This is a genomic window from Cupriavidus sp. MPR-AND1C (assembly GCF_058809705.1).
The window spans coordinates 1-55340 of record NZ_JBXASU010000040.1; the positions used below are offsets into that span (position 1 = coordinate 1).

Sequence of the window (55340 nt, forward strand, 5' to 3'; positions counted from 1 at the left end):
CGCCTGTGGCGCGACGCCAAGCTCTACGAGATCGGCGCCGGCACCTCGGAAATCCGCCGCATGCTGATCGGGCGCGAACTCTACGCCGAAACGGCCTGAGTATCCAGCCGACGCCCCCGCGCCCACAGCACAAGCCACAAGAACAAAGACCCGAGATCCGACACCTTATGCCCACGCTCGAAACCAAACTCAATGCGCGCTCGGAATCCTTCCGCGCCAATGCCGACGCCATGCAGGCGCTGGTCGTCGACCTCAAGGCAAAGATCGCCAGGCTGGCGCAAGGCGGCGGCGACGAAGCCCGCGCCAAGCACCTTGGGCGCGGCAAGCTGCTGCCGCGCGAGCGTGTGCAACAACTGCTGGATCCGGGCACACCGTTCCTGGAACTGTCGCAGCTCGCCGCCTACGACATGTACGACAATGCCGCGCCCGGCGCAGGCATCATCACCGGCATCGGCAGCGTGGCCGGGCAGGAATGCGTGATCGTCTGCAACGACGCGACCGTCAAGGGCGGCACCTACTACCCGCTCACTGTGCGCAAGCACCTGCGCGCGCAAGAGATCGCCGAGCAGAACAACCTCCCCTGCATCTACCTGGTGGACTCGGGCGGCGCCAACCTGCCTAACCAGGATGACGTGTTCCCGGACCGCGACCACTTTGGCCGGATCTTCTACAACCAGGCCAACCTGTCCAAGCAAGGCATTCCGCAGATCGCGGTGGTGATGGGTTCGTGCACGGCCGGCGGCGCCTATGTGCCGGCCATGAGCGATGAGTCGATCATCGTCAAGAACCAGGGCACCATCTTCCTGGGCGGCCCGCCGCTGGTGAAGGCCGCCACTGGCGAGGAAGTCACCGCCGAAGACCTGGGCGGCGCCGATGTGCACACGCGCCTGTCGGGCGTGGCCGATTACTTTGCGCAGAACGACGCGCACGCGCTGTCGCTGGCGCGCAATATCGTGCAGCACCTGAACCGCCGCAAGCCGGACCAGATCCGCCTGCACGAGCCGCTGCCCCCGCGCTATCCGGTGGAGGAGCTGTACGGCGTGATCCCTACCGACACGCGCAAGCCCTATGACGTGCGCGAGGTCATTGCGCGCATCGTGGACGACTCGGACTTCGACGAGTTCAAGGCGCGCTACGGCACCACGCTGGTGTGCGGCTTTGCGCGGATCTGGGGCTATCCTGTGGGCATCATCGCCAACAACGGCATCCTGTTCTCGGAGTCGGCGCTCAAGGGCGCGCACTTTATCGAACTGTGCTGCCAGCGCAAGATCCCGCTGGTGTTCCTGCAGAACATCACCGGCTTCATGGTGGGGCGCAAGTACGAGAACGAAGGCATTGCCCGCAACGGCGCCAAGATGGTGACGGCGGTGGCGACCGCGCAGGTACCCAAGTTCACGGTGATCATCGGCGGCTCGTTTGGCGCGGGCAACTACGGCATGTGCGGGCGCGCTTACTCGCCGCGCTTCCTGTGGATGTGGCCGAACGCACGGATCTCGGTGATGGGCGGCGAGCAGGCGGCCAGCGTGCTGGCCACCGTGCGCCGCGACGGCATCGAGGCCAAGGGCGGCAGCTGGAGCGCAGAGGACGAGGACAAGTTCAAGCAACCGATCCGCGACCAGTACGAGCACCAGGGCCACCCCTACTACGCCAGCGCGCGGCTGTGGGACGACGGCGTGATCGATCCCGCGCAAACCCGCACGGTGCTGGGCCTGGGCCTGTCGGCGAGCCTCAACGCGCCCATCGGCGAGATGAAGTTCGGCGTGTTCCGCATGTGATGGCAAGCGCCCCGGATAACAGATCGCACCGCACCGTACAGGACACCAACATGGAATTCACCACGCTTACCGTCACGACCGCGCAGCACGTGGCCACCGTCACGCTGAACCGGCCGGACGTGCGCAACGCCTTCAACGAAACCGTGATCGCTGAGCTCACCGGTGCGTTCCGCGCACTCGGCAGCGAACCCACGGTGCGCGCCATCGTGCTGGCGGGCAATGGCCCGGCCTTCTGCGCCGGCGCCGACCTGAACTGGATGAAGAAGATGGCCGGCTACTCGCATGACGAGAACCGGTCCGACGCGCTCACGCTGGCGCAGATGCTGCACACCATCTGGGCCTGCCCCAAGCCGGTGATCGCGCGCATCCACGGCGACACCTATGCGGGCGGCGTGGGCCTGGTTGCCGCCTGCGACATCGCCGTGGCCGCGCAGACGGTGAATTTCTGCCTCTCGGAGGCACGCCTGGGCTTGCTGCCCGCCACCATCAGCCCCTATGTGATCCGCGCCATGGGCGAGCAGGCGGCGCGGCGCTACTTCATCACGGCCGAGCGCTTCGGTGCGGCCGAAGCGCTGCGGCTGGGCTTTGTGCATGAGATGGTGCCGGGCGACATGCTGGATGCCAAGGTGAGCGAGATCGCCGCCGCGCTGGTGGCCAACAGCCCCAATGCCGTGCGCGAGAGCAAGCGGCTGGTGCAGGAAGTGTCCGGCCGCGCCATCGACGATGCGCTGCTGGCCGACACCGCAGAGCGCATTGCCGCGATCCGCGCGTCGGACGAAGGCCGCGAAGGGGTGCGCTCCTTCCTGGAGAAGCGCTCGCCGTCCTGGCGTCCTGCCTGAGCCAGGGTACCCAGCCAATCATGCGCATCCGCCGCGCGGCCACCGCAGCCGCGCCGCCAGAACCAGAAAACGAGGAACAGTCATGTTCAACAAGATCCTGATCGCCAATCGCGGCGAAATCGCCTGCCGCGTGGCAGCCACCTGCCGCCGCCTCGGCATCCGCACGGTAGCCGTCTACTCCGACGCCGACGCCGACGCGCGCCACGTGGCGCTATGCGACGAGGCCGTGCATATCGGCGGCGCGCCGGCGCGCGACAGCTACCTGCGCGGCGACCACATCATCGAGTTGGCCAAGGCCACCGGCGCGCAGGCCATCCATCCCGGCTACGGCTTCCTCTCCGAGAACGACGGCTTTGCCGAGGCTTGCGCCGAAGCCGGCCTCGTCTTCATCGGCCCGCCGGCATCCAGCATCCGCGCCATGGGCAGCAAGAGCGCGGCCAAGCGCCTGATGGAGGCGGCCGCGGTGCCGCTGGTGCCCGGCTACCACGGCGAGGATCAGGAGCCGGCCCTGCTGCGCCGCGAAGCCGACCGCATCGGCTACCCCGTACTGCTCAAGGCCAGCGCCGGCGGCGGCGGCAAGGGCATGCGCGTGGTGGAAGCCAGCGAAGGCTTCGAAGCCGCGCTGGCGTCCGTGCAACGCGAGGCCAGTGCCAGCTTCGGCGACGACCGCGTGCTGGTCGAGAAATACCTGACCCGCCCCCGCCACATCGAGATCCAGGTCTTTGCCGATACGCACGGCAACTGCGTCTACCTGTTCGAGCGCGACTGCTCCGTGCAGCGCCGCCACCAGAAGGTGCTGGAAGAAGCGCCGGCCCCCGGCATGAGCGAGGAACGCCGGCGCGCGATGGGCGAAGCCGCCGTGGCCGCCGCGCAGGCGGTGGGCTACGTGGGCGCGGGTACGGTGGAATTCATCGCCAACCAGGACGGCTCGTTCTACTTCATGGAGATGAACACCCGCCTGCAGGTGGAGCACCCGGTGACCGAGATGATCACCGGGCAGGACCTGGTGGAGTGGCAGCTGCGCGTGGCTGCGGGCGAGCCGCTGCCGCTCAGGCAAGATCAGCTTCAAATCCACGGCCACGCACTGGAAGCCCGCGTCTACGCCGAAAACCCCGACAAGGGCTTCCTGCCCTCCACCGGCACGCTGCGTTACCTGCGCACACCGGCAGCTGTCACGTTCGCGCTGGGCCAGGACGGCAACGGCCCGGCCGGCGTGCGCATCGACTCCGGCGTGCGCGAGGGCGACACCATCAGCCCGTACTACGACCCCATGATCGCCAAGCTGATCGTGTGGGGCCGCGACCGCGAGGAGGCATTGGCGCGCATGGCGCAGGCGCTGGCCGAGTATCACGTGGTGGGCCTGTCGACCAATATCGCCTTCCTGCAGCGGCTGGTGACCTCGCAGGCGTTCCGCACGGCGGATCTCGACACCGGCCTGATCGAGCGCAACCAGGCGGCACTATTCCCCCCGCCCGCAATGGTGGGCACCGAAATCATCGCGCTGGCGGTAGCGGCGCTGGTGGATGCGGATACCCGCGCGCGCCGCGTGGACCCGGCCGACGCGCATTCGCCCTGGCAGAACGCCGGCGCATGGCGCCTGAACGCAGACGCCACCAGCCAGTTCCGCCTGCGCACCGGCGAAGGCGAAACGCTGGCCAGCCTGCGCAGCGATGGCGGCAAGCAATGGCTGACGGTAGGCGAGCAAACCCTGCCCTTGCGCGCCACCAGCCTGGCCGGCAGCCATGCGCTGGACCTGGGCGAGCGCACCGTCAAGGGCAGCACCTATATCGAAGGCGACGCGCTCTACGTGTTCAGCGGCAAGCAGCAAACCCGGCTGGAAGTCATCGACCCGCTGGCCCATGCGGGCAGCGCCGATGCCGAGGGCGGCAAGCTGGTGGCACCGATGCCGGGCCGCATCATCGCGGTGATGGTCAAGGCCGGCACGGTCATTGGCAAGGGCGATCCGCTGATCGTGATGGAAGCCATGAAAATGGAGCACACCCTGACCGCGCCGGCCGACGGCGTGGTGCAGGAGGTGCTTTACGGTATCGGCGACCAGGTGCAGGATGGGGCGCAGCTGGTCACGCTGGAAGATGTGGCGGCGTGATTTTTTGGAGGGCTGCTTGTTGCCCCGCGTCAGCGGGACAACAAGCAGAAAGATCGTACCCAGACCTATCTCCCTGACCACGCGGATCGCCGGCCGCTCCGGCTCCGCCCTATCCCCGCCGCAAACCCTCGACAGGATCCGACTCAAAGGCCGCCCATAGCGCATCGCGCCGTTGCAGCGCCTTGATGACGGCTGGCTGGCGCAATTGCGCGACCGCCGAGACCAGCGCATTGCACAGGAAGAAGGCCGCCGTATAAGAGTCGAAAGGCGACGCATTGGCCGTGCGCACCAACAGATGGTGATCCGACAGCGGCACCAGTGGCGCGGCCGGACTGTCGCAGATCGCGACCACGCGCGCACCGCGTTCGCGGAAGGCGCGCGCGATGCTCACCGGTGCGCTGGAATACCGCCGGATACTGAAAGTCAGCAGCACATCCTCCGGCTCCACCCACAGCATGGCATCCGTGGCCGTCACCGCGCCCGCGCCCAGTTCCTGGACCTGTGGCCGGCACATATTCAGATGCAGCGCCAGCCATGCGCCCACGGGCGCACTGTTTTTCTGCGCCAGCACGAACAGCCGCCCGCGCGGCTCTGCCAGCAGGCGCGCGATCGCCTCGAAGGCGGCCATGTCCAGCCCTTCGTGGGTGGCCGCCAGGTTGTGCTGGTCGTGCAGCAGCGCGTCGTCCACGCAGGCGCGCAGGGTGCGCTTGCCACCGATCGTGGCCGGCGCGCGCTGGCCGGCAGTGGGCAGGAGCGCCGTCACGCTGGCCCGTGCCTCGCGCTGGGCATCGCCATAGCTGGCATAGCCCAGCTTGGCGAACAGCCGCACCACCGTGGAAGCGCTCGTGCCGTGCTGGGCAGCCAGCGCGGTGGCCGATTCCAGCAGCGCATGCGGATAGTCGCGGCCCAGCGCATCGGCCAAGGTGCGCTCGCGGGCGGTCAGCGTGGCCGCCTCGCGCGCCAGGCGCTCGAGCAAGGTAGCGTCACGCGAGGGAGTCTCCTGAGCCTGTTTCATGGTGTTGACACGTTGCAATGCGTATTGCATGATCATATCACTTTTGCAATACACGATTCACTCCCACACGAAGCAAGGAGCAAGCGGTATATGGCGGACCACGCAGCTATGGCGGACCACGCAGCGGAAAGCGACATGCATGCCCAGGCGGCAAGCGGGGTGATCGATTGGCTGGGCGGCCAGCAGGCTGAAATGCAGGCGCTCCTGCAGCGCATCGTCGACATCGACAGCGGCAGCCGGCAGGAAGCCGGCGTGACGGCCGTGGCGCAGGTCCTGCGCGCGCACCTGGAGGCCGCCGGCATTGCGGTCACGCTGCATGCCGTGCCCGGCTTTGGCGTGTGCCTGGATGCGCTGGTGCCCGGTGCCGGCGATGGCGATGGCGCGCCAGTCCTGCTGATGGGCCATATGGACACCGTGTTCCCCGCCGGCACGGCCGCACGCCGCCCCTTCCGCGTGGAGGATGGGCTTGCCTACGGGCCCGGCGTGGCCGACATGAAATCCGGCCTGGTCATGAATGTGTTCGTGGCCGAGGCCCTGGCGCGCTGCGGCGGCAACGCCTTGCCGGTGCGCCTGTTCTTTTCCTGTGACGAGGAGATCGGCTCCGGCGCCACCCGCGAACGGATCATGGACGTGGCGCGCGGCGCGCGCGCCGTGTTCAACGCCGAGCCCGGCCGCGTCAGCGGCAACCTGGTCACAGGGCGCAAGGGGTCGATGGTGGTGGAGTTCGAGGTGGAGGGCGTGGCCGCGCACGCCGGGGTCAACCATGCCCAGGGCGCCAGCGCCATCGATGCGCTTGCACGCAAGATCCTGGCGCTGCATGCGCTGACCGACGCCGAGCAGGGCATCACCACCAATGTGGGCTGTGTGAAGGGCGGCATCGTGCCCAATATGGTGGCGCCACTGGCGCAGGCCGAGCTCGACGTGCGCTTTACCGCCGACACGGACATCGAAGCGCTGGTCGAGCAGGTGCGCGCGATCATCGAGGCCGAATCGCTGCCGCGCACCAAGGGCCGGATCACCGAGATGCGCCGCACCCGGCCGATGACCCAGACGCCCGCGGACCTGCTGGCGCTGTACCAGCGCGGCGCGCTGCACCTGGGCTTCTCGGTAGACGGCGAATTCACCGGCGGTGCAGCCGATAGCGGGCTCACGTCCTCGGTGGGCACGCCCACGCTGTGCGGCACCGGCCCGGTGGGCGGCCATGCGCACACCGTGCGCGAGTACTCCGAGCTTGCCACGTTCGTGCCGCGCGCGCAGGCGGTGGCGCTGGCCATCCTCGCACTGCGCTGAGCCAGGGCACTGCCCCCGCACCCGATTTTTAACGACTGTCACCACACTGCCATGCCGAACGTGCCATTCTCCCGCCGCCATTTCCTCCGCACCGGCCTCAGCGTAGCCGCGCTAGCGTGTGCCGCGCCGCTGGCCGCGCAAGCGCAAGCACAGGGCGCCTATCCCTCGCGCCCCATCACGCTGGTGGTGCCCTTCCCGCCCGGTGGTTCGGTGGACATCATGGCCCGCCAGTACTCGGAGCCGCTGTCGCGCATCCTCGGCGTGCCGGTGGTCGTCGACAACCGCCCGGGCGCGGGCGGCTCGGTCGCCACGCAATCGGTGGCGCGCAGCAAGCCCGATGGCTATACGCTGGTGGTGTCCTCCCAGAGCAGCCACCTGGCCAACCCGCTGACCCAGCCAAAGCTGGGCTATGACCCGATCAAGGATTTCGAGAACATCGCCATCCTGGGCCGCCAGCCCAACGCCCTGGTGGTGCATTCAAGCCTGCCGGTGCGCACGTTCGCGGAGTTCCTCGCTTACGCGAAGAAGAACCCGGGCAAGCTCGACTACGGCAGCGGCGGCGTTGGCAGCATGGGCCAGCTGAATGTGGAAATGCTAAAGGCCAGCACCGGCATCTACGCCACGCACATCCCCTATCGTGGCGGCACGCACCTGATCACGGCCGTGCTGAGCAATGAGGTCCAGTTCATCCTCGACAACCTGGTCATCATGCTGCCCTACATCAAGGAAGGAAAGGTGCGTGCGCTGGCGGTGGCATCCGAGCAGCGCCTGCCGCAGTTGCCCGACGTGCCGACCATGGCCGAGCTGGGCTATCCGCAGCTCAACCTGAGTTCCTGGACGGGCATTGCCGCGCCTGCCGGCACGCCCGAGCCGGTGGTGCAGAAGCTCTACCAGGCAGTGCGCCAGGCCGCCAGCGACCCCGCCATGCAGACGGCGCTGCGCGCGCGCGGCGTGTTCCCGCCCGAGGAGATGGCACCGGCCGCCTTCGAACGCATGATGGCCGACCGGATGGTGCGTTACGGCGAAGTGGTCCGCAAGGCCAAGATTTCCGCGGATTGAGGGCGCGGGATTGAGCGCGCGGCACTAGAGCAGGGCTAAGGCTTGGCAGTGGCCGCCCCGCCCTTGCCTTCCATGCCGCCCGTTGCAGCCGCTCCGCCCGCGCGCAGCATGTCGATGACGAGCTGCATGGCGGGCGTGGGCGGGCGGCTCTTGCGCAGCACCAGCCCGTAAGGCGCAAGCCGGCCATGCAAGGCTACCGGCAGCGTGGCGATCATGTTCAGGTCCTCGTAGTAGCGGGCCACCGAGGTGGGCAGCACGGCGAGCATGTCGGACTCGCGCAGCACGGACAGCGTGGTGAGGATCGACGAGGTCTCCACCGTGCTCACCGGCGGCGGCACGCGATTCTCGCGAAAGGTCTGGTCGATGATCTGGCGCATCGGGCTGGGGTGCGGCTGGATGATCCACGCGTACTCCGTCAGCGCGGCCAGCTTCAGCTTGCCGCGCTCCGCCGCCGGATGCCCCACGCGGGTGACGATCGACAGCGCCTCCTCCCCCAGCGTCTCGAACGACAACTCCTCCGATGGCCAGCCATCGGGGATGCGGCCCAGCACGATATCGATCTGGTCCTGCTGCAGCGCGTGCACCAGCACGTCGCTGGTATCGATCTGCACGATGATGTGCAAGCGCGGATGCGCCTGCTTGAGCTTGACGATCACGTGGGTGAGCAGGTCCGGCGCCGGCGCCATCACCGCGCCCACGCGCACCTTGCCCACATCGCCGGCCTGGATGGCGACAAGCTCCTCGCGCAGTTCATCCATGTCGGCAAAGACCACCCGCGCGTAACGCATCACCGCCTTGCCCGATACCGTCGGGTCCAGCCCGCGCGCGTGGCGTGTAAAGAGCGATACGCCGAGCACGTCTTCCAGTTCCTGCAGGGACTTGGTAGCGGCAGGCTGGGTCAGGGCCAGCCCTTCAGCCGCCTGGCGCAGCGAGGGCGACTCCGAGAGCGCCAGCATCAGTTGCAGGTGCCGCATGCGAAGGCGCTTGCGGATGGATGCGCTGGATGGGATCGATGGGACCGATGGAATGCTCACCGCGATAATCTCCGAGAATAGGCGGGTCGTGATTTCCGCTATCTTGCTTATCGCGAATTCTCGCACAGCACGGGTGGCAACAAGCATGAGGCCGCGTCAGGCGGTTGCCGCACTTCCTGCCCGCGGCGGCACCTGCCCAAGCCCCTATTCCTGGCGATTTCGCCTCATTTCGACGCATTTAGCCCCACATTCCAGGCTTGCGAAGGGGTTTTCGGGCATACTGGCCGATTCCCTCCTATTGCGAAGCCGGCGTTCTGGCTTCCCCCCTCGATGCCCGGCTACCAAACCAAGCAAGAGAGCATCGCCGTGACCGGCGCCGCCGACCTGGTCATTCGCTCCTTGCTGGACAAGCAGCAGTACTCCGACCCCCTCGGCGAAGCCGAACGCATGGGCATTTCTTCCGCCATGTGGCCGCTGTTCGGGCTGCTGTGGCCATCCGGTGCGCACCTGGCCGCGCGCATGGCGCTGCGGCCGGTGGACCCCACCGAGCGGGTGCTGGAAATCGGCTGCGGGCTGGGGCTGGCCAGCCTGGTGGGGCACCGCAGGGGTGCCGACGTGACCGCCAGCGACTGCCATCCGATGGCCGCCGCCTTCCTCGCGGAGAACGTACGCCTGAATGGCCTCGCGCCAATGAAGTACCGGCACGGGCACTGGAGCGCCGCGGAGCACGAGCAGGATGCCCCTGCTGGCGCCGGCTCCTTCCCCGCCGCCGATGTCCGCGGCCATTTCGACCTGATCATCGGCAGCGACCTGCTCTACGAGCGCGATGCCAATGCCAACCTCGCCCACTTTATCGGGCGCCATGCCAGCCCCACGGTCGAGATCTGGATCATTGATCCCGACCGCGGCAACCGGCCCGCCTTCAACCGGCAGATGGCCGAGCAGGGTTTCGCGATGCGCGAGGAAAAGCTCGACCGCGTGGCCACGGCCGGCATCGATGCCTACAAGGGCCGCCTGCTGGTCTACCGCTGGGCAGCGCCGATGCCGCCCGCGCCGCTGCTGGAAGCAGCACACGTCGCAACCGTCGCCCTACACTAGCTTCAACGCCTCGGCGGGCACGTCGCACACCAGCATGTGCCCCGGCGCATGGGTGATGCACAGCGGCGGACGCGCCATCATGGCCGCCGCCTGCGGCGTGACTCCGCACCCCCAGAACACCGGAATCTCCCCGGCCAGGATCGCGGTCGGCTCGCCTTCGTCCGGGCGGCCGATGTCCGCGATGCCGATCGCCGCGGGGTCGCCCATATGAACCGGCGCTCCGTGCGCCCCCGGCAACCGGGCGCACACGGCCGAGGCGATGGCCGCCTCGGCCGGCGTGTAAGGCCGCATCGACACCACCATCGGCCCATGGAAGGCGCCGACGCGCGTGGTCTGGATGCTGGTGCGGTACATCGGCACGATCTTGCCTTCGTCCACGTGCCGCACGCGCAAGCCGGCGCGCTCCAGCGCGTCCTCGAACGACAGCGAGCAGCCCAGCACGAAGCCCACGAAATCGTCCTGCCAGAGCGCGCCGATATCGTCGCGCTCCTCCACCAGTTCGCCATGGCGCCACACGCGGTAGCGCGGCACGTCGGTGCGCAGGTCAATATCGCCGCCGAGCATCGGCACCGCCGGGCTGCCTGCTTCGGTCATGCCGATCAGCGGGCATGGCACCGGGTTGGCCCGGCAGTACCCGAGGAAATCCCCGGCCCAGGCCTTGGGCAGGATCATCAGGTTGCCCTGCCCATGGCCGGGCGCCATGCCGCTGGTATTGCCGTTGTACCGGCCACTGCGGATGCCGGCGCGGGCGCCGGCCGGCGTGGCAGCCCAGCCAGGCGCAAGCCCGGCCGCGGCGTGGATAGCTGCTTCCATCTCCATGCTCCGGTTGCGTGCCGTCATCAGTCGAGGGCCTGGCGGGCGGTTTCCTTCACGCCCAGCAGCGCCAGCAGGCTGACTGCCGCGCCACCCATGAGCAGGTAGGCCGGGCTGAGCAGGTTGCCGGTGCTGCCGATCAGCGCGGTGGCCACATATGGCGTAAGCCCGCCGCCGAGGATGGCGCCGATGTTGAAGCTGAACGCCATGCCGGTGTAGCGCACGCGGGTCGGGAACTGCTCGGCATAGGTCGGGTAGCCGACGGACTGCACGATGGGCATGGGCAGCGCCACCACCATCATGGCGAGCAAGGCCAGACCGATGCTGTGGTTGTCCATCAGCATCATCATCGGCAATACCAGCACCATGTAGGCGCAAAAGCCGATGGCAAGCACCTTGCGCCGGCCGAGCCGGTCGGACAGCCCGCCCCACAGCGGCATCAGCATGGCCATGGTCAGGCTGACGAACGCCATGATCCAGTACACCGTTGCCTTGTCGTACTTGAGATAGGTGGTCATGTAGATGTTCATGAACACCAGCCCCACCCAGTAGCCCACGTTCTGGCCAAAGGACAGCAGCACCACTTTGACCACGGCGGGCATGTGCGCGGTGAAGACCTCCCTGAGCGGCGCCTTGGGCGGCTCGCTGTGTTCCTGGAACTGCTTGAAGGCCACGGACTCTTCCACGCGCTTGCGCACCATCGACGAGATCACCACCATCGGGATCGCCATCAGGAACGGAATGCGCCAGCCCCACGCCTGCATCTGCGCCGGTTCCAGCAAGCCGGTGGTGATGCCGCACACGGTCGCGGCCAGCGCGCCGCCCACGGCCACGCCCACCGGCGTGAAGGCGCCGTAGAAGCCGCGCTTGCCCTTGGGCGCCGATTCGGCGACATAGGCGGCCGCGCCGGTGACTTCGCCGCCGGCGAAGAAGCCCTGCGCAAGGCGGATGGCCAACAGCAGCAGCGGCGCGACGATGCCCGCGCTGGCCGCCACCGGCAGCAGGCCGATGATGCCGGTGGCAATGCCCATGCCAATCACGGTGACCAGCAGCACGGCACGGCGGCCAACGCGGTCGCCCAGGCGACCAAGCACGATGCCGCCGATCGGGCGCATCAGGAAGGCGCTGCCGAACACGGCCAGGATGGCCAGCAGCGAAGCCGTGGCGCTGTCGCTAGGGAAGAACAGCGGGCCAATGGTAGAGGCCATATAGCCGTACACGCCGAACTCGTAATACTCGATGGCGGTACCGGCTGCGGCGGCCATGGCGGCTTTGCGGGCAACGGCATTGCCGGTTGCCGGCACCGTGGCAGGGGTGGACGCCGGCGCCGTGTCGGGCATCGGCAGGGATGAGGTGGGGGCGTTGGACATATTGTCAGTTTCCAGGATGCTACGGGGTAGAAAATCCAGTCCAGGCGTGGTGAAACCCCTGGATGAACCAGCGCTGAAGCACGAATACGTGCCGCGATGGCCGTCCTGTGCCTGGAACTTACTGGCGCACAGGGCGGGCTCGCGTCTTGTTTTTATTTCCGGAGAGCTAACCACCTGCCGGGAATCGCGGGCCTTTAAAAGCCGCCGGGATTCATGCCTCATCGATTACACCGGATACTTTGCAACAAGCATGCCAGCGGCTATTTCGTTAAAAACACGGAATTCCGGGCGTTACGATTCCTGACTAAAAAAAGCCATCTGACTCGGGGATTCAGTGCGCCCCGCCGCACCACAGCAATGAACCTTTCGTCCCGCCTGGGGCATGGAACGCACCGAAACCGGTATCGTTCACAGCCAGCTGGTGATTAACCTCCCAGCCCACGGGATCGTTGAGAAAAAGCCAGGCCGTGCGGCCCGGCCGACGCCACAAGATCAATGTCAGCGGCGAATTTACAGCTTTATCAATAGCGCGATTTCAAGCGACAGGAATAAAAATTCCCAATACCTGCCCTTCTTCCACCACTTCACCTTCTGCCACGCAATACGATTCGATATAACCAGCCGATCCGGCCTCAAGCGGTATTTCCATTTTCATGGATTCGATAATCAGCAGCGTGGCATCCTTTACCTGCATTTCGCCGGGCTGCGCCACGAGCTTCCAGAGGGTGCCGGCGGTGTCCGCCACGATGGATATGGGGGATTTTGTCTGGGGCATATTCTGTTTGTCCGTTGCTATCGTGATTGCGGTGCACGCACCGTGATACCTTCCGCCTCCAGCGCGGCGCGGATGCGGCGCGCAAACCCAGCCGCGCCCGGCTGGTCGCCATGGATGCAGAGCGTGTCCGCCCGGACCGGCACGTCCACACCGCCGAGCGAGCGCACCACACCGTCGCGCACCATGCGCAATACCTGCGCGATGGAAACCTCCACGTCGGTGATCATGGCGGCGGGATGGCTGCGCGGGGTCAGCGAGCCATCGTCCTGATACGTGCGGTCGGCAAAGACTTCCTGCGCCACCGCGAGCCCGGCCTCGCGCGCGGCCGTGACCAGCGCGGAGCCGGCTAGGCCGTAGAACACCAGCGACGGATCCACATCGCGCACCGCATCGCACAGCGCGCGCGCCACGGCGCCATCGCGCGCGGCCTGGTTGTACAGCGCGCCGTGCGGCTTCACATGCGCGAGCCGGCTGCCGGCCGCGGCGGCAAACGCCCGCAGTGCGCCAACTTGGCAGACCGTGATGTTGTAGATCTCCTCGCGGCCGAGCTGCATGGCGCGCCGTCCAAAGCCCTGCAAATCCGGAAAGCCCGGATGCGCGCCGAGCGAGACGCCGAGCGCACTGGCGGCGCGCACGGTGGCTGCCATGGTCTGCGCATCGCCCGCGTGAAAACCGCAGGCGATGTTGGCGGAGGTGACATGCGGCAGCACGGCCGCATCGTCGCCAAGGCGGTAGATGCCAAAGCTCTCGCCCATATCGCTGTTGAAATCGATCTCAGCCATGCGCGTGCTCCCCTGCCGTTGCCGTATCCATGGCGTCGAATACCGCGTCCTGCAGCATGGCAAGGCGTTGGGCTTCGCGCAGATCGATCAAGGCAAAGCGCACCGTCTCGCCCGGCATCTTTTGCGCCAGGCGCGGCAGGTCCACCGCGCACACATGGGCAATCTTGGGATATCCACCGGTGGTCTGGCGGTCCGCCATGAGCACAATGGGCTGGCCGTCGGGCGGCACCTGGATCGTGCCGAAGGCCACGGCCTCGGACAGCATCTCGGCAGGCGCAGCCAGCGCGAGCGGCGAGCCTTCCAGGCGATAACCCATGCGGTCCGATTGCGCGCCGATGCGAAACGGCTCGCTGACAAGCGCATGCCTGGCGGCGTCGGAGAAGCACGCCCATTCGCGCCCGGCGACGATGCGCACAGGCTGATCGGGCGCGGTGAGGACATCGGCTGGAAACGCTGGAAACGCCGGAGAACCGGCATCGCCAACCGGTGCGGCTACGCCGCCACGCAAGGCAATGCGATCGCCCTTGCGCAACGGCTTGCCGGCCGCGCCGCCATAGCCGCCGCGCACAAAGGTGCTGCAACTGCCCATGACCGGCGTCAACGCAAAGCCGCCCTGCACCGCAAGGTAAGCGCGCAAGCCGCTGCGCCGCTTGCCGAAGGCCAGCACCGCGCCTGCGGCGACGGGCGCCGGGCGGTTCATCGGCACGGGCGCGCCGTCGAGCGTGGCATCCAGATCCGCGCCGCACACGGCGATCACGGCCGGCACATGGAACCGCAGCGTGGGGCCCATCAGCGTGATCTCCAGCGTGGCTTGCGCGGCGGCGTTGCCGGCCAGCGCGTTGGCCAGCCGGTGGGCGCGCTCGTCCATGGCGCCATTGGCCGGCACGCCGAGTTGCTGGTAGCCGTTGCGGCCGAGATCCTGGAAGGTGCTCAACGCACCGGGCTTGATGACTTCGATGCTCATGGCTGCACGCCTCCTCCCGCCTGCATGGATTCGAATACGTCGGAAGAGATCGGCACGAAGCGCACACGATCGCCGGCGGCCAGCAGGCACGGCGACGCGCGATGCGGGTCAAACAGTGCCACGGGCGTACGCCCGATCAGGTTCCAGCCGCCCGGCAAGGTCATGGGATAGATCACGGTCTGCCGATTGGCAAGGCCAATCGAGCCCGCCGCCACCGCGGTACGCGGCGTGCCGCGGCGCGGCGGCGAAAGGCGCGCGTCGAAGCGGCCCACATAGGGATGCCCCGGCGCGAAGCCCAGCATCAGCACATCGACCGGCTCGGCACTATGCAGCGCGATGACCTGCTCGGGCGACAGGCCACAGGTGGCTGCCACATCGTCCAGGTCGGGGCCGTGCTCGCCGCCATAGCAGACGGGTATATCAATCACCAGCGGCGCGCCCGCGCTTGACGAAAGACCTTCGCGCAGGCATTCGCCGATCATGGCCGAGAGCGCCTCGAACGGGGCGCTGGCACCCGTCGCGCGGGCCACGGCAATCGGCTGGTAGTGCACGCCCACGGTGGTCAGGGCGGGCACGATGTCGGTCACGCCGGGCAAGGCCGCGGCGGCGATCCGCACCGCTGCCGCGCAGGCTTGGCGGTTGAAGGCGATATCCGCCACCGTGCCGAACTCGACGATCAGGCAGCGATCGCCGGACGGCGCGATCCGCCAGGACGCTTGCGCGGCCGGTGCGGCATGTTGCGTGTCCTGCGCGATCATGCCCGCACCTCCACGGCGGATGGCGCGGGCACCGCCACCGGCGCGGCGGACTCGCCCACCAGCACCGCCAGCTCGCGTTCCACAAAACCGGTATCGACGCGGCCGGCACGGAAGTCCGCATGGTCCAGCACGCGGCCAAGGAACACGGCGTTGTGCCGGATGCCTTCGATCACGGTTGCACCGAGCGCCGCCTGCATGGTGGCGATGGCGGCATCGCGGTCGGTGCCATAGGCAATCAGCTTGGCGATCATCGGATCGTAGAACGGCGTAATGGTATCGCCCTCGCGCACGCCGGTGTCCACGCGCAGCCCGGCCATGCCCGCCGGAAGGCAAAAGCGCGCCAGCTTGCCCGGCGATGGCATGAAATGGCGCGCCGGGTTCTCGGCATAAAGCCGGCACTCGATGGCCGCGCCTGCCCGCCGGATATCATGCTGCGCGCTGGGTGCGAGCGTGCCGGCGGCGAGCCGGATCTGCGCCTGCACCAGGTCCCAGCCGGTGATGGCCTCGGTCACGCCATGTTCCACCTGGATACGCGTGTTCATCTCCAGGAAGAAGTACTCGCCACTGTCCGCGTCGAGGATGAACTCGACCGTGCCCGCGCCGCTGTAGCGCTGGTGCGCGGCCAGCGCCACCGCCGCCGCGCTCATGCTGGCCAACACGGCGGCCGGCAGATTGGGCGCCGGGCTTTCTTCAATGATCTTCTGGAAGCGGCGCTGCACCGAGCATTCGCGCTCGAACAGGTGCACCGCCGTGCCGTCACCGAAGCCAAACACCTGCACCTCGATATGCCGGGCGCGCGGCACGTAGCGCTCCAGGTAGATGCTGGCGTCGCCAAAGGCCTTCAGGGCCAGCGCCTGGGTGGACGCCACCGTGGCCGCCAGCGTGTCTGGCCCGTCGACGCGCTTCATGCCGATGCCGCCACCGCCGCCCGCGGCTTTGACCAGCACGGGATAGCCAACGCGCTGGGCTTCGGCGTGCAAGCGCGACAGGTCGTCGGGCAGGAAGCGGATGCTGCCGGGCAGCACCGGCACGCCGCACGCTGCGGCAATATCGCGGGCGCGGTTCTTGTCGCCCATGTTCTCGATCGACTCGACGCACGGGCCGATCCACCGCATGCCTTGCGCTTGCGCCGCACGGGCAAACGCGGTGTTTTCGGAGAGGAAGCCATAGCCCGGGTGCACGCCATCGGCGCCGTGCGCCGTGCCCGCGGCGAGGACCGCTTCCACATTCAGGTAGCTCTGCGCCGCCGGCGCGGGACCTACCGCGACGGCAATGTCGGCCATCTCGCAGTGCAACGCGCCGGCATCGGCGGCGGAATGCACGGCGATGGTTTCCATGCCGAGCGCCTGCGCGGCGCGGATGATGCGGCAGGCAATCTCGCCACGGTTGGCAACCAGGATTCTTCGCATATCGACTAACTCTTGCAGCTACTGCGTGGGGGCGATGCACGCGGGGCGGGCAAGCCCTGCCCCGCGTGCGGTGGCCGGCCTTGTGGCCGGTCTCACTCTGGTCTGACGCCGATCCGACGTGGATCCGACGCTGGTGTTACTTGGCGAACAGCGAAGCGATATTGGCAAAGGCCTTGAGCTCCAGCGCATTGCCCGACGGATCGAGGAAGAACATCGTGGCCTGCTCGCCTACCTCGCCCTTGAAGCGGATATGCGGCTCGATGATGAACGCCAGGTTGGCGGCCTTGAGCTTGTCGGCAGCGACATGCCACTGATCCATCGGCAGCACCACGCCAAAGTGGCGCACCGGCACGGCATCACCATCCACGGCGCTGGTGTGGCGGTGGCCCGCCTCTTCCGGCGCCAGGTGCGCCACGATCTGGTGGCCGTAGAAGTTGAAATCCACCCAGTCCGGCGCGCTGCGCCCTTCGGGGCAGCCCAGCAGGTCGCCGTAGAACTCGCGCGCGGCGGCGATGCTGTGGACGGGGAAGGCAAGGTGGAACGGGGCAAGGACGGGAGTGATTTCGCTCATGGCGCTTGGGGATCGATGTGTCGTGTGTGGGTCGGGTCTTGGCCCGCCGCCGGCAACGCCGGCCGGTGAACCAATGAGGAAGAGTCTAGGCATGGCAACCGATTAAAAAAAGCGATATATTTTTGACCTTAGCTACACGAAAATTGATGAAACGATCATGCTGCGCGAATTCAAGACCTTTATTGCCGTAGCCCGGCACGGCACCTTTGCCAGCGCGGGCGCGCGCATCGGGCTGACCCAGTCGGCTGTCAGCGCGCAGATCCACCGCCTCGAGCAAGAGCTTGGCTTCGCCCTGTTCGACCGCACGGGCCGCTCGGCACGCCTGAACGCCGCCGGCCGGGAAACCCTGGCGCTGGCGGAGGAACTGATGGCGCTCTACGCGCGCATCGGCGAGCACGGCGGCGCCACCGAGCGCAGTGGCATGGTGCGGGTGGGCTCGATCGCCTCAGCCCAGGTGTCGTACCTGATCGACGCCATGGCCGCCTTCCGCGCCGAGCTGCCAGGGTGCAGGATCCGCGTTGTGCCGGGCGTGTCCCTGAACCTGCTTGGCCAGGTGGATGCGGGCGAGATCGATATCGCGGTGATGATCCGGCCGCCCTTTGCGCTGCCGTCGGAGCTGGAGTGGCGCACGCTGGTGATGGAGCCGTTCGTGCTGCTGGCGCCGGCTGCCATGGCAGGCCAGGCATGGAGCGACGCGCTGGAATCCGCGCCCTTTATCCGCTATGACCGCAGCTCGTTCGGTGGCCGGCTGGTCGACCAGTTCCTGCGGCAGTCGCGGCTGGCGGTACAGGACGCCATCGAGCTGGACGAGTTGCAGGGCATCGTGCAACTGGTGGCGCGCGGCCTTGGCGTGGCGCTGATTCCGCAAACGGCGGCGCAAGGCCCTTGGCCCCACGGCGTGACTGCCCTGCCGCTTGGCGGCGATACCTTTCACCGCGAGATCGGCCTGGTGGAGCGGCCGCGCCATAGCCGCCAGCCGGTGGCAAGCCGGCTGGCCGAGTACATCAGCGAGGCGGCGTCGGGCCGCAAGGTGTAGGCCGGCGCACACCCTGCCCGCCGCCTTGCACGACGTCGCGACCCTCCAGCGCGCCCCGCGGCCGCCTGACACGCGAGGCGCAAGGTTGTCCCCTCGTCAGGGGGATATGGGTTGCACCCGCATCCCGGCGTAATCTCTGCTCATGATTGGCACGCTGAATCCATCCGACGCGACATGATGATGTCCCGCCCGGGTCATGCAGGCTTGCCATATAAAAACGGAGAGGTATCAGGGAATGCATAACGATAGCGACGCAAAGTCGCGTAGCGCCAGTAGCGCCAATCGGGTCAATGCGCGCAACGGCGGTGGATTCTCTATCAGGTTCATCCGGCCGCAAGTGCGTGAGATGGTGATGGAGGTATCCGCGCGCGTGTGCGTCGTCCTGCTGCTGAGCGTGTTCGCCTATAGCGCGTACGCGCAGTGGCGCCTGGCGCCCGAGCGCATCACCTTGCTGCTGCTTGTGGTTGCCACGGTGCTGACCGTCGGCTTGTCGCTGTTCTCGCGCATCCCCGAAAAGCGCGACATGCGCCCCTTGAGCTTTGTGATGTCGATTGGCGGCAGCTTCTACTATCTCGGGATCGAGCTCGACCCCGGCGTTCGCCTTGTCCCCGAGACAGTCGGCGCCACGCTGGAAATCACCGGCATCCTGTTCCAGCTATTCGCCAAGCTATCGCTGCGCGGCTCCTTCGGCATCCTGCCCGCCAATCGCGGCGTGGTGTCGCGCGGCGCGTACCGGCTCGTGCGCCACCCCATCTATCTGAGCTACCTGGTGACAGACCTTGGCTTCCTGCTGGCCAACTTCGGCTGGCGCAATGCCCTGCTCTACGGCGGCCTCTATGCCTTGCAAACGGGCCGGATGTTCAGGGAAGAACAACTCCTGGGCCAGGATCCCGCCTATCGCGCGTATCAGGCCAATGTGCGATATCGCGTCATTCCCGGGGTGTTCTAGCACGCGGCAGGGATGACCCTGCCGGCAGCGTCGGCGCGCAATCAACGCACGTTCCCAAGCCCTCACCTCCCCCCTACTGCAACACGAAGCCCTGCTCCCGCACCGCCTGCGAATCCAGCCCGATCTGCACCTTGAATTCCCCCGGCTCGGCGGCGTATTCCAGTTTGGCGTTGAAGAACTTCAGCTTGTCCTCATCGAGGGAAAAACGCACGACGCGCTCCTCGCCTGCCTTGAGCATGAGCTTGTGGAAGTCCTTCAGCTCCTTCACCGGCCGCACCACGGAAGCGGCAACGTCCTGGATATAGAGCTGGACCACGGTTTCGCCATCGCGCTGCCCGGTGTTCTTCACCGTCACGCTCGCCTCGATGCGGCCACCGCGCGGCATGGTGGGGCTCGATAGCGTGATACCGGACACGCTGAAGTCCGTATAGCTCAGTCCGTAGCCGAACGGGTACAGCGGGCCGGACGTTTCCTCGAAGTATTGCGAGGTGTAGTTTGGCGGCTGGCCAGGCACAAACGGGCGCCCGATACGCAGCTGGTTGTAGTAGGTGGGGATCTGCCCGAGCGAGCGCGGGAAGGAAACGGGCAGCTTGCCCGAAGGGTTGTAGTCGCCGAACAGCACGTCGGCAATGGCATGGCCGCCTTCGGTGCCGGCGTACCAGGTCTCGAGCACGGCGTCGGCGTTGTCCTTCACCCAGTTGATGGTGAGCGGGCGGCCGTTCATCAGCACCACCACCATCGGCTTGCCGGTGGTCTTGAGCGCCTTGAGCAGCGTCTCCTGGCTGCCCGGCAGCGACAAGGTGGTACGACTCGAGGCCTCATGCGACATGCCGCGCGACTCGCCCACGGCCACCACGATCACGTCGGCGCCGCGCGCTGCCGCCACGGCTTCGGCGATCATGTCCCCCGGGGCACGCTTGTCCTGGACAATCTCGGGCTTGTCCCAGTTCATGAAGTTCAGGTACCTGACCACGCCAGCGTCGTCGGTCACGTTCGCGCCGCGGGCATAGGCCACGCGGCCATTGCCGCCGAGCGCGTCGCGCACGCCTTGGAGCAGCGTCACCGTCTGCCCGGATTTGCCGGCGGCAGACCAGCTCCCCATGGTGTCGATGGGCGCATCGGCCAGCGGCCCGACGACCGCGACCGTGCCGGACTTCTTCAGCGGCAGCGTGCGCTCGCGGTTCTCGAGCAGCACCAGCGACTGGCGCGCCGCGGCGCGTGCGGCCTCCCGGTGCAGTCGGCCCGGCGCGTCGACGTCAGCCGGGTCCTGCTCGGCGGCGCCGATGCGCTTGAAGGGGTCCTGGAACAGTCCCAGGTCGTACTTGGCGCCCAGTATCTCGCGCACCGCATCGTCAATGACGCGCATGGGCACTTCGCCGGATTTCACCAGTTCGGGCAGGTGATCCCGGTAGGCGGCGTCGTGCATGCTCATGTCGACGCCGGCCGTGATGGCGAGTTTGGCGGACTCGCGCGCATCCTTGGCCACGCCATGCTTGGTCAGCTCGTCGATGGCCCCGTGGTCGCTCACCGTGATGCCCTTGAAGCCCCAGGTCTTGCGCAGCAGGTCACGCAACAGCCATGTGTTGGATGTGGCCGGCACGCCGTTGATCGAGTTCAGCGCGATCATGACGCCGCCGGCGCCGGCATCGACGCCGGCGCGGTATGGCGGCAGGTAGTCCTGGTACATGCGCAGCGGGCTCATGTCGACCGTGTTGTAGTCGCGCCCGCCTTCCACCGCGCCGTACAGCGCGAAGTGCTTGACCACCGCCATCACGCTATCCGCGTTGGCCAGGGAGGCTCCCTGAAAGCCCCTGACGCTGGCCTGCGCGCACAGCGAGACCAGGTACGGATCCTCGCCAAACCCTTCCGACGTGCGCCCCCAGCGCGGATCGCGCGAGATGTCGACCATCGGCGCGAAGGTCATGTCGAGGCCATCCGCGCTGGCTTCGATGGCTGAGATGCGCGCGCTCTGCGCCACCGTTTCCATGTCCCAGCTCGATGCCAGGCCCAGGCTGATCGGGAAGATGGTGCGATGCCCGTGCACCACGTCGTAGGCGAAGAAAATGGGGATCTTCAGGCGGCTGCGCTCCACCGCCGCTTGCTGCATCGGCCGGTTGTCCTTGCGCGTCACCGAGTTGAACGTGCCGCCTACCCGGCCCGCCGCGATCTCCTTGAGCAACTGGGGCTGGGGCATGTCCTCGCCGATGCTGATCAGGCGCAATTGCCCGATCTTCTCCTCCAGCGTCATCCGTCCGATGAGATCAGCGACGAAGGCATTCTTGTCGCCGGTGGCAGCCGGCGCGGTGCCGGCAAGCACCGGCGAACAAACCAGGCTGGCCGACAGGGCCAGCAAAGAGAGCATTCTCATCCGAGTGTGATCCAGGTGGCGCGGCAAGGTAGCTGCCCCGCGGGTGGTGCGCATTTCCGGCCTGACAGGCACGCGAAGCGAAATACGCTATCGTTTATCTTTCTGCACTGCGAGCGCAGTTTACCGCCACTACACTATCTGCTGCCGCCGCATGTGACGCGGCAGCCTTGCTTAACCTGTATTTCTGGAGAGATTCGTGGTTCTTGCCGTCATCGCCGCGTCGTTTCGTAACAAGATGCAAATGGCCTTGCCAACGCTGCTGGCCGCCGGGGCGCTGCTGGCGGGCGGCCAGGCCAGCGCGTTCTCCCTGGACGACGTAGTGCCCCGCGCCAAGACCCTGGCCGACAAGCCTTATGCCGCACCGGTCAGCAACCTGCCCCCGGTGTTCAGCCAGATGCAGTTTGCCGACTACATCAAGATCCAGCCCCAGCGCGACAACCTGGAGTGGAAGGACCAAGGCACGCCGTTCCGCCTGGGCTTCTACCACCAGGGCATGCAGTTCGGCAGCCCGGTACGCATCAACGAGATCGTGGGCGGCGCGGTCCATGAGATCCGGTACGACCCCGCGCGCTTTGACTTCGGCGACCTGAAGCTGGACAAGTCCGCGACCGGCAAGCTCGGCTATGCCGGGTTCCGGGTGCTCTACCCGATCAACCGGGCCGGCAAGCTCGACGAGATCATGAGCGTGCTGGGCGCCAGCTACTTCAGGGTCATCGGCAAGAACCAGGTCTATGGCCTGTCCAGCCGCGGCCTGGCCATCGATACCGGGCTGCCCGTCGCAGAGGAGTTTCCGGCCTTCCGCGAGTTCTGGATCGAGCGGCCGGATCCACAGGACAAGCACCTGGTGTTCTATGCCCTGCTGGATTCCCAGCGTGCCACCGGCGCCTACCGCTTCGATCTCTACCCCGGCGAGGATGCGGTCCTCAAGGTGCAGGCGCGCATTTTCCTGCGTGGCCCCGTCGCCAAGCTCGGCGTGGCGCCGCTGACCAGCATGTTCCTGTTCGGGCCGAACCAGCAGCGCGACCAGTACAACTTCCGCCCGGCCCTGCACGACTCCAACGGCCTTGCCATCCATACCGGCAGCGGCGAATGGCTGTGGCGCCCGCTGAACAATCCGCGCAACCTCGCCATCAGCACTTTCCAGGTCACCAGCCCCAAGGGCTTCGGCCTGCTCCAGCGGGGCCGCGAGTTTTCCTCGTATGAAGACCTGAAGGACCGTTATGACCTGCGGCCAAGCGCCTGGATCGAGCCCCAGGGCGACTGGGGCAAGGGCAAGGTCGAGCTGGTGGAAATCCCCACGCCCGACGAGACCAACGACAACATCGTCGCCTTCTGGACGCCGGACCAGCTGCCGCCCAAGGGCCAGCCCCTGAAGGCGGACTACACGATGCACTGGACCCTTGACGAGCGCGCCCTGATGGACAAGGACCTGGCCTCGGTCAAGCAGACGCTGCGCTCCGCGGGAGAAATCACGCAGGCCAACCTGATCCGCCACCTGGATGGCAGCACAGGCATCGTGGTCGACTTTGAAGGCCCTGTGCTGGCAAGCCTGCCCCCGGGCACGCAGGTCGGCGCACAGGTCAGCGTGAGCGGCAACGCCGAGATCATCGACAGGGTGGTGGAACCCAATCCCGTCATCAAGGGCTGGCGGCTGAGCCTGCGGATCAAGGTCAAGGATCCGAAGCAGGTGGTGGAAATGCGCGCGGCGCTGGTGTCCGGCGACAAGACGCTGAGCGAGACGTGGAGCTACCAGATGCCGCCGTATTCGGTCGGCGGCAAATAGTACGGGCAATACGCAATACGCAATACGACCGCCTGTTGCGCCGTGCCGCCCCCCCGTCTTGCGCTTGGCGTCCCGGCTCAGGCGAGCGCGCCGCGGGTCGCCGGCATCACGGCCTGGACCGACGCGGCAAAGCGCTCGACGATGCGGTCGATATCCTGTGCCGAACAGATGAAGGGCGGCGCAAAGAGCACGTGGTCGCCCCGCATGCCATCCACGGTGCCCCCCATCGGATAGATCAGCAGCCCGTTTTGCATGGCGGTGGATTTGAGCCGGGCATGCATCTTCAGGGCCGGGTCCAGCGTCGCCTTGGTCTCGCGCTCAGCCACGAACTCCACACCGACAAAGAGACCGCGGCCGCGGATGTCGCCAACGTTGGGGTGATCGCCCAGCGTTTCGCGCAGCCGGGCGCGCAGTTGCCCGCCGCGAGCCAGCACGTTCTCCAGCAGACAGTCCTCGGCGATGGTGCGCTGCACGGCCAGTGCCGCCGCGCAAGCGGTGGCATGCCCGATATACGTATGCCCATGCTGGAAGAAGCCGCTGCCGCCCACCACCGCGTCATAGATGCGGCTGCTCGATATCATGGCGCCGATCGGCTGATAGCCCGCGGCCAGGCCCTTGGCGATGGTCACGATATCGGGCACCACGCCGTCCTCCTCGCACGCGAACAGGTAGCCGGTGCGGCCCATGCCGGACATGATTTCGTCGAGGATCAGCAGCACGCCGTACTTGTCGCAGACGGCGCGAACGCGCCTGAGATAGTCCGCCACCGGCGGCACCGCGCCGGCGGTCGCGCCCACCACGGTCTCCGCCACGAACGCGGCGACGCTGTGCGGGCCAAGTTCGAGGATCTTGGCTTCAAGCTCGTCGGCCAGGCGCTGCGCGTACTGCTGGTCGGTCTCGCCCGCCTCCTGGTCCCGGTAGGCGTAGCACGGCGCCACATGGTGCGCCGGCACCAGCAGGGGCAGGAACGGCTCACGGCGCCATGCATTGCCGCCGATGGCCAGCGCCCCCAGCGTGTTGCCGTGGTAGCTCTGGCGGCGCGCGATGAAGTGGCGGCGCTGCGTTTGCCCGATCTCCACGAAATACTGCCGCGCCAGCTTCAACGCGGCCTCGACCGCCTCCGAGCCGCCCGAGACAAAGTAGACGTGGTTCAGATCGCCGGGCGCCGCTTGCGCCAAGGTGCGGGCCAGTTCTTCCGACACTTCGGTGGTGAAGAACGACGTATGCGCGTAGGCAAGCGAGTCGGCCTGCTGCTTGATCGCCTCGATCACCCTGGGATGCCCGTGGCCCAGGCAGGACACCGCGGCCCCGCCTGACGCGTCGATGTAGTGCTTGCCATTGCTGTCGATGAGCTCGATGCCCTTGCCGGCGACTGCCACGGCAAGCGTCTGGCGGGGATTGCGGTGGAATACGTGGGTCATGATGTCTGGTGTGAGAACAAAATATCGAATTAGGAACGCGGGCGGTGCGTGAGAACCTGGCCGGGAAATGCCGGGATAACGTGTGTGTCTTCCCACACGCGCTGGCCATTGACCCAGACGCCGTGGATGCCTTCGCTCAGGCGGATCGGATCCTCGAAGGTGGCGTGGTCCTGCACACGCTGCGCGTCGAACAGGACCAGGTCGGCGAACTGGCCGGCACGGACCAGCCCTCGATCCGTGAGTCCGTATTGCTCGGCGGCAAGCCCGGACATCTTGTGAACGGCTTGCTCAAGCGTCATCAGCCCGGACTCGCGCACCATCCGCGCAAGGATGCGCGGGAACGTGCCCCACTGGCGCGGATGGGGGCGTGGGTCGAACGGCAGCCCGTCCGAGCCAAAGATGGTCAGGGGAAAGCTGGCGATGCGCTCGACGTCCGCTTCATCCATGATGAAGTAGATGGCGGCGGCGGGCTTGAGCCGCTCCAGCAGGCCATGTTCGTCCAGCCCCAGCGTCTGCATGAGTTCCTGGAAATCCCGGCCGCCCGCTTCTGGATAGCCTTTGGACCAGGTGATCATGGTGCGCGTGGCTTGCCGTACGCGATCGAGCCGGAGCATCGTCGAGGTTGCGGAATAGGGATGGCAGTCCAGGCACAGCGGCTGCAGCCTGGAGGCTTTCTCCAGGATGGCCAGGGTCTCCACGGAGCGGCCGTGATTGCGCTTGCCTGCCACCTTGTGATGCGAGAAGACGATGCGGCAATCCAGCGCCCCGCCAATCCTGAGCGCCTCCTCGATGGAGGGCACGATATCGTCGGTCTCGTCGCGCAAGTGGGTGGAGTAGATGCCCCCGAATGCCCGCAGCGGCTCGCAGACCTGGATGATCTCCCGCTCCGTGGCGGCGGCGGCCGGCGGATAGAAGGTGCCAGTGGAGACGCCGAAGGCGCCTGCCTGCATGGCTTTTTCCACCTCCACGCGCATGGCGGCCACTTCGTCCGCATTGGCCTCGCGGCTCACGTCCGGCATAACCTTGACGCGCAGCGTGGAGTGGCCCAGCAACGGCACCACGTTCACGTTGGCCGGCTTGGCGCGCATGGCATCCAGCCAGTCGGCGAACTCGGCGAACCGGAACAGTTCCGCCGGCCCCATCAGATCCATTGGCTGCGGCGGATCGCAGCTGACCAGCGGCGCCACGCTGATGCCGCAATTGCCTGTCACCACCGTGGTGATGCCCTGCGAGACCTTGGGCTCCATCTCCGGATGCACCAGCAGGTAGCCGTCGTCGTGCGTGTGGGAATCGATGAAGCCCGGCGCCAGCACGCGGCCCGTCGCGTCGATCACATCCCTGGCCTGCGCGCCGGCGAGGTCGCCGACGGCAACGACCCGGCCGCCGGCGACGGCAACATCCGCGATCCGCCGCGGCGCGCCCGTGCCATCGACCAGCGTCGCGCGCCGAAACAGCAGATCCGCAATGCTGGCGGCTTCCATGGGTAATGCCGACATGACTTCTCTCCCCCGCTTACCGTGGTTTGATTCCCGCTTGTTTGACAACCTGCGCCCACCTTCCGGCCTCCCGGGCCGCAAAGCCGTAGCGCGCCCGCGCCCGGGACTGCCAACATCGCCTTCAAGGCTGGCGCTGCCAAAGAAGCGCTGCCGGCACCGGCGAAGTATATGAAAGCGCGCCCGGTTATGCAACATATGTTTCTTAAAAAATCAACGAGATTCACTCGATTCATTCCGCGTGAAGCCACGCCGACGCCACGTCCCGTGCAGCGGGTGGCCAGTTGTGCAACAATCGTTACATCCATGTTGCATCCATCAATCAGGACATCGCCCATGCCTACCGAAGTCTCCATGCCGCCGCAGAGCCTGGATGAACTACTTGTTCATCTCCGGGAGAACTTCGCCACGCTCAGTACGCAGTTCCAGGGCGGGGCGCGCTACCTGCTCGATCATCCGCAGGAGATTCCCATCCTTTCCATGCGCAAGATCGCCGCGAATGCAGGTGTCCAGCCGGCCACCCTGGTGCGCCTGGCGCAGTTCCTTGGCTTCGAGGGCTGGCAGGGCCTGCGCGAGCTCTTTGTCGAGTCGATCCGCGGCGGCCCGCAGCCCTACGCCAAGCGCGCCAAGAAGCTGGTGCGCGAGAGCGGGTCAAGGCGGATGCTCACGGAAATGCTCGACGCCCAGCACCGCAACCTGGACCTGACCGGGGCCAACAATGCCGAGTCGATGCCGCAGGCTGCCGACCTGCTCAGCGCCGCGCCCAATGTGTATGTGGCGGGCTTTCGCTCGTGCTACCCCATCGCGTTCACCCTGCATTACGTGTATCGGCTGTTTCGCCCAACGGTGCACCTGATCCGTGGCGATGCGGGCACCCTCGAAATGGAGCTGCGCGCGCTGACGGCCAAGGATGCCGTGGTGGTCGTGAGCTTTGCGCCCTATTCGCAGGAAAGCATCCGCGTGGCCGATGCCGCGCGCGAGGCCGGCTGCCGCGTGGTGGCCCTGACCGACAGCACCGTGGCGCCGATTGCCTTGCATGCCGATTGCACGCTGCTGTTCTCCATCGACAGCCCGTCGTTCTTTCCCTCCATCACGGCCGGCGTGGCGGTGGCGGAAGCCCTGGTCGAGCAGTTGCTCGCCAAGAAGGGCAAGGGCGCGATCAAAGCGCTCGAACTCGCCGAAGGCCAGTTGCACCAGACCGGCGCCTATGTCCCGGCCAGGCGGGGCTAGCTGGCCGGACATTCTGTCTAGGCGAGCTGGCTGCAGCCGGCCCGCGTATTGCGGCAAAGCCCTTGCGCCTCCAGGAACAACGCCGCCTCCAGGCATCTTGTTTCCTGCCACGGCGGCGCGATCAGCTGTACGCCGAGGGGCAAGCCGGCCACGGCGCAAGGCGCGGCGACCACGGGCAGCCCCGCCAGCGAGACAGGGCGAGTCAGGTGGCCGGCATCTGCGCGCGGCACGTAGGCCCGCTTGCCGCCGGCGATCTGCTCCGCCCCGATCAGGGGTGCCGCATACGGCGTGGTGCACGCCAGCAGCAGGTCGACCTCGTCGAACAGTGCCTCGAGCTTTTGGCGCCACACGGCCTGGTAGGCCTTGGCCAACTGGTACCAGCCCTCGGGGATGGACAGGCCGGCCAGCATGCGCTGGCGCACAAAAGCGCTATAGCCAGGATGGCGCTCGGCGAATCCGCGCTGAACATGGTTGCGCCCGACTTCAAACGCGGAAATGATCGACGCGGCGTCGCGTGCAAGATTGGCTTCAGGCAGATCGATCTTTCGTACGGCATCAAACGCAGAGGCAACGCGCAGCACGGCGTCCTGGGCCTCGTCCTGCGCAAAATCGCCAAAGCCGGCTTGCAGAATCCCCACGCGCAGGCCAGCCATCGACACGCCGGCAGCCGGCGCCGGCTCGCCGGGTCTGGGTCCGGATCCGGGCCCTAGCATCGCGCGGTACGCCAATGCCAGCCCGGCCGCATCCGAGGCCATCGGACCCACCGCGTCCAGGCTCTCGGCATACGGAAAGCAGCCTTGCGCTGACATGCGGCCCGTGGTCGGCCGCAGGCCCCAGATGCCGCAGAACGATGCCGGCGCGCGAATGGACCCGTTGGTATCGGACCCGATGCCAATCGGTGCGATCCCGGCCGCAATCGCCGCGGCGGTGCCCGCCGACGATCCGCCCGCGATCCTGGCCGGATCCAGCGGATTGCGCACCGGTCCGCCGATCACGTTCTCGCCGGTAGCGCCGCAGGCATACTCGTCCATCTGTGTCAGCGCCACCGGGATCGCGCCGGCCGCCATCAACGCTTGCACCACGGCGGCGCTGCGGGTGGCGGGCGGCTCGTTCGCCCGCGCATGCGCGCCGGCAAGCGTCGCGTGGCCCTCCACGTCCAGCAGGTTCTTGACGACGAAAGGCACGCCGGCCAGGGGGAGCGGGGCCTTGCCGGCGAGGCGGGCCGTATCACAGGCGCCCGCGCCGACAACGGCCTCCTGCGCCAGCAACCGGGAGACGCAGTTCAGCGACGCCACCTGCGCCGCCCTGGCAAGGCTGGCCCGAACCACGTCTTGCGCGCTAAGGCTGCCGGAGCGCAATTGCGCCGCAATGCCGGCCACGGACTGCAAATCAACCGCCATTGCCGCCCCCCACCCTGCTGCGCGCCTGCCCGCCTGCCAAGGCATTGGCAAGCCCCAGCGCCATGCCCTCCATGCCCTGCACCAGCGCCACGACAGCCTGGATATCCTCCGCCGAGACCGGGGGCAGGACTTTGCCAATGGCCGTATCGACGGCAGCCAGCAGTTCCGCCTGCGTCAGGCGTTGCATCGCCATCTCACACCTGCCGGTCGGACATGAGCGCGCGCGGAATGGCGAGGATCAGCACCGCGGCGATCAGCATCATGGCAGCCAGTGCCAGCACCCCCAGCGAGATGCTGCCGGTGGACTGCTTGATGCCACCCATGAGCACGGGGCCGATCAAGCCGGCGAGGCTGGCGGCGCTGTTGATCATGGCGATGCCGCCGGCGGCGGCCGTACCGGCCAGCACGCGGCCCGGCAGGCCCCAGAACATCGCCAGCGTCGCCATCAGGCCGGAGATGCCGATGGTCAGGAACACCATGGCCATGACGGTATTGTGCGCAAACAGCGTGCTGGCCCACATGGCCGCGGCCGCGACAAAGAGCGGGACGGCGGCATGCAGGCGCCGCTCGCCCACGCGCTGCGCATGCGCCGCGTTGCGGTTCATCACCACGCAGGCAACGCCGTACGGGATCGCCGTCAGCAGGGCAATCTCGAGGGGCGACTGCATGCCCGTGGACTGGATGATGGTCGGGAGCCAGAACACCAGGCCATAGTTGCCGATATTGAACAGCAGGCAAATGCCCATCAGCATCCACAGCACCGGGGACTTGAGCGCGGCCACGAAGCTCGTGTTCTTGCGGGCGTTTTCGGTGGATAGCGTGGTGGTGATCGCCGCCGCTTCCTCCCTGGTCAGCCACGGCGCGGTCTGAGGCGACTCCGGCAGCATCCTGAGCACGAGCAGGCCCAGCACGATCGCCGGCAACGCTTCGATCAGGAACATCCACTGCCAGCCCTGCAAGCCATGCAGGTCGTGCGTGCCGGACATCAACGCGCCGGAAATCGGCCCGCCCAGCACCATCCCCAGCGGCATCGCCAGGAACAGGATCGACATGATCTTCGACTGCCGGGCTGCCGGATACCATTTGTTCAGGTACATGACCGCGGCAGGGAAGAAGCCGGCTTCCGTCACGCCCAGCATGAAACGAGCGAAGTAGAACTCCGCTGGCGTGCTCACCAGCATGGTCGCGGCCGAAACCAGGCCCCACATGATCATGATGGCAGCCATGCTCTTGCGCATGCCCAGCCGGTAGATCAGCAGGCTGCTGGGCACCTGGCAGAGCATGTAGCCCCAGAAGAAGATGCCGGCCCCGATGCCGTACACCACGTCGCTCAGCCCCAGCGCCTGCTGCATCTGCAGCTTGGCAAAGCCAACATTCACCCGGTCCAGGTAGCTGAAGAAATAGCAAAGGACGATGAATGGCACGATGCGCCTGGTCACCTTGGCGAAGGCGGCGGCGTCCAGCGCGCTCTCGACGCGGGGCGCTTCTACCGCATCACCCAGGGTGGCGGCGTTCTTGACAACGGTCATGCTGGTCTCCTCCGGGTACGGGATTACTCAAACGCTTCGTCGCTGGGCTGGTCGTAAGCCTTCTTGACCGCGGCACTCATCGGGAACTCGAAATTGATGTTCTTTGGCGGCACCGGCTTGCTGAACCATTTGTCGTACAGGCCCTTGATCTCGCCGCTCTTCATCAGGCCGGTGATCACGCCATCGACCAGCTTCTTGAACTCGGGATCGTCCTTGCGCATCATGAAACCGTAGGCCTCGAACGATTGGGGCGTGCCGACCACTTCCCATTGCGCCGGGTTCGGCGCCAGCGTTTTCGCGCCCGACAGCAGCACGTCGTCCATCATGAAAGCAGAGACGCGGCCCGATTGCAGGATCAGGAACGACTCGCCGTAGTCCTTGGCGCTCTGGACGGTGATGTTGGCCTTCTTGTCGTCGTTGAGCTTGCGCAGGATCCGCTCGGACGTGGTGCCCGCGTTGGTGACCACGGTCTTGCCGCTGAGGTCCGGGAAGTCGTGGACCGGGCCGCCCTTCCTGACCAGCAGGCGCGTGCCGGCAACAAAGAAGGTGGTGGAGAACGCCACCTGCTGCTGGCGCGCTTTCAGGTTGGTGGTGACCCCGCACTCCAGGTCCACCGTGCCGTTCTGGACCAGGGATATGCGGTTCTGCGACGTGACCGGCACCATGCGCACGTCAAGCCTGGACAACCCTGCCTGCTTCTTGACCTCGGCCACCACCTTGTCGCAGATGTCCTGCGAATAGCCGATCACCTTCTGGTTGCTGTCGTAGTAGGAAAACGGGATCGAGGTGGTGCGATGCCCGATGGTGATCGTTCCCGACTCCTTGATCCGGGCCAGTGTCGGGCTGGCAGTCACATCCGAGGCCTGGACCGCCCCCACGCCAAGCGTCGCTCCCAGCATTGCCAATCCGAGGCAGGTGGCTTTCACAGCTTTCATTTATCGCTCCTTGTTTAGCAGACATGCGACGGGCCATCGCGTTTGAATGCTATTCAATGAGCAACAACTGTTCCATCATGGATAACCATGAAACATATGTATTTTTTCTGGAAAAATGAAGTAACAGACGCATCGCGCACCAAATAAGGCGATACAAATGGTGCATGACCGGCCTCGTTTTGAGGCATGACGGAACCAGCAGGCTTGCGCAACCAGGCGTAGCATGGCGCGCTCGCCTCCAGCTTTCGACTCAGCCTCATGCGTTCCATGCGATCCCTGCCGCCTCTCGTGACCCTGCGCGCGTTCGAAGCCGCCGCCCGGCGCCTGAGCTTCAGCCTGGCGGGGCAAGAGCTTTTTGTGTCACAAAGCGCCATCAGCCACCATATCCAGCGCCTGGAGAGCGACCTGGGCGTGACGCTGTTCGAGCGGCGCGCGCGCGCCGTTGCATTGACGCCCGCGGGGCAGGCGTACTACGCCAAGGTGCACGCGGCATTTGCGCTGCTGCGCGATGGCACGGAGCAGGTACGGGCGCCCGGCACGGCGCGCACGACGCTGACCGTGGGGCTGCTGGCGTCGTTTGGCACGCGCTGGCTGGCGCCGCGCTTGCAGGCGTTCTCGCTGGCGCATCCCGGCATCGACCTGCAGTTGCGGCCCGACATCGGCCTGGCCGATGTGGCCGGCGGCGAGGTTGACGTGGCGATCCGCTACGGGCGCGGCGCCTGGCCGGGCGTGCAGGCGCAGCAACTGATGCCGGAGCGCCTGTCGGTGGTCTGCGTGCCCGGCCTGATCGCCGGGCCGGACCGGCCCGCCAAGCCACAGGACCTGCTGCGCTTTGCGTTTTTATCGTCGCATGCCCGGCAGCCGTTCGAGTGGGATGCCTGGTCGCGCCGCTTTGGCCTGGACCTGAGCCAGGCGCAGACCGTGCATCTGCACGACTACAACATCGTGGTGGAAGCGGCGCTTGCCGGCCAGGGCATCGCCATGGGCCGCCACCGCCTGATCGCCCAGCAACTGGCCAGCGGCGCGCTGGTGCAGGCCCTGCCCGACGCGGTACTGGAGGATCCCGGCATCGGCTGGTGGCTGGTCGCGCCGCGCGGGGCGCTGGGCGAGGCCGCATCGGCATTCCGTGGCTGGCTGACGGCGGTGGCCGCCGAGGATGCGCTGGACGGCACCTGACGCCGCGTGGCGCCGCGTGGTCACCCACGGATTAGTTTTGCTCATGTGTGGCGAAGCAAGAATTGATTGGTTTCCCGGCCACCAAGCCGATAGGATGGGCCTTCCCAATCTCTTTCCCGCGCAAGCCACATGACCCTCTCCCTCTCCGCCCGCGTGGCCGAACTCGGGCTGACCCTGGAAGCCGCGGCCGCGCCCGCTGCCAACTATGTATCGTTCGTGCAGGACGGCAACCAGCTCTATATCTCCGGCCAGATCTCCCGCGAACATGGCCAGGCCGCGTACCTGGGCCGCCTGGGCGACAATATTTCGGACGAAGACGGCGTGCGGGCGGCGCGGCTGTCGGCGCTCGGCATCCTCTCGCAGATCGCCGCGGCCACGGGTGACCGGCTCGACCGGGTGGCCCGTGTGGTGCGGCTGGGCGTGTTCGTGGCCTGTACGCCGGACTTCAATCGCCAGAGCGCCATCGCCAACGGTGCGTCGGACCTGATGGTGCAGGTCTTCGGCGATGCGGGCCGCCATGCGCGCAGCGCCGTGGGCGTGGCCTCGCTGCCTGCTGGCGTCGCCGTGGAAGTCGAAGCGGTCATCTCGCTGACCCCGGCCTGAACCGGACGCGCATCCCAGGAACCCCCATGCCAGCCCGTACCGCTGCCCCCCTCACCGCTGCCGCCATCGACGCCTTGCGCGCCCTTACCCCCGGTGCGCAAGGCACCACGCATTTCAACCACGGCGGCGCCAGCCTGCCGTCAGCAGCCACGCTCGCGGCGATCTACAGCCATCTGCAGCGCGAGGCCATGCTGGGCCCCATGGAAGCCGGCGTCGCGGCGCGCGAACAAACGGAACGCGCGCGTACCCTCGCCGCGCAACTGCTCAACGCCCAGCCGGCGGAGATCGCGCTGACCACGGGCAATTCGCCCGGCTGGGGCGCCGCGTTCGCCGCCCTGGGAGCCTGGCAACCCGGCGACCGGATACTGGTCGGGCGCCACGAATGGGGCGGCAACCTCGCCACCATGCGCCTGACGGCGCAGCGCGCGGGCGCGTCGATCGAAGCCATTGCGTCCGATAGCAGCGGCGCGGTGGATCCCGAGGCGCTGGAGGCCATGCTGGACGACCGCGTGCGCCTGATTGCGCTGACCTGGCTGCCGGCCAACGGCGGGCTGATCAACCCGGCAGCGGCCATCGGAAAGGTAGCGCGGCGCCACGGCATCCCCTACTTCATCGACGCCGCGCAGGCGGTGGGGCAATTGCCGATCGACGTAGCCCGGTTGGGCTGCGACGTGCTCAGCGGCGCCGGGCGCAAGGCGCTGCGTGGCCCAAGGGGAACAGGCCTGCTGTATGTGCGCCAGGACTTCCTGCCCCGGCTCACGCCGGCATTCGTCGACACGTACTCCGCGCCGCTGGACGCGCGCGGCGAGCCGGTGCTGCGGGCCGGCGCGGCCCGCTTCGAATCGGCGGAAGCATCGATGGCGCTGCGCTGCGGCCTGGCCAACGCCTTGCAGGAAGCGCTGGAGATCGGCCTTGAGAACATCCGTGCGCGGATCGATGCCACCGCGCAGGCGCTGCGTGCGCAACTGGCCGCCATACCCGGCGTGACGGTGCTGGACCAGGGCCACGAGCGCTCCGGACTGGTGGCGTTCAACCTGGCCGGCCAGGACCCGGTGTCGGTGCAGCATAGCCTGGCGGCACAGGGCGTGGTGATCGGCAGCAACGGCGCCGCCTATACCCCCCTGGATATGCACGCCCGCGGACTCAGCCAGATCGCCCGCGCCTCGGTCAGCTACCTGACCACCGAGGCGGAGATCGGGAGGTTGCTGGAGGGCTTGCGGGCGCTGGCACGCTAGGGCGCCGGACCGGGCCTTTCATCGTGCTGCGCATCGTGCGGCATCGAGGCCAGTCATGCTAGCCAATTCAGGCGAACGTCCAATGCCCCTGGGAGGCGGCGGGGCAGATGCCTAATGTGGCGCTTGGTGGCGCGACGGGCTAGGATACAGAGACTGCCGGACGGTGGACGGTGAGGCTGATGCATCGCAGCATTCGCACCCGACGTCTTCGCATCTCTTGCCCTATGCCAGACAAGCCCCTGTCTCCGCCAGGAACGCTGACGCGCAACCGCCTCGTCAGGCGCATCGCGATTGTCGTGGCGATACTCGTTGGCCTCGTTGTCGCAGGCTGGTACGCAACCCGGGCCAAGCCGGTAGCGGTATTGACGGCCAGGGTCGAGCAGGGGCGCGTCGAGGCCACTGTCGCCAACACCCGGGCGGGCGCGGTCTCAGCCTGCCGGCGGGCGAAACTGGCGCCGCCGGCGGCCGGACGCATCGAGGTGCTGAATATCCACAAGGGCGATCGCGTGAAGGCTGGCCAGGTACTCCTCGTCCTCTGGAACGAAGACCTGGTCGCGCGCGAACAACTCTCGCAACACCAGTTGCTGACAGCCACCGCGCACGCGCGCGAAGTGTGCGAACTGGCCAAGGTGGCGGCAAGCGACGCGAGGCGCTCGCGGGAACTGGTGGCAAAAGGCTTCGTCTCGCCGCAGGCGGTGGAGCGGACCGATGCCGACGCCGACTCCAGGCGTGCCGCGTGCGAATCCGCGAGGGCGCAGGTGAAGGAGGCAGGGGCGCGTATCGCCGCCTCGCGCGCGGATACTGCGCGCACGGTGCTGAAAGCGCCTTTCGACGGCGTGGTGGCCGAAGTCAACGGCGAGATTGGCGAGTACCTGACGCCCTCGCCGCCCGGCATCCCGACGCTGCCTGCCGTGGACCTGATCGACGACTCGTGCCTCTATGTATCCGCACCGATCGACGAGATCGACGCGGCACGCTTGCAGGTAGGCATGCCGGCACGGGTCACCCTGGATGCCTATCGCGGCAGGCATTTCGAGGGCAGGTTGCGGCGTGTCGCACCCTACGTCCTGGCGCTGGAGAAGCAGGCCCGCACCGTCGAGGTCGAGGTCCAGTTCGACAGTCCCGACCTTGTCCGCCATCTCCTGGTGGGCTATAGCGCCGACGTGGAAATCGTGACCGATGCCCGCGACCAGACGCTGCGCATCCCTACCACGGCGCTGGCATCCGGCAACCGCGTGCTGGTGCTGAACCCCGCCGGCAGGCTGGAAGCGCGCACCATCGGCCCCGGGATTGCCAACGCGGAGTTCACCGAGGTGACCGCGGGGCTCAGGCGCGGCGAGCGCGTCGTCACCTCGCCGGAACGGATTGGTCTCCAGGCGGGCATCGCCGCCGTCGAGGCAGAACCGGCTACCGCGGAGACACAAGCAAAATGATCCGGCTCGACGGCATCGGGCGGACATTCGCGCTGGGCGGCGAGGCTGTGCACGCGCTTCATGACATCGACCTGGCGGTTGCTCAGGGAGAGTACCTTTCCATCATGGGCCCATCGGGTTCCGGCAAGTCCACCTTGCTCAATATCCTGGGCCTGCTGGACCGCGCCGATACCGGGACTTACCGGTTGGGCGGCCACGACGTAACCGCTCTCCCGGACGACGAACTGGCGCGCCTGCGGCGTGAGAAGATCGGCTTTGTATTCCAGTTCTTTCACCTGGTGCCGCGCCTCACCGCCGCCGCGAACATCGAGCTGCCGATGGTGCTCGCCGGGATGGACCCGGCCGAACGGCGGCGCCGCGTGGACGCGCTGCTCGGCGAGTACGGCCTGCAAGACCGTGCCAGGCACCGGCCCGACGAGCTCTCGGGCGGGCAGTGCCAGCGAGTTGCCATCGCGCGTGCCATGGCCATGCACCCGGCGATCATTCTCGCCGATGAGCCCACCGGCAACCTGGACCGGCATACCGGCCAGGAAGTCATGGCGGTGCTGGAAGGCCTGCATGCACAGGGGGCAACGCTGATCGTGGTCACGCACGACCCGGAAATCGGCGCCCGCTCCCGGCGCAGGCTGCGCATGGTGGACGGCGGCATTGCCGGTGACGAGGCGCGGCAGGATAGCCATGCGGCTCACTGACGTTCTCGACTTCACCTGGCAAGTACTGCGCGGCTACCGCTCACGCAGCCTGCTGATCCTGCTCGCCATGGGAATTGGCGTTGCCGCCGTGGTGGCGGTGAGCGCGCTCGGCGAGGGGGCGAGGCTATACGTGGTGAACCAGTTCGGCGCACTTGGCACCAACCTCGTCATCGTGCTGCCCGGGCGCAGCGAAACGGCCGGCGCAGCGCCGGGGATCGTGCTGGGCGCAACCACGCGCGACCTGACGCTGGACGATGCGTTGGCGCTCAGGCGCAGTCCCGCCGTCGCGCGCATCGCTGCGCTCATTGTCGGGAACGCGGATCTGCATGTCGGCGCGCGGCGACGCGAAGCGCCGGTGCTGGGGTCCACCGCCGAATTGCTGGCGGTGCGCCATATGGCGCTAGCCCAGGGCAGCTTCCTGCCGGAGGGCGATCCACACCACGGCCAGCCCGTGTGTGTGATCGGCACCAGGGTAGCGATGGAGCTGTTTGGCACGCGCCAGGCGCTGGGTGAGTGGCTGCGCATCGGAGACCGGCGCTTTCGCGTGATCGGGCTGCTGGCCGGCCAGGGTGAATCGCTGGGCTTCAACACGGACGAGCTGGTCATCGTTCCGTTGTCCGCGGCCCAGGCCCTGTTCAACACCGACTCGCTGTTCCGCATTCTGATCGAGGCCAAGACCCGCGAGCAGATTCAGGGCGCCAAGGCCGACGCCGAGGAGATCATTCGCCAGCGCCACGAAGGCAAGCGCGACGTGACCGTCATCACACAGGACGCGGTGCTCGCCACGTTCGACCGCATCCTGCGCGCGCTCACGCTGGCGGTGGGCGGCATCGCGGCCATCAGTCTTGCCGTGGCCGGCATCCTCATCATGAACGTGATGCTGATTGCCGTGACCCAGCGGCAACGCGAAATCGGGTTGCTCAAGGCGCTCGGCGCCACCGCCGGCCACATCCGGCTGCTCTTCCTCACCGAAGCCGTACTGCTGGCGCTAGGTGGCGTGGCCGCGGGTCTGGCGGTGGGCGAAGCCGCGTGCAGGCTTGCCGTGCAGCTCTACCCGGCAATTCCCTTCACACCGCCTTGGTGGGCCTTGCTGGGGGCGCCGGCCATCGCCGTCGTGACCGCCATCGCCTTCACCGTGGCACCGGCCCAACGCGCGGCAAAGCTGGATCCGGTGCTGGCCCTGTCGGGACGATGACCCATGCGCCATGCAGACTTCATCCATTTCACCCTCGCCTCGCTGGCTGCTCACCGGCTACGCACCTCGCTCACCGCACTGGGCATTGCCGTTGGCATCGCCGCGGTCATCTTGCTGACCTCGATCGGCGAAGGGCTGCATCGCTTCGTGATTGAAGAGTTCACCCAGTTCGGCACCAATCTGATCGGCGTGACGCCAGGCCGCACCCAGACCCACGGCGCTTCGCTCGGGTCGATCAACACCGTGCGCCCGCTCACGATCGAAGACGCCATCGCCCTGCGCCATGCCCCCCACGTGCGCGTGACCAACCCACTGGTGCAGGGCAATGCTGAAGTCGACTACCTCGGCAAGAGCAGGCGAGTGACGCTGTATGGTGTCGGGCCCAGGTTCACTGAAGCGCTGAGCATGCGCGTGGCAGCCGGGCAATTCCTGCCCGATGACGATCCGCGCGCCGCACGAACACTGGCGGTACTGGGCGCAAGAGTGGCGCGCGAACTGTTCGGCGGCGACAACCCACTGGGCGCGCGCATCCGCGTAGGTGGTGAACGCTATCGCGTGGTAGGCGTGATGGAAGCGAAGGGCCAGATGCTGGGCTTCGACCTGGACGATACGGTCTATATACCGGCTGGCCGTGCCCTGGACCTGTTCAACCGGGAAAGCCTGGTCGAGATCGAGGTCACCTACGATCCCACCGCTGCGCTCCCCGACGTAGAGGACGGCATCAAGCGCCTGTTGAGCGCGCGTCATGGTGCCGAGGATTTCACCGTCACCCCCCAGCAAAAGATGCTGGAGGTGTTCGGCACCGTGCTCGATGCCATCACCTTCGCGGTAGCAGCGATCGGCGCCATCTCGCTGATCGTGGGCGGCGTGGGAATCCTCACGATTCTCACCATCGCTGTGGCCGAGCGCACATCCGAGATCGGGCTCTTGCGCGCCATCGGGGCGACCGAGGCACAGGTCATGCTCCTCTTTCTTGGTGAAGCCGCGCTGCTCGCCGCTATCGGCGGCATGATCGGATTGCTGCTGGGATGGGGCATCGCGCTGGTGCTCGCGGCGGTGTTGCCGGCGCTGCCAGTCCACACACCGTGGTCCTACGCCATGCTGGCTGAGCTGGTGGCGGTGGTGATCGGTCTGGCTGCCGGCGTGCTGCCGGCACGCCGGGCGGCGCGGCTTGCCCCGCAGGAGGCCTTACGCTCCGAATAGAAACCAGAACCCAGAAACCAAAACCCGAACCGCAGCTTTCTCAGCTTCCGGGCCAGCGGTCCTCCGGCTGCCTGAATAGGGGTTTATGCCAGCTTCTCTCCGGCTCCGGGTTGCGGTCTACTGGAAGCGAATCAAGACGTGGCTCGAGTGTGGATTGGCACTGCTTAGCTTGCCACCACATTCCAGCCGTGGGATTCCGACTCCAGGAGACAACACCATGGTGACCAAGCAGGACGAAAGCTTCATTCTGAAGAACCTTCTCGCGCTGGCAGCAGTGGAGGCGCTCGGCGGCGCGATTGCGCTAGGGTTCGCCTTCAATCTCCTGACCTGACTGAAAGGACAACAAAGATCCTTCATCGTTGTCCGGTATCAAAGGTATAAAGAGAATCAAGGAATCAAGGAATCATTAAAGCTCCCCGGCACTGGCCTTGATCCGGCCAGTTTTCCGGGGATCTCTGTCATCAGGGACCCGCATTTTCGATGCTGTCCCGCCGTGCGCAGCCGGCGGAACCTTGACGCATTTCAGCTCGCAAGCTCCCTGCCGGCGCCGCCAGGTCAGTTCAGGCTTCCCGGATTCTGCGCAGCGGCTTTCTGCTTGGCCTTGGCCGCAAAGTACGCGCCAATCTGCTTCTGCGTAATCGCCCCCTTCTTCCTCGTATCGATCTTGTCGAAGTTCTTGTAGACCTCCGGCATGCCGGCCTCGGCTTCCTCGCGGCTCAGCTTGCCGTCGTGGTTGGTATCGGCGGCAGCGAACTTCTCGGCGAATTTCGCCTTGGCTTCCTTTGGATTCATGGGCGCTTGCGGCGCCGCCTGGGGGGCGGGTTGTGGCGCGGGTTGTGGCGCGGGTTGTTGCGCGCCGGCAGTGCCGGATACAAAGCATGCGACCAGCGCCAGGCTGGCAGTCGACAGTAGCCGTGGAATCATTAGCGTCTCCTGGAACACTTCGATGGTATCGCCTGCCGGTCCTGCGGTCGTCGGCGGCCGGATGGCTTGCGCAGAGATCGGGAGCAATCGATCCCCCGGGCCCGTGGCTAAGATCATCGTCGGCTTTCCGGCATTGGGGAATTGAGTTATTTCGGTATCCGATATTAGTGTTTTGCCAGGCGGGCGGTGGTGACGCGCAGCCACGCGCGCTGGCGGGTCACGGCCGGGGAGTCCCCGCATCCCGCGCCCGCCCCAGCAAGAACTCGCGCTCGCGGGTGTTGCGGGTCATGCCGGCGGCGCGTTCGAATTCGGCGCGGGCCTCGTCGAAGCGGCCGAGCTTGTACAACAAGTCGCCGCGCACGCTGGGCAGCAAGTGGTACTTCGCCAGCGAGGACTCGGTGAGAAGCGCATTCACCAGCTCCAGGCCAACCTCGGGGCCGAAAGCCATGCCGAGCGCCACCGCGCGGTTCAGCTCCACCACGGGTGAGGGCGCCACCTCCGACAGCGCGTCGTAGATGGCGGCGATCTGCGCCCAGTCGGTATCGGCCGCGGCGGTGGCGCGGGCGTGGCAGGCGGCCAGCGCCGCCTGCAAGGCGTAGGGGCCGAGCGCCCCGCCCAGCTCCTGCGCGCGCGCCAGCGCCGCCATCCCGCGTCGGATCAGCAGGTGGTCCCAGCGGCTGCGGTCCTGTTCCAGCAACAACACCGGGTGGCCTTGCGCATCGACCCGTGCATGCGTGCGCGAGGCCTGGATCTCCATCAGCGCCACCAGGCCGTGCACCTCGCTTTCCTGCGGCGCCAGGCCGGCCAGGGTGCGGCCCAGACGCAGGGCCTCCTCGCACAGCGCGGGGCGCATCCAGTCATCGCCAGCGGTGGCGGAGTAGCCTTCATTGAAAATCAGGTAGATCACTTCCAGCACGGACGCCAGGCGCGGTGCGCGTGCCTGGGGCCCAGGTACCTCGAAGGGCACGCGCGCGGCGCCGAGCGTGCGCTTGGCGCGCACGATGCGCTGGGCGATGGTGGGTTCCGGGGTCAGGAAGGCCCGCGCGATTTCCTCGGTGGTCAGCCCGCCCAGCAGGCGCAGCGTCATGGCGACCCGCGCATCGGTGGAAAGCACCGGGTGGCAGGCGGTGAAAACCAGCCGCAGCAGGTCATCGCCGATGTCATCCTCGCGCGCGGCATCCAGCGCATCGACAAAATCCGGTACTACGTGGGCCTCCATCGCTTCGAGATCCTGGCCGATCTGCTCGTGCTTGCGGGCGTGCAGCGCTTGCTGGCGCAAGTGGTCGAGCGCGCGGTTCTTCGCCGTGGTCATCAGCCAGGCGCCCGGGTTGTCCGGCACGCCGGTCTCGGTCCAGCGCTCCAGCGCGGTAACCAGGGCGTCCTGCGCCAGTTCTTCGGCCAGGCCCACGTCGCGCACCACGCGCGCAACGTGGGCGATGACCTTGGCGGATTCGATCCGCCAGACGGCTTCGATCGCCCGGTGCGTCGGTGTCGTCGTCGCCATGTGTTTCAAGCCGCGCTGGTCGCGCCGGGTGCCGAGGGCTCCATATACACCAACTCCCAGATATGCCCGTCGAGATCATCGAACCCGTGCCCGTACATGAAGCCGTGGTCCTGCGGCGCACGCGGCGCCGTTGCGCCGGCGGCCAAGGCTTTGGCGACCATGGCGTCCACCTCGGCGCGGCTCTCGCAGGAGATGCAGATCAGCACTTCGGTGCTCTCGGAGGTATCGCACAGCTTGCGGGTGGTGAAGGTCTTGAAGAATGCATGCTTGAGCAGCATCGCGTGGATGTTCTCGCCGATCACCATGCAAGCGGCGTCGTCGTTGGTGAACTGCGGGTTGAAGGTAAATCCCAGGCCCTTGAAGAAATCCTGCGAGCGCTGCAGGTCGGCCACGGCGAGGTTCAGGTAGATTTGCTTATGCATGATTCGTCCTTGGATTCGGTTTCGCGTGATTGGGCGGAGGCTCGGCGGGTTGCCCCGCTTACCTAGCGGCCGGCGCCTCGGCCAGCGTCTTCAGGTTGACCAGCCCTTGCTCGAAATCCTTGCCCACCATCTTGTCCATATTGAAGACGAGATGCACCAACTTGGCAAAGTACGGCACGCTGCCTTGCATTGACCACGTCACCTTGGTGGCATCGGCCTGCGGCATGAGCGTGAATTCGGCGGTGTTGTGCGCCTCGAACGGCTTGATGAAATCCAGCCGCATCGTGACCTTGGCAGCCGGCTCGGTTTGGACGATTTCCATGCTGCCTACGCCTACCTTTTCGCTCTCCCAGGCGTAGGCGGCGCCCTGCCCGCTGCGCGTGGCGCCGTAGGTGCCCTTCAGGGACGGGTCCTTCTTTTCATAGGGGTTCCACTGGTTGAAATTGTGGAGGTCGTTGATGAGCGCGAACACGCGCTCTGGCGGCGCATTGACGCTGGCGCTGCGCTCAACCCGGAAGGTATCGGGCTGTGTGGCGGAGTAGATCAGCAGCAGGGCAATGGCGCCGAGAGCGGCGAGCAGGATGGGCTTGAGCATGGTGTCGGGATCGGGCAAAGGTTGGGGTGGGCTCGTGGGCTCAGTGCTGGCCGGCGTCGAGGTCGCGAAAGCGCTCCACCGCAGGGCTCGGCGCGAAGTCCTCCAGCTCGAACAACTGCCGTACCTCGATCTCTCCGTCGGCCATTTCGCCGTGCGGCGACGGGAAGCGCCGCGCCCATTCCATCGCTTCCTCGCGGCTGCGCACCTGGATCAGCGTGTAGCCCGCCACTATTTCCTTGCTTTGCGCAAATGGCCCGTCGACGACGGTGCGCTGGCCGCCGGCATAGCGGATGCGCCAGCCGGCGGAAGTGGGCTTGAGCCCGGCTGCGTCGAGCAACACGCCCGCCTTGGCCAGTTGCTCGTGATACGCCGCCATCGCGGCGAAGAGGCCTTCGTCCGGCATCGCGCCGGCCTCACTGCCTTGCGTGGCTTTCACCAGGATCATGAATCGCATCGCGGTTCTCCTTAGCTTGAGGTTGCTGGTTGTCGGTGGTGAGCCATGGCGGCGGCACGCCGCTGCCATCGTTGACTCTTACCGGTACGACGAACCGCGCGCCGCCAGATCGACATCCTGTGCAAAAAACCCCAAAAACCAAGGGTAACTACTTAGATGCGGCCATGCACCCTATCCGCTTGCAGTCTTACAGGAAGCAAGGCCCGACCTCGCGGACCTCCACGCTGCACCATGCCGCGGCGGGGCACTCGGCGGCAATGACAATGGCCTCGTCCTGCGTGGCGCAGTCGAGCAGGAAGTAGCCGCCGATCATTTCCTTGGCCTCGGCAAAGGGGCCGTCGAGCAAGTCGCGGCGGCCTTCGCGCACCTGCACGCGCACGCCATTGGCCTGCGACGTGAGCGAGTTGACGCCCAGCAGCAGCCCGCGCTCATTCAGGCCTTCGGCAAAACGCTGCATGCTGGCGTAGGCCTGGCGCCCTTCTTCCGGGGAACGCTCGGCGCGCTGGCCAACGGGTTCGACAATCAGCAGCATGTACGACATAGGGTCTCCGCTTTGTTTTGCGCATTTTCGGGTAGGGCTTACCGCCCACATCCTGCACGCCTCGGCCGCCGGCCGCAAGCGGCCGGCGAGCTACTTATGGATGGCAGAAATGCTTGGCCGTTAATTGCAATGACGCAACGTTCGCCAAGCATTGCCGATCCGGGCGGACAGTTTAATATGTCGGCCTTGCGCCACCCGGCACCCGGCACCCAACGCCTTCCCATGACCGCATCGCGCCAGCCAACCATCCCTCGTACTTCATCGAGGGCGACACCGTGATCTGGTCGCACGACGACGGGCCGCTCTGGGCCAAGGACGGCAGCCCGCTGCCCATTGCCCATCCGCAGGCGTTCCGCTGCATCGACGGGCGCTGGTTCACCGACGGCGAGCACGTCATCGTGCAGGCCCAGCAAGGCAGCGGCGCGGCCTGGTACTACTTCTACCGGATCGAAAACGCCGACATCGCCACCTTCGAAGTCCTCAACGAGCGCTACGCCCGCGACGCCCGCCAGGCTTACTTCATTGCCGGCAAGACCATCCGCACCCGCAGCCCGCAGGCCTTCCGGCCGCTTGTCTACCAAGACTGGCGCTGGCCGGAGAATGGCCCGCTGGAGCCGGTGACCTGCATGCATGACTACTACGCCGTGGACGCCGAGTCTGCCTACTTCAACGGCAAGCGCGTGATCGGCGCGGATGGCGCCACCGTGGTGGGCTTGCCGGGCAACTACATTGCCGATGCCGCGCATGTGTACTACTTTGGCCAGCGCATCGAAGCCGACCGCGCCAGCCTGGTGGTAGCGCCCAGTGGCGACGGCCCGCTGCGCATGACCGACAAGATCGGCCCCATCGACGACGGCCAGCGCATGACCGCGCTCGACCACCGCCAGGTCGAGCACTGGCGGGACTACTTCACTGCCCTGCCCGCGCTGCGGGACTACTGGTGGCGCCGCCTGCAGGCGCCCGCCGCGCAAGCCACGCCAGTGCAAGAAGTGGAATACGGCGGCCATCGCCTCACCGGACTCGATCCGGCCAGCTTCCGCGTGCTGGAAAACGGACGCGCCGCCGATGCGGCGCGCGAGTACGACGCGGCCGCACTGAAGGCGAGTGCACCGGCAACCAACTAGCCGCTGAGAGTCGTCGGTACAATGGCTCGGACTTGGGACGCAAGCTATTTCCTGAACCCGACGCCATCATGACCCAGGCTTATTCAGAAACCGTCAGCCGGATCCTTGCTTCCCATCTGCAAAGGCCTGTCCAGCCGGCTGCGCCCGCCTGCCCTGCCGCCACCCCGCCGCTGATCGTGCACCAGCATTTCACCGTCGCGAACGAGGCGCTGGCGCTGCAGTTGCCGGCCTGGCGCGACTATGTAGGCCGCATACTCGATGTCCCGGCTTCGCGTGCGCAGGTTGCCAGCGGCTTCCGGGGCGAGATCGATACCTATGTGCTCAAGAACCTGACCTACCTGGACAGCCGCACCGATCCGGTGGGCCAGATCCGCACCACCGCGCGCATCTCCACCGACAGCGTGCGCGACTACGTCTTCCATGTGGCCGTGGACGGGATCGCCGAAACGGTGACGGACTTCTCCCGGCAGCGCAAATCCGCCCAGTTCGTGCCGGGCATCCTGGCGCTCGACATGAACCAGCCGATGCACATGCACCGCCCCACGCGCGCCCGGGTGCTGGCCTTCTTCGTACCGCGCGCCACGGTGGAGGCGGCCATCCCCGATGCCGAGTCCATCCATGGCCGCGTGGTGACCTACACCTCGCCGCTGACGCGCCTGATCTTCGGTCACGTGATGGCGCTCTGCCGCAGCCTCCCGGCACGGTCCGAGGCCGACGCGGAAAAAACCATCCGGGACTGCGCGCATTTGATCGTTGCCGCATTCGGCAAGCAGGCGCGCCTTGCCGGCAACGCACGCGCGGCGGCCCGCGCCGCCATGCTGGAGCAGGTGCAGCGCTACGTGCAGGCCAATCTGCACCACGAGGACCTCTCGCCCGAGCGCATCCTGCAAGCGTTCGGGCTGCCGCGCCCAACCCTGTACCGGATGTTCGAGCACGAAGGCGGCCTTGGCGCGTATATCCGCAACTGCAGGTTGCGGGCGGCGGCCGACGATCTCCTGCGCCTCGCGCACGTCGGCATCGGCGAGATCGCCTATGGAGCCGGCTTCAACAGTGCCTCGGACTTTACCCGCGCATTCCGCCGGGCCTACGGCGTGTCCCCAAGGGATTTCCGGGGGGCGCATGCGCCATATGTCACGTAACCGTCATGCGCGCGCCATACAATCGGCGACTTCCCAATAGTCCGAATGCCCTGGCGATGCCTGACGTTCCGGTTGACTCACACTTGGCTCGTTCCCGCTTTCGGCAGCCCTGTGCCGAGGATCTCTGCGTCACCACGCCATCGGTGACCACGGAACAGAACAATCAGGAAGTCCTCGATGTGTTCGGCAAGCACCGGGACCTCGCCAGCTTGCCGGTGACCGAAAACGACACGCCGATCGGCCTGATCAATCGCGCGATCTTCATGTCGCAGATGAGCAAGCCCTATCACCGCGAGCTGTACAACCGCAAGAGCTGCATCGCCTTCATGGACAAGGAGCCGCTGGTGGTCGATGCCGCGATGAGCATCGAGGCCCTGACCTTCAAGGCGGTGGAGTACGGCGAGAAGGCACTTGCCGACGGCTTCATCATCGCGCGCGACGGCCGCTTCCTTGGCATCGGGCATGGCTTGCAGCTGATGCGCGTGGTGGCGGACATGCAGGCCGAGAAAAACCGCCAGATCATGCACAGCATCGACTACGCCAGCACCATCCAGCGCTCGATGCTGCGCCCCTCGCGCGAGGCGCTGGCCAGGACGCTCGGCGACGCGGGCCTGGTCTGGGAGCCGCGCGATGTGGTTGGCGGAGATTTCTATCACTTCGCCGCGTTCGAGGACGGCTGGTTTGCCGCGCTGGCCGATTGCACGGGCCACGGCGTACCGGGCGCGTTCCTGACCCTGATCTCCTCGTCCATCCTGATCCAGGCCATCGAGCAGCGCGGCCCGCGCGACCCCGCCGCGCTCCTGATGGCGGTGAACCGCGGCATCAAGCAGATGCTCGGGCAGCTCGACGGCGACGATGAAACGCCTGGCTCGAATGACGGCATGGATGCGGCGTTCTTCTGGTTTGACAATGCCAGCCGCCAGCTCGTGTTCGCCGGTGCCAAGAGCGCCTTGTTCGTGCTCCAGCCCGGCGAGGCGGAAGGCGAGATCGTGGACGGCGAGCGCATGGGCGTCGGCTATGTGGACACCAACCTGGACTTTGCCTGGCAGAACCGCCTGGTCCAGACGCAGCCGGACAGCGTGGTGTTTGTGACCACCGATGGCCTGATCGACCAGATCGGCGGCCCCAAGGAAATCGCCTTTGGCAAGCGCCGCATCCGCGAAGCGATCCGCGGCAGCCGGCATGCCTCGGCGGCGCAGATCAACGACGCCGTGCTGGACCAGTATCGCGCGTGGCAAGGCCATCACCGCCGCCGCGATGACCTCACTTTCTTCTGCTTTCGCGTTCAATAGTCCTGCAATGGCCCGCTATAGCACTGAGATGAACGGTAATTCGATTGACCATGAATATGGGCCATTCTTTGAAATGGCCCGGGAACGCAACGTGATCTTCTACTACGTCGGCTACTTTTCCCAGAACATCATCGCGGCAATGTCCGACGCAGTGCGGCTGCAACTGACGGTGAGCGGCGTCGACGGCTCGACCCGGCGCAAGCTGTTCTCCTCGTTCGTGGAGATGGCGCAGAACATCGTCCACTATTCGTCCGACGCGCTCACGCCGCCCACCGAGGACACCAACCAGCTGCGCCACGGCTCGGTGTGCATCTGCATGGTGCAAGACCGCTACCGGCTGATGTGCTCCAACCCGGTGGCAATCACCCGCGTGGGGCAACTGCGCGCCGCGCTGGAGCCGTTGCGCACCATGACGCTGGACCAGATCAAGCAGGCCTACAAGGAAACCATGCGCGCCGAAGCGCCGCAAGGCAGCAAGGGCGCCGGCCTGGGATTCCTGACGGTAGCCCGCGACGCCAGCGCACCGCTGGAGTACAGCTTCCAGCCCATCGACGCAGACCCGGTATCGACGATGTTCTTCCTTACCGCAACCATCTGAATGACTGAACGGGATCGAAAGGGAAACTGATGGAAAACCTGTTCATTGCCGCCACACCGACCTCGCCCGAGGTGAGCTTTGATTTCAAGCAGCACACGCTCAGCCTCAAAGGCGAGTCCTATCCGGAAAACGCCGCGGTGTTCTACGGCGACGTGATCCTGCGCCTGCGCAAATACCTGGCGGCCTGCGAGGACACCGAAGTCACCGTGCACGTGGCGCTGACGTACTTCAACAGTTCCAGCACCAAGGTGCTGTTCAGCATGTTCGACGCCATGAACGATGCAGCCGACAAGGGCAACCGGGTCATCGTGCACTGGTATCACGACGTGGACGACGACACGATCCTGGAATTCGGCCAGGACCTGCACGCCGACTTCCCCGCCATCGATTTCCTCGACCACGCCACCACGGCTAGCTGAGCAGCGCATGTCCGAGCCAGATCTCTTCGAGTCGGAAAACGGCGTCCTGGCGGGCGCCAGGGCGGTATTCGGCAATCCCGATGCCGGTGCCCAGGCATACCGCGACACGCTGGGCGAGCTGATCGGCTACTACGAGCGGCTGATGCGCGAAACCCGGCGCCTGATACGGCGCAGCGACCGCGAAGAGCTGGAAATGAACCGGCTCAACCATCGCCTGCAGGACCTGGCCCGCGAGCTGGAATTCCGCGCCACGCGCGACACGCTCACCGGCGCGCTGAACCGCGGCGCCATCATCGAGCGGGCCGGCGCGATGCTGGCCGGGGACAGCCTGTCATTGATCGTGCTCGACATCGATCATTTCAAGCGGGTCAACGACTCGATGGGCCACCCTGTAGGCGACACCGTGATCCGCGGCGTCGTCGAGTGCCTGGAGCGGTCGGTGCAAGGCGCGGGCGTCATCGGCCGGGTGGGCGGCGAGGAGTTCGCTGCGCTGCTGCCGGCGCGCGGGCTGGACACTGCTGTCGAACTGGCGGAGCGCATGCGGCTGCAGATCGAGCAGCATGTGTTTCCGGTCAAGGCCGGGCTGCAGGTGACGGCCAGCTTCGGCGTGAGCTGGAGCCCCCCCGGGACGAGCTTCGAGCAGGCCTATGCGCGCGCCGACGAGGCGTTGTATCAGGCCAAGCGGAGCGGGCGTAACCGGGTTGTCAGTCTGCTGGAGAGCGAACTGGTGGTGCCGTTGCATTGAGGCACCGTGCCGGTCGGGTTCACGCAAAACGCCAAGCCACAACATGCCGCGGCGCGCGCCACGCCCCCTGCGGCCCGGTCAGCTCGCCGGGTTGACCTGCACCGCCAGCGGAAAACCGGTATCGAACGTGGTCCGCACATCCAGCCGCTGCTTGAGCAGCCCTGCCTTCAGGTAGAAGTCCGCCGTGCGCTGCTGCTCGGCAATCACTGCCGCATCGATGTTGCGCCATTGCGTACGGCGCCGCTCGAACTGCAGCCGCGCGGCTTCCGGCGGGATGCCGATGATGCGAGCCAACGCAGCGGAAAAGCCGTCCACATGCTGGTACGACCACACCTGCGCGCGCACCACGCGCTGCAGGAAGTCGCGCAGCACCTCGCGCCTGGCAGCCAGCGCGCTGTCCGTTGCCGCCAGATAGCTCAGGCCGGACCACAGCCCGCGCCCGCTCACCAGCACGCGGGCATGGCCGCTGGTCTCGGCCAGCGCGGTGTACGGCTCCCAGGTGGCCCACGCATCGATCGAGCCGTTGACCAGCGCCAGCTTGGCGTCGGCCGGCGGCAGGAAGCGCAGGCTGGCGTCCTCGGGCTTCAAGCCGGCCGATTCGAGCGCCTTCAGGGCGACGAAGTGACCAATGGAGCCACGGTTGGTGCCGATATTCTTGCCGCGCAGGTCCGCCGCCGTCTTCAAGGGCGAATTGGCGCGTACCAGCACGGCGGTGCCAAACGGGTCCGAGCGGTTGACGCCGATGATCTTGATCGGCGTGCCGGCGGCCAGCGCGAAGATGGCGGGCGCATCGCCAATCGGGCCGGCATCGACCGCGCCGGCGTTCAGCGCCTCGGCCAGCGGCGCGGCGGCGGGAAACTCCGTCCACTGGATGTCATAGGCCAGGCCCTTGAGCTCGCCCGCGCTCTCCAGCAGGGCGCGCAGGCCACCCTTCTGGTCGCCGGCCTTGAGCACGGGGCGGCCCTGGGCCGACACGGAAAACGGCAAGGCGCCGCTGGCCGCCGCCAATGCGCCGTAGCGCAGGAACTGTCTTCGGGATGCCGTCATGATGCCGCTCGCCATCGCCGTCAGGCTGCCTTGCGGCCAGCAGCGGAACCCGCGCCGGCCGCAGCCTCGCGCTGCGCCACCAGCGCGCGCACGCGGGGAATCAGCTCGCGGCCGTAGTCCACGGCATCTTCGAGCGGATCGAAGCCGCGGATCAGGAAGGTGGTCACGCCAAGGTCGTAGTAGTCCAGCAGCGCGTCGGCCACTTGCTCCGGCGTGCCAACCAGCGCGGTGGAGTTGGAGCGCGCGCCGGTGAGCTTGGCGATCTCCGTCCACAGGCGCTTGTCCACGCGCGGCCCCTTGTCGGCGGCGGCCAGCAGGCGGCGCGCGCCTTCGCTTTGCTGCGGGCCGCCCTGCCCCAGGCCAGCCGCCTCGCGCAGGCGGCGCGTTTCTTCGAGGATGGCATTGGCGCGTGCCCATGCCGCCGTCTCGGTTTGCGCCAGGATCGGCCGGAACGAGACCGAAAAGCGCACCTGCCGCCCATGCGTGGCCGCCTCGGCACGCACCCGCGTGGTGATATCGCGGACCTGCTCGAGCGATTCGCCCCACAGTGCGTAGACATCGGCATGACGTCCGGCGACTTCAATGGCCGCGTCCGAAGCCCCACCGAAGAAGATCGGCACGTGTGGTTTCTGCGCCGGCTTCACTTCGGAGAAGCCTTGGGTGAAGCGGTAGTACTTGCCTTCGTGGTCGAACGGCTGGTCCTGCGTCCAGATGCGCCGCAGGATGCCGAGGTACTCGTCGGTGCGCGCATAGCGCTCGTCGTGGCTGAGGAAATCGCCGTCGCGCTGCTGCTCGGCATCGGAGCCGCCGGAGATGAAGTGCACGCCAAGCCGGCCACCGCTGAACTGGTCAAGCGAGGCGATCTGCCGGGCCGCCAGCGTGGGCGCGGTAAAGCCCGGCCGGTGCGCGAGCATGAAATGCACGCGCTCGGTCACGGCAGCCGCGTAGGCAATGGTGAGCGTGGCGCTCGGGCCGGTGGAGTGATGCGGCACCAGCACGCGGTCGAAGCCGGCGTTCTCATGCGCTTGCGCAAATGCCCGCACGTAGTCGCGATCCACGACCGGTCCGCTGGCCGGATGGATCTCCGACTGCTTCTGGCTCTGGATCATGCCAATGATTTCCACGCTCATCGTAGGCTCCTGTTCCTGGTTTGCGATGATTTGAAACGGCTGCGCGGGAGTTGCGCGCCGTATCGCCAAGACATGAACATACGCCGTGGATAGGCGATCCTTAAGGAATAAGAACGAGGGAAGATATGCGGTTTTGCACGCTGCGGGACATGTCATGCATGCCTTTGCGCACGGCCGGGCCTGCTTGCGCATGCGCCGGAGCGGCAAGCACGATCGTGCTTGGCGCCATCAGGATTGCAGGCATCGTCCTGCTCACCGTTCTCCGTATTTCCCAGCATGGATGCCCGGCTTCAATTAGCCGGCGTTGCCAAGTATACTTGCAATCACATCAGGCTTCGTGGCCTGCCGTCAAAACGGACCCTCCCGGGCCCGTTTTCTTGTTTACCGGACTGACGATCCCTACCATTTTTCCTTTCTTTTCCCCTCTCTGTATGGCTCTTCGATTGGCTCTTCGATTTCGTCCCGCCTCCTGCGCAGCGCTGGCATTGCTGCTTTCCACCCTCGGCGCAGCGCCCCTTGCCCTGGCCGCGGATGCCGTCCTGGTCCTGGACACCAGCCACCGGCAGGAAACCCGGGAAGCCCCCGCGCTGGATCTCGCCATCACCCGGTTTGCCGGCAATGCGTCCGGTACTTACTACTGGGAGGACGGCCTGCTCGCCGAGCAGATCCTGTCGGGGCTGCAGTCGCGCGCCAACCGGGTCCAGCAGGAACTGCCCGATGGCCAGCGCGTGCTGTCGTCGCGCCGCCAGCTATCGGATGGCGCCGAGCGCGCGGCCGTGCTGGTAGACGAGCGCGGTGACGTGCTGGCGGCGGCGCTGGTGCACCGCGAGTGCGGCAAGAATGGCTGCCAGGACAGCGAGCACGGCTTGCTGTCGGTCTTCCTGCGGCCCGGCTTCGATCGCGCCAAGGCACAACCGCTGGTTGCGTGGAGCCAGGACGTGCCCGAAGACCTGCAGACCGGCCGCGGCGAGAAGATCGCCAAGATGGAGACCATCACGCTGGATGCCGCCCACACCGCAGCCAAGCCGGTCAAGCTCCCCAAGGGATTTTCGTCGCAAGTGCCGCTGTACCCGCGGGCCATCGTTTACCGCACCGCGCAGGATGCGCTGAGCAACGCCAAGGCCAGGCGTGTGCTCCGGCTGCAGACCACCGATAGCATCGAGCAGGTGCTGGCCTTCTACAAGCAACTGACGCCACCGCTGCAGGATGCTGTGTCCGACCTGGATGGCAGCACCGGCTTCATGGCGGGCAAGCGCAAGGGCGTGGCGTTTACCGTCAACCTGAAGGAGGACAGGCACTTCCCGACCATCACAAACATGGAGGTCGAGATCGGCGAATGATCCGGCTGCCGGGCGGCGAGCGGTGGCAAGCGGTGGATCACATACCGTTGTCGCCCTCGACCTTGCCGATCGACGCCCTGATCCCGGCAGCGGTGCGCAAGCCCTTGACGGAATACGTCCGCGCCTGCACGTCCTCCGGCTTGCGCATCCACCGTTGCGCGAACAGCCCGTCCTTGGGTGAATAACCGCCAAACCAGTCGACCAGTCGACCAGTTGCCCGAGGTAGCACTGGCGCCCACCCAGACAGGCATGTCTGCCACGATTTCAAAGGTGTAGTGGCCCGGGCCGTAGCTGTAGTAGACGCCGCGGTCATCGCCCTTGACCGTGTCCGGGACTGGGCAAAGGCTATCGGCGCCCGCAAATTTTCCGCCCTCGCGGCGGAGCGCGCCCACGTAGGAAAACAGCCCGGTCCCGCCCGAATAGGTGTCGATGATGAGATCGCGCTGGCCGTCGCCGTCGATATCCATCAGCGTGTAGGAGGCGCTGCCGTTCTCCCCGCCGCCGTCGATGCCGGAGGCCAGCAAGGCGCGCCATTCGTCGCTTGTGACGCCCGGGGTGCGCTTCGTCGGGAAATGCGCAGACACGCGTGACGACGCCCCTCATCAGCTTGGCACGCGCGGCGGGCCTCTCCCATCCAGGAATCGCGCGCAGACCTCGAATTTACTGATCGTCAACGGAACGTACTATCTGACCGACGCCGGCGACGGTGTGCTCCGCCGCCTGACTCGCGAACATCGCGTGGCGATGCGCACGTGCTATGCCGTACTGCCCGGCGTGATCTCGCTTGCCGCTGTCACGCCCGCGCCAACCGCCCGCCACGCCGCGATGATTGATTCGGCAGACCGGTCGATATCCGCCTCGGTGGTCGCCCAGGAAATCACGGAGAAGCGCATCACCACGCGCTCGCGCCAGCTTGCCTCACCGACATAGCAAACCCCTGCCGCCTGAACGTGCCCGATGACCGCCCTCGTCAATTGATCGCGTTGCGGCGGCGGTAGTCCTGTGCCGAACTGCACAACAAACTGGTTCAACTCGACCGGATTGCCGATCTCCACGCCGGCTTCCGATGCAAGCCGTTGCGCCATGCGCCGGGCCAGCGCACAGTGCTGTTCGATCATCGCGGCAATGCCGCTACGCCCGAGCGCGCGGATAAGCGCCCACGTCGCGAAGCCGCGAGCGCGCCTTGAGAGTTCCGGCACGTAGTGAAAGGGCTCCCGGCACTCGCCGCCGGCCGCGGGCAGATAGCTCGCTTCGTATGCCATCGCGCGCCGATGGGCATGCGCGTCACGGACAATGGCATAGCCGCAATCGTATGGCATCTGCAGCCACTTGTGGCCGTCCGTCGCCCAGGAGTCCGCTTGCTCGATGCCTTCGGTCAGATGGAGTAGCGCCGGGCACGAGCGCGCCCACAAGCCAAAGGCACCGTCGACGTGAAGCCATCCGCCATGGCAATGCACTAGGTCCGCAATCTCGTTGAACGGGTCGAATGCCCCCGTGTTGATCTGACCGGCTTGCCCGATGACTATCAGCGGCCCGCCGCAAGACGCCAAGGCCGTGGACAGCGCGCCAGCCTGCATGCGCCCCGTATCATCCGTGGGGATGCGTATGACACGATCATGGCCTAGTCCGAGATAACGCAACGCGGCAAAGATCGTGGCATGCGCATCGTTGCCAAGGCACACGTCAATCGGAGGCGCGCCGAACAAGCCCTGCGCATCCACATCCCAGCCGACCTTTCGCAAGACCTCGCTTCTTGCCGCAGCGAGGCAAACGAAACTGGCCATTGTCGCGCCAGTCGTGAAGCCGATCGAACATTCCGGTGGTAGCGACAGCAAATCGAGCAGCCATGCTGCCGCTATCTGCTCAACGACAGCATTTGCCGGAGACCCCAGGTAGCTCCCGCTGTTTTGCCCCCAGATGCTTGTCAACCAGTCGGCAGCAACGCCAACCGGATGCGAGCCCCCCGTGACCTTGGCAAAGTAGCGCGGTCCCGCGCCCCCCATCAGGCCAGCTTCCACCCCCTCAGCCAACTGCTCGATGACTTCAGCGGGCGCCATGCCGTCGGTCGGCGTCGGGCCGTTCAGGGCCGCCCGCAACGCGTCGAAGCTGGCAGTCGCGGCAGGGCGTCTCTGCGCGCGCAAGCCATGGAAATCCAAGGCCAGCGTGTATGCCCGTTCAAGTGCTGCACGATACGCATCCGACATGACCGTCACTCATCCGCGAAGTCGTTCATTTATAGAATCCGCAGGAAAAAAACGCCAGGTGATCGCCGCGCCCATCTTGAGTTGTCGCCGCATTCATGCTGCCAAACGCTGTTTTCCCGCGCCTGGCTTGATGCACGATGAGCGCCGCCCAGGTGCGCGGGAACTCCGGCCGGTTGTGGCCTGTACGGACAGGCCACATAGGCGTTACCGTCGCTCAAGCGTGGGCGCGAATGCGAAGGCTTGACGCCCAGCCAGTGCAACATCGCCTGCGCCGTGATGGCCTTTCGCGTGGCGCCGTTGTCCCCGTGCAGCACCGGCTTGGCGGCCATGGCGTGGCTGCCATTGGCCAGCGCCGTGCACTTGAGCAGATGTGCCGATGTCGTCGAGGCGAGGCTTCGCCTTCTGTATAGCGAGATGCGTTGAAGGGGCAACGAAATGCAAACCCGCCAAGGGCCACCTTCGCGGCAAAATCTCAATCGCTCAGCCGCTCCGTCGGTTGGCATTGCACCAACCGACCCTGGACGCAGCCGTCACCAATTCAACCAACAAATGCCTTTTCAAGCACAAAATGGCCCGGCGCAC

53 protein-coding genes and 1 pseudogene (1 of these 54 running past the window's edge) are annotated in these 55340 nt (G+C 66.6%); 25 read left to right on the plus strand and 29 right to left on the minus strand.

All coding sequences use genetic code 11. The annotated features are described in order from the left end of the window. The 4 genes from AC1RWI_RS21015 to AC1RWI_RS21030 form a co-directional block, all read left to right on the plus strand. A partial coding sequence (locus AC1RWI_RS21015; protein WP_492868557.1) for an acyl-CoA dehydrogenase family protein occupies positions 1-99 on the plus strand: 99 nt, incomplete at its 5' end. 68 nt (positions 100-167) lie between these two features. Further along, on the plus strand, positions 168-1775 hold the full coding sequence (locus AC1RWI_RS21020; RefSeq protein WP_043354485.1) for a carboxyl transferase domain-containing protein: 1608 nt from the start codon (positions 168-170) through the stop codon (positions 1773-1775). A 50-nt stretch (positions 1776-1825) separates the two neighbouring features. Continuing rightward, a complete protein-coding gene (locus tag AC1RWI_RS21025) occupies positions 1826-2614 on the plus strand; it encodes an enoyl-CoA hydratase/isomerase family protein (protein WP_492868484.1) in 789 nt (262 codons plus the stop codon). Positions 2615-2696: 82 nt separating this feature from the next. Further along, complete coding sequence (locus AC1RWI_RS21030) at positions 2697-4721, plus strand: acetyl/propionyl/methylcrotonyl-CoA carboxylase subunit alpha (protein ID WP_492868486.1); 2025 nt, start codon at positions 2697-2699, stop codon at positions 4719-4721. Positions 4722-4830: 109 nt separating this feature from the next. Here AC1RWI_RS21030 and AC1RWI_RS21035 read toward each other — a convergent pair whose 3' ends face one another. Continuing rightward, positions 4831-5736: a MurR/RpiR family transcriptional regulator gene (locus tag AC1RWI_RS21035; RefSeq protein WP_492868488.1), complete on the minus strand. Its 906-nt coding sequence runs from the start codon at positions 5734-5736 to the stop codon at positions 4831-4833. A gap of 135 nt (positions 5737-5871) precedes the next feature. Between AC1RWI_RS21035 and AC1RWI_RS21040 the strand changes: the two genes are divergently transcribed. Both AC1RWI_RS21040 and AC1RWI_RS21045 read left to right on the plus strand, forming a co-directional pair. Continuing rightward, entirely contained in the window at positions 5872-7026 is a 1155-nt protein-coding gene (locus tag AC1RWI_RS21040) for a M20 family metallopeptidase (protein WP_492868490.1), read from the plus strand. Positions 7027-7077: 51 nt separating this feature from the next. After that, complete coding sequence (locus AC1RWI_RS21045; protein WP_043354481.1) at positions 7078-8085, plus strand: Bug family tripartite tricarboxylate transporter substrate binding protein; 1008 nt, start codon at positions 7078-7080, stop codon at positions 8083-8085. A 35-nt stretch (positions 8086-8120) separates the two neighbouring features. Here AC1RWI_RS21045 and AC1RWI_RS21050 read toward each other — a convergent pair whose 3' ends face one another. Beyond that, complete coding sequence (locus tag AC1RWI_RS21050; RefSeq protein ID WP_492868559.1) at positions 8121-9059, minus strand: LysR family transcriptional regulator; 939 nt, start codon at positions 9057-9059, stop codon at positions 8121-8123. A 330-nt stretch (positions 9060-9389) separates the two neighbouring features. Between AC1RWI_RS21050 and AC1RWI_RS21055 the strand changes: the two genes are divergently transcribed. Next, positions 9390-10157 (plus strand): class I SAM-dependent methyltransferase, encoded by a 768-nt coding sequence (locus tag AC1RWI_RS21055; protein WP_492868492.1) that lies wholly within the window; start codon positions 9390-9392, stop codon positions 10155-10157. Here the strand turns inward: AC1RWI_RS21055 and AC1RWI_RS21060 are convergent. The 8 genes from AC1RWI_RS21060 to AC1RWI_RS21095 form a co-directional block, all read right to left on the minus strand. Beyond that, positions 10149-10976 (minus strand): putative hydro-lyase, encoded by an 828-nt coding sequence (locus AC1RWI_RS21060; protein ID WP_492868494.1) that lies wholly within the window; start codon positions 10974-10976, stop codon positions 10149-10151. The two genes, AC1RWI_RS21055 and AC1RWI_RS21060, sit on opposite strands and share 9 nt — an antisense overlap. Before the next feature lie 20 nt (positions 10977-10996). Next, positions 10997-12340 (minus strand): MFS transporter, encoded by a 1344-nt coding sequence (locus AC1RWI_RS21065; protein ID WP_492868496.1) that lies wholly within the window; start codon positions 12338-12340, stop codon positions 10997-10999. 535 nt (positions 12341-12875) lie between these two features. Next, positions 12876-13115: an acyl-CoA carboxylase biotin carboxyl carrier protein subunit gene (locus AC1RWI_RS21070; protein ID WP_492868498.1), complete on the minus strand. Its 240-nt coding sequence runs from the start codon at positions 13113-13115 to the stop codon at positions 12876-12878. 17 nt (positions 13116-13132) lie between these two features. Next, positions 13133-13897: a LamB/YcsF family protein gene (locus AC1RWI_RS21075; RefSeq protein ID WP_492868500.1), complete on the minus strand. Its 765-nt coding sequence runs from the start codon at positions 13895-13897 to the stop codon at positions 13133-13135. Further along, positions 13890-14861 (minus strand): 5-oxoprolinase subunit C family protein, encoded by a 972-nt coding sequence (locus AC1RWI_RS21080; protein WP_492868502.1) that lies wholly within the window; start codon positions 14859-14861, stop codon positions 13890-13892. The genes AC1RWI_RS21075 and AC1RWI_RS21080 overlap by 8 nt, the downstream gene beginning before the upstream one ends. Beyond that, positions 14858-15619: a 5-oxoprolinase subunit PxpB gene (gene pxpB, locus AC1RWI_RS21085; protein ID WP_492868504.1), complete on the minus strand. Its 762-nt coding sequence runs from the start codon at positions 15617-15619 to the stop codon at positions 14858-14860. Before pxpB ends, AC1RWI_RS21080 begins: the two co-directional genes overlap by 4 nt. Continuing rightward, positions 15616-17028: an acetyl-CoA carboxylase biotin carboxylase subunit gene (locus tag AC1RWI_RS21090; RefSeq protein ID WP_492868507.1), complete on the minus strand. Its 1413-nt coding sequence runs from the start codon at positions 17026-17028 to the stop codon at positions 15616-15618. The genes pxpB and AC1RWI_RS21090 overlap by 4 nt, the downstream gene beginning before the upstream one ends. A gap of 136 nt (positions 17029-17164) precedes the next feature. After that, positions 17165-17599, minus strand: coding sequence for a VOC family protein (locus AC1RWI_RS21095; protein ID WP_492868509.1), 435 nt, complete (start codon positions 17597-17599; stop codon positions 17165-17167). 157 nt (positions 17600-17756) lie between these two features. On the opposite strand from AC1RWI_RS21095, the gene AC1RWI_RS21100 reads away from it, so the two are divergent. Then, the gene (locus tag AC1RWI_RS21100) at positions 17757-18635 is read left to right on the plus strand and encodes a LysR family transcriptional regulator (RefSeq protein ID WP_492868511.1); all 879 of its coding nucleotides are present in this window, start codon (positions 17757-17759) and stop codon (positions 18633-18635) included. 346 nt (positions 18636-18981) lie between these two features. Next, on the plus strand, positions 18982-19584 hold the full coding sequence (locus AC1RWI_RS21105; protein WP_043358006.1) for a methyltransferase family protein: 603 nt from the start codon (positions 18982-18984) through the stop codon (positions 19582-19584). Between the two features lie 73 nt (positions 19585-19657). On the opposite strand, the gene bglX is transcribed toward AC1RWI_RS21105, so the two are convergent. Then, positions 19658-21946, minus strand: a complete 2289-nt coding sequence (gene bglX, locus AC1RWI_RS21110; RefSeq protein WP_492868561.1) for a beta-glucosidase BglX — start codon at positions 21944-21946, stop codon at positions 19658-19660. Positions 21947-22193: 247 nt separating this feature from the next. On the opposite strand from bglX, the gene AC1RWI_RS21115 reads away from it, so the two are divergent. Further along, positions 22194-23735 (plus strand): glucan biosynthesis protein G, encoded by a 1542-nt coding sequence (locus AC1RWI_RS21115; RefSeq protein WP_492868563.1) that lies wholly within the window; start codon positions 22194-22196, stop codon positions 23733-23735. A gap of 77 nt (positions 23736-23812) precedes the next feature. Here AC1RWI_RS21115 and AC1RWI_RS21120 read toward each other — a convergent pair whose 3' ends face one another. Next, on the minus strand, positions 23813-25156 hold the full coding sequence (locus AC1RWI_RS21120) for an aspartate aminotransferase family protein (protein ID WP_492868513.1): 1344 nt from the start codon (positions 25154-25156) through the stop codon (positions 23813-23815). A 29-nt stretch (positions 25157-25185) separates the two neighbouring features. Continuing rightward, on the minus strand, positions 25186-26652 hold the full coding sequence (locus tag AC1RWI_RS21125; protein WP_492868515.1) for an N-acyl-D-amino-acid deacylase family protein: 1467 nt from the start codon (positions 26650-26652) through the stop codon (positions 25186-25188). Positions 26653-26985: 333 nt separating this feature from the next. Between AC1RWI_RS21125 and AC1RWI_RS21130 the strand changes: the two genes are divergently transcribed. Then, complete coding sequence (locus AC1RWI_RS21130; protein ID WP_492868517.1) at positions 26986-27879, plus strand: MurR/RpiR family transcriptional regulator; 894 nt, start codon at positions 26986-26988, stop codon at positions 27877-27879. Between the two features lie 17 nt (positions 27880-27896). On the opposite strand, the gene AC1RWI_RS21135 is transcribed toward AC1RWI_RS21130, so the two are convergent. Genes AC1RWI_RS21135 through AC1RWI_RS21155 form a run of 5 tightly spaced genes read right to left on the minus strand, consistent with a single transcriptional unit; the run spans position 27897 to position 32012 of the window. Further along, on the minus strand, positions 27897-29279 hold the full coding sequence (locus AC1RWI_RS21135) for an AtzE family amidohydrolase (protein WP_492868519.1): 1383 nt from the start codon (positions 29277-29279) through the stop codon (positions 27897-27899). Beyond that, positions 29269-29466 (minus strand): hypothetical protein, encoded by a 198-nt coding sequence (locus tag AC1RWI_RS21140; RefSeq protein ID WP_158408318.1) that lies wholly within the window; start codon positions 29464-29466, stop codon positions 29269-29271. The genes AC1RWI_RS21135 and AC1RWI_RS21140 overlap by 11 nt, the downstream gene beginning before the upstream one ends. 7 nt (positions 29467-29473) lie before the next feature. Further along, a complete protein-coding gene (locus AC1RWI_RS21145; RefSeq protein WP_052494992.1) occupies positions 29474-30808 on the minus strand; it encodes an MFS transporter in 1335 nt (444 codons plus the stop codon). 23 nt (positions 30809-30831) lie between these two features. Beyond that, positions 30832-31743 carry a glutamate/aspartate ABC transporter substrate-binding protein gene (locus tag AC1RWI_RS21150; RefSeq protein ID WP_492868522.1) on the minus strand — a complete coding sequence of 304 codons (912 nt, stop codon included), beginning with the start codon at positions 31741-31743 and terminating at the stop codon, positions 30832-30834. 53 nt (positions 31744-31796) lie between these two features. Continuing rightward, complete coding sequence (locus AC1RWI_RS21155) at positions 31797-32012, minus strand: hypothetical protein (protein ID WP_492868565.1); 216 nt, start codon at positions 32010-32012, stop codon at positions 31797-31799. On the opposite strand from AC1RWI_RS21155, the gene AC1RWI_RS21160 reads away from it, so the two are divergent. From AC1RWI_RS21160 to AC1RWI_RS21190, 7 genes are all read left to right on the plus strand, one after another. Beyond that, positions 32002-32919: a LysR substrate-binding domain-containing protein gene (locus tag AC1RWI_RS21160; protein WP_492868524.1), complete on the plus strand. Its 918-nt coding sequence runs from the start codon at positions 32002-32004 to the stop codon at positions 32917-32919. The two genes, AC1RWI_RS21155 and AC1RWI_RS21160, sit on opposite strands and share 11 nt — an antisense overlap. 129 nt (positions 32920-33048) lie before the next feature. Further along, positions 33049-33522, plus strand: a complete 474-nt coding sequence (locus AC1RWI_RS21165) for a RidA family protein (RefSeq protein WP_043354463.1) — start codon at positions 33049-33051, stop codon at positions 33520-33522. A gap of 26 nt (positions 33523-33548) precedes the next feature. Then, positions 33549-34757, plus strand: coding sequence for an aminotransferase class V-fold PLP-dependent enzyme (locus tag AC1RWI_RS21170; RefSeq protein WP_492868526.1), 1209 nt, complete (start codon positions 33549-33551; stop codon positions 34755-34757). Positions 34758-34981: 224 nt separating this feature from the next. Beyond that, positions 34982-36190, plus strand: coding sequence for an efflux RND transporter periplasmic adaptor subunit (locus AC1RWI_RS21175; protein WP_492868528.1), 1209 nt, complete (start codon positions 34982-34984; stop codon positions 36188-36190). After that, a complete protein-coding gene (locus tag AC1RWI_RS21180) occupies positions 36187-36882 on the plus strand; it encodes an ABC transporter ATP-binding protein (RefSeq protein WP_043354459.1) in 696 nt (231 codons plus the stop codon). Before AC1RWI_RS21175 ends, AC1RWI_RS21180 begins: the two co-directional genes overlap by 4 nt. After that, complete coding sequence (locus tag AC1RWI_RS21185) at positions 36869-38077, plus strand: ABC transporter permease (RefSeq protein WP_043354457.1); 1209 nt, start codon at positions 36869-36871, stop codon at positions 38075-38077. The genes AC1RWI_RS21180 and AC1RWI_RS21185 overlap by 14 nt, the downstream gene beginning before the upstream one ends. Before the next feature lie 3 nt (positions 38078-38080). After that, positions 38081-39280 carry an ABC transporter permease gene (locus tag AC1RWI_RS21190; protein ID WP_492868530.1) on the plus strand — a complete coding sequence of 400 codons (1200 nt, stop codon included), beginning with the start codon at positions 38081-38083 and terminating at the stop codon, positions 39278-39280. A gap of 555 nt (positions 39281-39835) precedes the next feature. Here AC1RWI_RS21190 and AC1RWI_RS21195 read toward each other — a convergent pair. The 6 genes from AC1RWI_RS21195 to AC1RWI_RS21220 form a co-directional block, all read right to left on the minus strand. Continuing rightward, positions 39836-40204 carry a calcium-binding protein gene (locus tag AC1RWI_RS21195; RefSeq protein ID WP_492868531.1) on the minus strand — a complete coding sequence of 123 codons (369 nt, stop codon included), beginning with the start codon at positions 40202-40204 and terminating at the stop codon, positions 39836-39838. Between the two features lie 217 nt (positions 40205-40421). Continuing rightward, the gene (locus AC1RWI_RS21200) at positions 40422-41708 is read right to left on the minus strand and encodes an RNA polymerase sigma factor (RefSeq protein WP_043354453.1); all 1287 of its coding nucleotides are present in this window, start codon (positions 41706-41708) and stop codon (positions 40422-40424) included. Positions 41709-41713: 5 nt separating this feature from the next. Beyond that, entirely contained in the window at positions 41714-42130 is a 417-nt protein-coding gene (locus tag AC1RWI_RS21205) for a VOC family protein (protein ID WP_043354451.1), read from the minus strand. Positions 42131-42188: 58 nt separating this feature from the next. Continuing rightward, on the minus strand, positions 42189-42725 hold the full coding sequence (locus AC1RWI_RS21210) for an SRPBCC family protein (RefSeq protein WP_492868533.1): 537 nt from the start codon (positions 42723-42725) through the stop codon (positions 42189-42191). 40 nt (positions 42726-42765) lie between these two features. Next, positions 42766-43179 (minus strand): YciI family protein, encoded by a 414-nt coding sequence (locus AC1RWI_RS21215; protein ID WP_043354449.1) that lies wholly within the window; start codon positions 43177-43179, stop codon positions 42766-42768. Positions 43180-43366: 187 nt separating this feature from the next. Beyond that, positions 43367-43720 (minus strand): YciI family protein, encoded by a 354-nt coding sequence (locus AC1RWI_RS21220; protein ID WP_043354446.1) that lies wholly within the window; start codon positions 43718-43720, stop codon positions 43367-43369. A gap of 275 nt (positions 43721-43995) precedes the next feature. On the opposite strand from AC1RWI_RS21220, the gene AC1RWI_RS21225 reads away from it, so the two are divergent. The 6 genes from AC1RWI_RS21225 (at position 43996) to AC1RWI_RS21250 (ending at position 49037) form a co-directional block, all read left to right on the plus strand. After that, positions 43996-44844 (plus strand): hypothetical protein, encoded by an 849-nt coding sequence (locus tag AC1RWI_RS21225; protein WP_492868536.1) that lies wholly within the window; start codon positions 43996-43998, stop codon positions 44842-44844. 68 nt (positions 44845-44912) lie between these two features. After that, positions 44913-45983: a helix-turn-helix domain-containing protein gene (locus tag AC1RWI_RS21230; protein ID WP_043357994.1), complete on the plus strand. Its 1071-nt coding sequence runs from the start codon at positions 44913-44915 to the stop codon at positions 45981-45983. Between the two features lie 56 nt (positions 45984-46039). Then, a complete protein-coding gene (locus tag AC1RWI_RS21235; protein ID WP_492868538.1) occupies positions 46040-47275 on the plus strand; it encodes a SpoIIE family protein phosphatase in 1236 nt (411 codons plus the stop codon). Between the two features lie 28 nt (positions 47276-47303). Beyond that, positions 47304-47873: a SiaB family protein kinase gene (locus AC1RWI_RS21240; protein ID WP_492868540.1), complete on the plus strand. Its 570-nt coding sequence runs from the start codon at positions 47304-47306 to the stop codon at positions 47871-47873. Positions 47874-47902: 29 nt separating this feature from the next. After that, the gene (locus tag AC1RWI_RS21245; RefSeq protein WP_043354443.1) at positions 47903-48292 is read left to right on the plus strand and encodes a DUF1987 domain-containing protein; all 390 of its coding nucleotides are present in this window, start codon (positions 47903-47905) and stop codon (positions 48290-48292) included. A gap of 7 nt (positions 48293-48299) precedes the next feature. Further along, on the plus strand, positions 48300-49037 hold the full coding sequence (locus tag AC1RWI_RS21250; protein ID WP_043354441.1) for a GGDEF domain-containing protein: 738 nt from the start codon (positions 48300-48302) through the stop codon (positions 49035-49037). A 78-nt stretch (positions 49038-49115) separates the two neighbouring features. Here AC1RWI_RS21250 and AC1RWI_RS21255 read toward each other — a convergent pair whose 3' ends face one another. Together AC1RWI_RS21255 and AC1RWI_RS21260 are read right to left on the minus strand one after the other, a co-directional pair. Next, positions 49116-50084: an ABC transporter substrate-binding protein gene (locus AC1RWI_RS21255; RefSeq protein WP_043357989.1), complete on the minus strand. Its 969-nt coding sequence runs from the start codon at positions 50082-50084 to the stop codon at positions 49116-49118. Between the two features lie 20 nt (positions 50085-50104). Beyond that, positions 50105-51214 (minus strand): LLM class flavin-dependent oxidoreductase, encoded by a 1110-nt coding sequence (locus AC1RWI_RS21260; RefSeq protein WP_043354437.1) that lies wholly within the window; start codon positions 51212-51214, stop codon positions 50105-50107. Between the two features lie 485 nt (positions 51215-51699). Between AC1RWI_RS21260 and AC1RWI_RS21265 the strand changes: the two genes are divergently transcribed. Then, positions 51700-52554 (plus strand): hypothetical protein, encoded by an 855-nt coding sequence (locus tag AC1RWI_RS21265; RefSeq protein ID WP_492868543.1) that lies wholly within the window; start codon positions 51700-51702, stop codon positions 52552-52554. A gap of 755 nt (positions 52555-53309) precedes the next feature. Here the strand turns inward: AC1RWI_RS21265 and AC1RWI_RS21270 are convergent. From AC1RWI_RS21270 to AC1RWI_RS21280, 3 genes and pseudogenes are all read right to left on the minus strand, one after another. Continuing rightward, positions 53310-54758: a pyridoxal phosphate-dependent decarboxylase family protein gene (locus AC1RWI_RS21270; protein ID WP_043354430.1), complete on the minus strand. Its 1449-nt coding sequence runs from the start codon at positions 54756-54758 to the stop codon at positions 53310-53312. A gap of 71 nt (positions 54759-54829) precedes the next feature. Then, positions 54830-55126 (minus strand): annotated as a pseudogene (locus tag AC1RWI_RS21275) (hypothetical protein); the annotation flags it as partial. Positions 55127-55296: 170 nt separating this feature from the next. Next, on the minus strand, positions 55297-55340 hold the final stretch of the coding sequence (locus AC1RWI_RS21280; RefSeq protein WP_043354426.1) for a ferredoxin--NADP reductase. Its footprint extends 727 nt past the window's final position; 44 of the gene's 771 nt are visible here — the last part of the coding sequence; the start codon falls outside the window, past its right edge; it ends in the stop codon at positions 55297-55299.

What these genes read in the sequence shown, in the direction of transcription:
- AC1RWI_RS21200 (WP_043354453.1), bottom strand. Translation starts at nt 41,708, where the DNA reads ATGGCGACGACGACACCGACGCACCGGGCGATCGAAGCCGTCTGGCGG.
- bglX (WP_492868561.1), bottom strand. Translation starts at nt 21,946, where the DNA reads ATGCTCTCTTTGCTGGCCCTGTCGGCCAGCCTGGTTTGTTCGCCGGTG.
- AC1RWI_RS21220 (WP_043354446.1), bottom strand. Translation starts at nt 43,720, where the DNA reads ATGTCGTACATGCTGCTGATTGTCGAACCCGTTGGCCAGCGCGCCGAG.
- AC1RWI_RS21025 (WP_492868484.1), top strand. Translation starts at nt 1,826, where the DNA reads ATGGAATTCACCACGCTTACCGTCACGACCGCGCAGCACGTGGCCACC.
- AC1RWI_RS21195 (WP_492868531.1), bottom strand. Translation starts at nt 40,204, where the DNA reads ATGATTCCACGGCTACTGTCGACTGCCAGCCTGGCGCTGGTCGCATGC.
- AC1RWI_RS21105 (WP_043358006.1), top strand. Translation starts at nt 18,982, where the DNA reads ATGGTGATGGAGGTATCCGCGCGCGTGTGCGTCGTCCTGCTGCTGAGC.
- AC1RWI_RS21155 (WP_492868565.1), bottom strand. Translation starts at nt 32,012, where the DNA reads ATGGAACGCATGAGGCTGAGTCGAAAGCTGGAGGCGAGCGCGCCATGC.
- AC1RWI_RS21180 (WP_043354459.1), top strand. Translation starts at nt 36,187, where the DNA reads ATGATCCGGCTCGACGGCATCGGGCGGACATTCGCGCTGGGCGGCGAG.
- AC1RWI_RS21075 (WP_492868500.1), bottom strand. Translation starts at nt 13,897, where the DNA reads ATGGCTGAGATCGATTTCAACAGCGATATGGGCGAGAGCTTTGGCATC.
- AC1RWI_RS21260 (WP_043354437.1), bottom strand. Translation starts at nt 51,214, where the DNA reads ATGAGCGTGGAAATCATTGGCATGATCCAGAGCCAGAAGCAGTCGGAG.
- AC1RWI_RS21115 (WP_492868563.1), top strand. Translation starts at nt 22,194, where the DNA reads ATGGCCTTGCCAACGCTGCTGGCCGCCGGGGCGCTGCTGGCGGGCGGC.
- AC1RWI_RS21205 (WP_043354451.1), bottom strand. Translation starts at nt 42,130, where the DNA reads ATGCATAAGCAAATCTACCTGAACCTCGCCGTGGCCGACCTGCAGCGC.
- AC1RWI_RS21270 (WP_043354430.1), bottom strand. Translation starts at nt 54,758, where the DNA reads ATGTCGGATGCGTATCGTGCAGCACTTGAACGGGCATACACGCTGGCC.
- AC1RWI_RS21130 (WP_492868517.1), top strand. Translation starts at nt 26,986, where the DNA reads ATGCCTACCGAAGTCTCCATGCCGCCGCAGAGCCTGGATGAACTACTT.
- AC1RWI_RS21100 (WP_492868511.1), top strand. Translation starts at nt 17,757, where the DNA reads ATGCTGCGCGAATTCAAGACCTTTATTGCCGTAGCCCGGCACGGCACC.
- AC1RWI_RS21210 (WP_492868533.1), bottom strand. Translation starts at nt 42,725, where the DNA reads ATGCTCAAGCCCATCCTGCTCGCCGCTCTCGGCGCCATTGCCCTGCTG.
- AC1RWI_RS21095 (WP_492868509.1), bottom strand. Translation starts at nt 17,599, where the DNA reads ATGAGCGAAATCACTCCCGTCCTTGCCCCGTTCCACCTTGCCTTCCCC.
- AC1RWI_RS21020 (WP_043354485.1), top strand. Translation starts at nt 168, where the DNA reads ATGCCCACGCTCGAAACCAAACTCAATGCGCGCTCGGAATCCTTCCGC.
- pxpB (WP_492868504.1), bottom strand. Translation starts at nt 15,619, where the DNA reads ATGATCGCGCAGGACACGCAACATGCCGCACCGGCCGCGCAAGCGTCC.
- AC1RWI_RS21065 (WP_492868496.1), bottom strand. Translation starts at nt 12,340, where the DNA reads ATGTCCAACGCCCCCACCTCATCCCTGCCGATGCCCGACACGGCGCCG.
- AC1RWI_RS21235 (WP_492868538.1), top strand. Translation starts at nt 46,040, where the DNA reads ATGCCTGACGTTCCGGTTGACTCACACTTGGCTCGTTCCCGCTTTCGG.
- AC1RWI_RS21145 (WP_052494992.1), bottom strand. Translation starts at nt 30,808, where the DNA reads ATGACCGTTGTCAAGAACGCCGCCACCCTGGGTGATGCGGTAGAAGCG.
- AC1RWI_RS21030 (WP_492868486.1), top strand. Translation starts at nt 2,697, where the DNA reads ATGTTCAACAAGATCCTGATCGCCAATCGCGGCGAAATCGCCTGCCGC.
- AC1RWI_RS21135 (WP_492868519.1), bottom strand. Translation starts at nt 29,279, where the DNA reads ATGGCGGTTGATTTGCAGTCCGTGGCCGGCATTGCGGCGCAATTGCGC.
- AC1RWI_RS21045 (WP_043354481.1), top strand. Translation starts at nt 7,078, where the DNA reads ATGCCGAACGTGCCATTCTCCCGCCGCCATTTCCTCCGCACCGGCCTC.
- AC1RWI_RS21190 (WP_492868530.1), top strand. Translation starts at nt 38,081, where the DNA reads ATGCGCCATGCAGACTTCATCCATTTCACCCTCGCCTCGCTGGCTGCT.
- AC1RWI_RS21185 (WP_043354457.1), top strand. Translation starts at nt 36,869, where the DNA reads ATGCGGCTCACTGACGTTCTCGACTTCACCTGGCAAGTACTGCGCGGC.
- AC1RWI_RS21230 (WP_043357994.1), top strand. Translation starts at nt 44,913, where the DNA reads ATGACCCAGGCTTATTCAGAAACCGTCAGCCGGATCCTTGCTTCCCAT.
- AC1RWI_RS21040 (WP_492868490.1), top strand. Translation starts at nt 5,872, where the DNA reads ATGCATGCCCAGGCGGCAAGCGGGGTGATCGATTGGCTGGGCGGCCAG.
- AC1RWI_RS21245 (WP_043354443.1), top strand. Translation starts at nt 47,903, where the DNA reads ATGGAAAACCTGTTCATTGCCGCCACACCGACCTCGCCCGAGGTGAGC.
- AC1RWI_RS21240 (WP_492868540.1), top strand. Translation starts at nt 47,304, where the DNA reads ATGAACGGTAATTCGATTGACCATGAATATGGGCCATTCTTTGAAATG.
- AC1RWI_RS21170 (WP_492868526.1), top strand. Translation starts at nt 33,549, where the DNA reads ATGCCAGCCCGTACCGCTGCCCCCCTCACCGCTGCCGCCATCGACGCC.
- AC1RWI_RS21090 (WP_492868507.1), bottom strand. Translation starts at nt 17,028, where the DNA reads ATGCGAAGAATCCTGGTTGCCAACCGTGGCGAGATTGCCTGCCGCATC.
- AC1RWI_RS21060 (WP_492868494.1), bottom strand. Translation starts at nt 10,976, where the DNA reads ATGGAGATGGAAGCAGCTATCCACGCCGCGGCCGGGCTTGCGCCTGGC.
- AC1RWI_RS21250 (WP_043354441.1), top strand. Translation starts at nt 48,300, where the DNA reads ATGTCCGAGCCAGATCTCTTCGAGTCGGAAAACGGCGTCCTGGCGGGC.
- AC1RWI_RS21050 (WP_492868559.1), bottom strand. Translation starts at nt 9,059, where the DNA reads ATGCGGCACCTGCAACTGATGCTGGCGCTCTCGGAGTCGCCCTCGCTG.
- AC1RWI_RS21035 (WP_492868488.1), bottom strand. Translation starts at nt 5,736, where the DNA reads ATGAAACAGGCTCAGGAGACTCCCTCGCGTGACGCTACCTTGCTCGAG.
- AC1RWI_RS21215 (WP_043354449.1), bottom strand. Translation starts at nt 43,179, where the DNA reads ATGCGATTCATGATCCTGGTGAAAGCCACGCAAGGCAGTGAGGCCGGC.
- AC1RWI_RS21055 (WP_492868492.1), top strand. Translation starts at nt 9,390, where the DNA reads ATGCCCGGCTACCAAACCAAGCAAGAGAGCATCGCCGTGACCGGCGCC.
- AC1RWI_RS21150 (WP_492868522.1), bottom strand. Translation starts at nt 31,743, where the DNA reads ATGAAAGCTGTGAAAGCCACCTGCCTCGGATTGGCAATGCTGGGAGCG.
- AC1RWI_RS21160 (WP_492868524.1), top strand. Translation starts at nt 32,002, where the DNA reads ATGCGTTCCATGCGATCCCTGCCGCCTCTCGTGACCCTGCGCGCGTTC.
- AC1RWI_RS21120 (WP_492868513.1), bottom strand. Translation starts at nt 25,156, where the DNA reads ATGACCCACGTATTCCACCGCAATCCCCGCCAGACGCTTGCCGTGGCA.
- AC1RWI_RS21070 (WP_492868498.1), bottom strand. Translation starts at nt 13,115, where the DNA reads ATGCCCCAGACAAAATCCCCCATATCCATCGTGGCGGACACCGCCGGC.
- AC1RWI_RS21080 (WP_492868502.1), bottom strand. Translation starts at nt 14,861, where the DNA reads ATGAGCATCGAAGTCATCAAGCCCGGTGCGTTGAGCACCTTCCAGGAT.
- AC1RWI_RS21255 (WP_043357989.1), bottom strand. Translation starts at nt 50,084, where the DNA reads ATGACGGCATCCCGAAGACAGTTCCTGCGCTACGGCGCATTGGCGGCG.
- AC1RWI_RS21175 (WP_492868528.1), top strand. Translation starts at nt 34,982, where the DNA reads ATGCCAGACAAGCCCCTGTCTCCGCCAGGAACGCTGACGCGCAACCGC.
- AC1RWI_RS21165 (WP_043354463.1), top strand. Translation starts at nt 33,049, where the DNA reads ATGACCCTCTCCCTCTCCGCCCGCGTGGCCGAACTCGGGCTGACCCTG.
- AC1RWI_RS21125 (WP_492868515.1), bottom strand. Translation starts at nt 26,652, where the DNA reads ATGTCGGCATTACCCATGGAAGCCGCCAGCATTGCGGATCTGCTGTTT.
- AC1RWI_RS21140 (WP_158408318.1), bottom strand. Translation starts at nt 29,466, where the DNA reads ATGCAACGCCTGACGCAGGCGGAACTGCTGGCTGCCGTCGATACGGCC.